Consider the following 57,671-nt stretch of genomic DNA (forward strand, 5'->3'; position numbering starts at 1 on the left):
AAAAAAGAAGTTGCATTTTTATTTTGGAGCATGTATACTCTGAATTACGGTAAAACAAGGAATTGTTTCACCGGAACGCTTTTCATCGATGGATGAGGAGATACATATTATGCGGTCGTGGCGGAATTGGCAGACGCGCACGGTTCAGGTCCGTGTGGGCTAACCCCCGTGGAGGTTCGAGTCCTCTCGACCGCATCTAACAAAAAAGGTTCGTGAGTTGCTCTAGGGCAATTCACGAACCTTTTTTTATTTTGTGGATCATTCGTGTGAAGCCTGCATTTTGCTACCAGCATGCTAATGCTAATGTTGCCGCTGGCGCAGAATGACTGCCGTGATGATCCCGGCAATGGCTCCTGCAATACCAAATAGCGTTACACTGGCAACCACTTCAACCGACTGGAGACGAAACAAAAAAGCGATACCGCTGCCAAAAGTGGTTCCGGCGAGAAATCCGAGCGAAATTCCTAATTCTTTCGTTAATTTCATTGCTTCACCTACTTGGAAATGTGAGATATGGATTTGCAAATATTGGGTACAGGCAGTAAAGTGTGATCAGGAAAATCATCACATTTTATTTCCTTTTTTATCTTGTGGTTTTAACCCGTTAATTATGCATGATATCTCATATGGGAGGGTAAGAGCGAATGAATATGAACGAACGAATTGCAGCATGGAATGAGGAAGCACAGCAGTGTGCTTGCGGTCATCAACACAGAGTGGTGGATATGCTGATACATCTGGAAGCTGGTGCCATTCAGAGGTTACCGGGTTATTTGTCTGAGCAAGGATATCTTCAGGTGACGGTTGTTTATGATCAACATACGTTTCGGGCCGCCGGATCTGATGTGCTGAGTAGTATTCGCGAAGCGGGAATGCATGTGGATGAGATCGCTCTACCGGAGAATCGCACGGGGGATATCATTGCGGATGAAGCAGCTATTGTACAAGTCATGTTGGGTGTGAGACTCGAAAGTCAGGCTGTAATTGCGGTGGGTTCAGGTACCATTCATGATCTGGTGAGATTTGTTTGTTCCAAAATGAACAAGCCCTTTCTGTCGATACCGACAGCGGCTTCAGTGGATGGGTTTACCTCTGCGGGTGCACCCTTAATTGTAAGCGGAATCAAACAGACATTTCAGGCTGTTCCGCCTGAAGCCATTTTTGCCGATATGAATATCCTGGAGCAAGCTCCCCAAGTGATGACGGCTGCCGGATTCGGAGATATGCTTGGCAAATATACTTCCCTTGCAGACTGGATCGTTTCTCGTGAACTGGGCGGAGAACCGTTCTGTCCGGTCGCTTATCGGATGACAGAAGAAGCGCTGAATACCTGCATAGATCATGTACAAGCTATTGCGGAGGGGCGAGCAGAGGGAGTAGCTGTATTAATGGACGCATTAATTGTTTCCGGTATCTCCATGCTGATCATTGACCATTCCCGTCCGGCATCCGGAGGTGAGCATCATCTGTCCCATATTTTGGAGATGGATCTGATGCAAGCGGGAGAAAGACCGGTTCTGCATGGTGCCAAAGTTGGCGTAGCATGTGCATTGCTTACAGTGAAATATAAAGAACTTGCACAGACATCGGATGAACCAGTGTTTGGGATATATGATCAATTGCCGGAGGCTTCTCAGCTCATCGCATGGTTGGAACAAGTAGGTGGACCTGTGACTACTGAGCAACTCGGTGTAACCCCGGAGATGGTGGAACATGCATTCAACACAGCGCATACGCTTCGTCCTCGATATACCGGATTGAGATATATCAATGAAGTGTTAAACACGAGTTTAGGATGACCTTTTAGAGAGAATGATCATGATGAAATGCATTAACTTCACTTGTAGCGGGCTGTGATGGCTCTCCTTGGGAGCAAAAGACGAAAAAGGGTAGGTTATCTGACATTTCTGATGGAATAGCCAGAATAGTGCTTCAAGTCCGAGAGAGAAGGCATGCATTTATTTTAAAAAAGGCTCTGGCCTCCCTATGGGGAGATCAGAGCCTTTTGGCTGTTCGCTTATTTAGTTGTTGCGACGATCTTTCAAGATGACATCTGCGAACAAAATAGTTTTCGGGATACGGAAAAATTGCTCCGCTTGTTCCTGAAATGCAGCAGAAGGCAGTGTTCCCTGATGCAGCCATTTGCGGAAAGTGCCGGGATGAACCCCGATCCAGTGGCTGACATCTGTCACCGACAGATCATGGACCATACACAAGCCTGTCAAAATACGGTTACTAACCGGAGAACGGGTCACCGTACGCTTCATGAAGCGAGATGACTCGGGTTGACATATGACAGGGCTATTACGCACAACTTCTTCATTGAAGAGAATATGACGCGGGTAGCCGAGTAATTGGCAAGTCTTGTCCAAATTGGTACTGCCGGGTATCCGTCCTTCATATACCCACGCACTGACACTGCGTGAAGAGATGGAGAGGTCTTCAGCAAGCTGGGACAACTTGATATCATTGGCCATCAGCACGGCAAGAAGAACACGGTTGCGGATTTGACAGCGTGTCGGTTTTCGGAATCGTTTAACACGGACGCCTTTTCCCAAGTATTTACGGTTGATCAGAGACCACGCCTGGATGGAATGTTGTTCTGGTTGATTAGGCATATTTCCTCCGATTTTTTTTAACCAAATACTACAATAAACAACGGGGTACTTTCAAGTGCCGGGATTACCGGTTACAAATGCGTCAATGCGTCAATTCATGATAAAGAGGGAACTACGAACTAGACCATGCGCAATTCACATCCTAGTATATTCCTAGATTACAATGTTTCACTAAAAATGAGGGGAGAAATTCGGCAGGAATAAAAATAATATAGTTCTAATTACTTATTATTAGGTCTAAAGAACTTTTATCTGTTTTTTGTTGATATGATGCGGTTTATTTCCCTGAATTCCCCAAAAGCATGTGATTTTCGTTCCCCTGTTGCGAAGAGGATGTGCACAAATCTGAAATGATAAATCCGCGTGTTCAGCATGACATGTGACCTGTCAAATCTCTTACTTTTACATATATTGTATGATACTCAAGTGTAAGGGAGAGGTGAGGGACGTGCATCTATCTGTGAATACCTTTGCTGTCATCTCGGGAGCATTTGTTACGTTTGCTTTTGGCGGATGGGATCAATTGCTGAGCCTGCTCGCGGTCGCGATGGCTGTGGATTATATAACAGGTTTGGCAGCGGCGGTAAGAACAGGTGCCGGGTTAAATAGCAACATTGGATTCTGGGGGATTGCTCGCAAAGGGCTCATGCTGACTGTTGTTTTGCTTGCTCATCGAATTGATCTGATCATGGGAACCGATTTTATTAAAGGCGGAGCTATTTATTTCTATCTGGTGAATGAACTCATTTCGATTACTGAGAATTATGCCAAAATCGGTCTTCCATTGCCTGCAAAGCTGAGACAGGCCATTGCAGTGTTGAAGAAACAGGAGGATCAGGAGTATCTGACGAATCGTGAATGGTCCAAACCGCAGCAAACTCCAGACAACATCAAGCAGCAGGCTGAAACAGGACAAACTCTGCAGGATGAATCCGCGAAACAGACGGAGGATGGATCTCAAAAGAAATCCGAATCGAAAGAAAACGGTTCGGATTAGTTTTTCTTATCAAGAGAACGTTTCCAAGTATCCTTTCGTAATATAGAACGTTATGATATATTTTGGATACATGAAAATTCATTCATTCCTACTATTTATATTAAACGAGGTGCTTGCCCAGATGATAAAACATATTGTTCTGTTCAAAATGAAAGATCGCTCAGCAGAAAGTATTGAAGCTGCAGCCCAGGTGCTTCGCAATCTGGAAGGTAAAATTGATGTCCTGGTTTCACTTGAAATCGGGATTGATGTGCTTCGCTCGGAGAGATCGTTCGACATTTCACTCACGGCGGAGTTTGCGTCACTGGAGGATCTTCAGGCGTATCAGGTACACCCGCTTCATCAGGAAGTTATCAAGTACATGAACGAAGTCAGAGAACAGTCAATTGCAGTGGACTACGAAATCTGATCTGTCATTCAAACTACGTTGAGATAAAGGGGACTCTGCATGAGCGATTTAAGAGACGTTATGGAATTTCTGTATATTTTTGTTGTGTTTCTAATCGCTTGTCCTGTGATGATATTCTGGCTTAAGCGAAGAGGGAAACGGAACCGATAACTCACTGAACGGGAAGTGAACGAATGTATTATGTGAACAGAGAACAGATTGCCCGCCGGCTTGCTGCTGTACCGGAAGTAGCTGAAGGGCTTCGCGGGGCAGCAGAAGCTTGGGATGGCAGTCTCATGCTTGGGATGGTACAGGAACGTTGTCTTCACCTGGCGATCGAGATTGTTACCGATGTGGGAAGTTATCTGATAGACGGCTTCATCATGAGAGATGCGAGCAGCTATGATGATATTATTCAGATTAATTATGAAGAAAAGGTTTTTGATAATCCAACCTATGAGATATTGCGTCAGCTTGTCACGTTACGCAAGCCACTGGTGCAGGATTATTACACCTGGGAGCGGTCTGAGCTCCACCCACTTAGCGTAGAGTTGCCGAGTATACTTGAACATTTTACTACTCAGGTTAGTGCCTACGTGGAAAAAGAACTTGGTCCTTTCAATACGGCACAGGCCGAGGGACAGCGTAAGGAATGAGGGAAATCGCATGACAAATGAATCAAAAGAATTCAATGAAGCAAATACTGAAAGTAACGAAACAAATGAAACACCTTCCGGATTCCATCCGGTGTATATGGTTGAACTCTTGTTCCGGGAACGTCCAGAGGTGGATCGCCTGCGTTTGCAGGAAGCAATGATTCGCCATACAGGACAAGTCCGACTGGATGTGAAACAAGAGAGCGGAGGGCAAAAGCATGAGATGCTTGTCTTCTATCATCTGGACCACAAGGTATCCTTTCAGGAAGGGGATATCCCTGCTCAGACTTGTATGCTTCCTGTGAATGAAATTACGGATCGTGCACGTTTTGGCGGTGCTCTGCAACAAGCATGGCATTGGCCGGAAGTGGGACAGGTTGTAGAAGCTTCGCGGTACTCCATCCGGATACATGATATGTTCACGGCTGCCATGCCTCGAAAACAGCGATTGGAGCTGTTTCAGAAGACTGTGCTGGCAATCATGGAAAGTTTGACCTGTGATGCGCTGTATTGGTATGGCAGTGATAAGCTGGTTGAACCTGAAGCATATACGCAAGCTCAGGAACGTGAGGAACATCTGTATGCAGCCATGAACGTTCGAATGTATCAAGCCGGAGGTACAGAGGAGCAGCGCGGGTTGGTCATGGATACCGTGGGATTATCTGCGCTGGGTGTACCTGATGTCCAGTGTCACTTCGTCGGTCTTGATCCGGATACGGTGGCTCAGACCTTACTGGGTGCAGCGTATTACATATTTGATCAGGGGGATGTCCTGCAAGATGGACAGACGCTGGGTTCCTCAGGTGGACGTCGCTGGCGTTGTGAACATCAGGCGGCATTGATTGCACCTGGACGATATGTTATTGATTTGGACCCGGGGGATGAGCATGCCGCGGCTGATCTCGAGCCGGCTCGTCAGAACTGAGTTAAGCCAAATCATTTGCTTCCATTCAAAAGGGGCGTTCAGATTATTTTTAACATCTGGAGTGTCAAGTCAAGCCTGTGCTGCTTATAATGCATCAACAGAGTAGGCATTCGCCCGGATGGCTGAGCGACAGACCGTTGCTTCTAGTCCGGTACTTAAACAATAGTAAAGGGAGAGATGTGACGTGAAGGATTCTAACAAAAGTTTGTTGTGGGGAGCTCTTATTGGCTCCGTGGTTGGTTCAGTAACGGCATTGTTGCTGGCGCCGAAATCGGGACGTGAACTTCGTCAGGATATTACAGAAGGTGCTCGTCAGGTATCGGAGAAAGGTCAAGAACTGGCTGGTATCGTGGGAGAACAAAGTTCGCAGATCGTATCCAAAGTTAAAGAGACCGCAGATGTCGTGATTCAGGATATTCAATCCTGGCGCAATTGCGCTGAAGGGAAAGAAATTCGCATATCGGCAGCCATTGTTGATAACGATATCGATAAAACAGTGGATGAACCCGGAATTGACATCGTAGCAAAGCTTCCTTCGGATGAGTCCAAGGACGACAACTAAGCAATGCTTGATAAGCAGGCTTTCCTCTATTTAGAGGAGAGCCTGCTTTGTTGCGTGTCCACACATAGATGACTTAGCGTGTGGATTTAATTTGAACCCTGCGATGAAATCGGGTAAGATGTAGGTACCTTTTTGCCGGAATGTTCATACGGTAGGAAGAAAGCTCTGAGAAACAATCGTTTATAGAACCAATTCAATGAAGAAGGAAGCGGTGTGTTCGTGCAGCAAGCAATCGCTATATTAGACTCCGGTGTGGGGGGATTGACGGTCGCCAAGGAAGTGATGCGTCAGCTCCCGCGGGAAAAGATCATTTATTTTGGGGATACTGCCCGGACACCGTACGGACCCCGTTCGTCCGAACAAGTAAAACAATTTACGGAACAAATCGTTGATTTCTTGATCCAATTCGATCCGAAGGTTATCGTTATCGCCTGTAACACAGCAACAGCAGCCGCGTTGGAGTATATCCGTGGCAAGGTGAATATGCCTGTCATTGGTGTTATACATCCGGGTGCGCGGGCCGCAATCACAGCGACACGTACAGGACGTATTGGTGTGATTGGTACCACGGGTACCATAGGTAGCGGGGCTTATACATCAGCACTCAAGCAGTTGTCCCCCTATATTGATGTGGTCAGTCAGGCTTGTCCGGCGCTGGTGCCGTTGGTGGAACAAGGTGAATTTCGTTCCGAGCACACGACACATACGGTGGAACAATCATTGGGCGGGATCAAACAACAGCCAATAGATTGTCTTATTCTGGGTTGTACGCATTATCCCTTTCTCATGGACACGATTCAGGAAGTTATGGGACAGGAAGTGAAATTAATCAGTTCAGCAGATGAAACGGCACGTGAAATCAGTACGATATTATATGATAAACGAAAGCTGGCCAGTGGGGATGAGACTCCGGTGCATCAATTTTTCTGCACGGGTGACCCGCGAATGTTCCAGAATATCACCCGTCGATGGTTGGGGGAGCAGATCTCCAAGACCCCTGTTGTCTGGCAGGTTACGCAATTATCATAGTTATACTCAAATAATGCATGAATAAGACTTTTAATTAATGTATTTTGGTTGTGGACTATCCCGGAACTGTGAAGTTCCGGGATTTTTTGTCGTCATTATGCATTAACCGAAGATAAACATGATTCATGTCACATGACGGACAACCTGACCTGCATACATATGTTACAGACACGAGATTGGTCAGAACTGGACAGGAGACCTGTCTTTTCCTGTGGAAAGGAGAACAACATGGATCTACAGTGGATTATTGTTCAGCGGGGAGATACGTTGCCGCGAATTGCGTCAGCACACTATATGACCAAAGAGCTCCTTGCTGCACTAAACCCGGAAGTGGCTTCCCAGCCATACTTGCTGGCAGGTCAGATGCTGCGTATTGTCCCCGGGACAGGTCGCAGATACGCTGTACCGCCTGGAGAAAGTGTAGGGGAGATTGCAGGGAGATTTGGAATGGACGAAGAGGTGTTGCGCCAGGCCAATCCCGAAATCACCAATGGAACCGACTGGGTTGGTCGCTGTATTCATATTCCGGCTTCGAATGGAAAAACTATAGTGAAGATTCAGGGAGAGTATGGTTATCGAGAATTAATCAGGGATATAGACAAGCTGGAGAATCAATACCCGTTTATCGAGACGGGGTCCATTGGAACAAGTGTTATGGGGAAGTCGCTGCCTTATTTGCGAATTGGGCAAGGGTCGAGACATATCCATGTTAACGCTTCCGTTCATGCTAATGAATGGTTAACAACAGTAGTTCTGATGAAGTTTATCGAGGAATATGCCGAGGCGTATAGTGCGGATAGGACATGGCATCAATACCAGACAGAACGCTGGATGCAAGAGACGACACTCTGGGCCGTGCCGATGGTTAATCCGGACGGGGTCGAACTGGTTCAGGAAGGTGTGGTCAATCAGCATCCACATGCACAGCAGTTGTTAGCCTGGAATGCCGACAGATCACATTTCACCCATTGGAAGGCCAACATCAGAGGGGTGGATCTGAATGATCAATTTCCAGCCCATTGGGATGAAGAAGCAGCGAGAAGAGGTGTGACCTCACCTGGCCCCAGGGATTATGCAGGGAAAGCGCCATTGACAGAACCGGAGGCACAGGCGCTTGCGCAGTGGACGCAGCAACATACATTTGATGCGGTAGTATCCCTGCATAGTCAGGGACAGGAGATTTATTGGAACTATCGCGATCTTGAACCCAGGGAGAGTGGACCGCTGTCGCGCAGACTCGCCAAAGCTTCCGGCTACAAGGCGGTGAAGCTCGGTGGCAGTGATGCCGGATACAAGGACTGGTTTATTCAAGATTTCGGTAGACCGGGCTTCACGGTAGAAGTTGGATTGGGTGTTAATCCGCTTCCCGTAGAACAGTTTGATGATATTTGTATAGAAGTGGGAATGTTGCTGGCTGAACTGTTATCCAATGGACAATGAGGCAAGACTCCGAATTATGATGGTGTGAAACTTAACAGTAGATCATTCGTATAACAGGAACGGGCGCCATGAGCGACGTTCCGTTTTTATTATTTTTTATGATGACATTCTACGTCATTCGTTCTGAATGTTTTTGAACGGGTAATGATGGATGTGCCGTTTCGGCGACATATACAATTATACGGAGGGATTCAAATGAAGTGGAGAAGACTGCTGTCGTTCAAACGATGGACACAAGTTTTCAAAAGGCTCCCCCGGCTGCTCCGGGCTCCGCAGATTCCTTTGGGAGAAAAGCTGTTGTTTATTATTCCAGCGTTGCTGTACTGGGTACTTCCTGACGTGATGCCGTTTATGCCCATCGATGATATCGGGGTCACTTTGATTCTGATGAACTGGTTTGTAAGCCGGGCAGAACGTAAATATCCTGTGCTTCAGGAGAGTGCACCTTCTTAATTTGCGGCCCAATGGATCATTTTAACATTGAATTCGCATCAATGTTATTGCGAAGAGCGGTAACTTTCTTTACAATAGATGCTGTAGTTTAAGAATGCTGAAATTGTTGAAACCTGCAATTACAATATAGGAGATGAAGAGAATGAACTGCAAAATTACGCGTAATGCTGCTAAAGTATTGAAGCTTGAATTGGACAAGCCGGAGAACGAAGGGAAAAAACTGCGCGTTGTCATCACACATGCACATGGTGACCATGCTCACTACGGGCTTGATCTCGACACACCAAAAGAAAATGATACAGTTGTATCTACCGATAAAGAGATTGATGTCATTCTCGCGAATGATCAGCCTTTGTTGAACGGTGTTAAAATTGACTACCTCTACTTCCCGGAAGAGGGATTTGTTATTACGAATCCGTCCCAAGGTAATCACGGCGACCACTAAGGGCGCGAAGAAGGGGAACTCATGGCTAACGATATCCGCGTATGCGAAAAGTGTAATCATGTCCGACTGAAATCGATTGTACCCAAGCTGCAAAAAATGGCTCCAGACACGGAGATCAAGATTGGGTGCAAATCCTATTGCGGTCCTTGCGCGAAACGTGCATTTGTCTTTATCAATGGTCGGTATATCAGTGCGCCGACAGAAGAAGAAGTGCTCGCCAAAGTCGCAAAGTTTGTGAAGTAACAGGATATAACAAGGTGAGTGGAGAAAAACTGTCCGCACATCAGAAAGGAGGGGCTACGTGCCTCTCCTTTTTTGCGTTTGGGTAGCAGTGAAAGGATGTGTTACTCCATAGCACCTTCGATCATTTCAGTAATTTGAAAGGAATCTTCTTGAATTTCAATGGCAATGACCGTATTATCCTTTTTCAGAAAATGTACATGTCCCAGCCGTTCTTCCTCTATTTCCACCCATCCTGTATCAGCTAACTTCTGAAAATAATCCATTGGCGGGTATAGTCCTTGCTCACCCCCAATATGTTTCAGTTCATACTTAGCCCCTTTTTTAAGGTTGGGATCATCGGAATAAGCTATGTTTTCGATAAGCTTTGCATTGGTTGGAACCGGGATGTCTGGGTTCATGGATGACGCTGTATATCCTTCTATCTCGTATGTTGCAGGAGTGCAGCCTTGTACCCAAATGAGCAAGGGCAACATGCAGAGTGTCAGTAATATTTTCTTCAAATAACTTCCTCCTGATTTGGAATGATTACCTAATAAACGTAGCGAAATCAATTAAAGTTACGATGAAAATACAAAAGAAGAATAAGGAAGGCTTGTGTTATCCATCCTAAAGGGGTAACAGGAACATGATAATCCCAAGGAGGAATACTCATGCCGAAGCGTTATGATTCCAGTTTGCAAGCCGATACCACCGTATCTCAGGCGCAAAATGCGGTGAACAAGCTTCATTATGCTGTATCTCAGGCCATGTCTCATCCGACGGCACAGACCATTGTACAGGCGGAACGACGTCTGGCACACACGGAGCAGGCGATGCGACAAGCAGAGCTTTCACTCGGAGGGCAAGGTGTTGAGTTGGCAGAGGAAATGTTCATCGAGGAGAAGAAAAGATTGAATTCAATCCAGAGTCAGCACGGTCAAGGGAATTTATAACGTTCCTGTCACATCAGAACCCGCAGGGCAGCAATGCTTTGCGGGTTTTTCATCTCTTTTGCAAAGACTCTCGATACATGGGTTTACTCCGACAGTATGTCGAATGGTCGCTTAAAATTCTGTGAGAAGGTTAATAGAACAAGAGCAGGCAAAATTCCATGCGGGAGGTACAGAATGACAAAACATATTACAGATTGTACAATTCTGAACAACGGAGTAACGATGCCATGGCTAGGATTTGGAACATATAAAGCAAAAGGTAAGGAAGTGCAACAGGCGGTTGAGACCGCTTTGGAGGTTGGATATCGGAGTATTGATACCGCGTCCATCTATGGCAATGAAGAAGAAGTGGGACAAGCTATTGCAAGCAGTGGTGTTGCCCGTAACGAACTGTTTGTGACGACCAAGCTCTGGAATGAGGATCAGGGATTTGATTCAACGTTGAGAGCATTTGAAGCCAGTCAGAAAGCACTTGGACTGAATGTGATTGATCTTTACTTAATTCACTGGCCTGGCAGAGACCAGTATAAGGAGACGTGGAGAGCATTCGAACGTCTATATAGCGAAGGAAGCATCCGTGCGATTGGTGTGAGTAATTTTCAAGTTCACCATTTGCAAGATATCATAGATGAGGGCGGAACGGTGCCTGCGGTAAATCAGGTAGAGCTGCATCCAGGCCTGATCCAGCAGGAACTTCAGGATTTCTGTGGGGCGCAGGGAATTCAACTGGAGGCTTGGAGCCCGATCATGAAAGGCAAGCTGAACCAAGAGTCCACGCTCAAGGCGCTGGCCCAGAAATATGGGAAAACGCCAGCACAGATCATTCTGCGCTGGGACATTCAGAATCAGATTGTGACGATTCCGAAGTCGGTAACTCCAGAACGTATTCGTGAGAATGCGGACATCTTTGACTTTGAATTAACACCGGATGAATTGAGACAAATTGATGCACTGGATTCCGATAAGCGGACGGGTCCACATCCAGATCAACTTTTCTGGGATTAAGTGGGTGGCGCTAATTGAATATAAGTGTTTGATGAACTACTTGTGTTTGTTCCGGTTACGGAATCGTTCTTTTGATCGCTGTTGTCTCCAAATTTTTTTGATTCCTCTTTTCAGAGGATAAAATTTGGAGACAAAGGCGAACGCTTCGCTTCTTCAGAATCGATTCCGTTCCCTCCACAGTAACTGTTCATCAAACACAAAAATATACAATGAGCTAGAATGGTGTGTAGTATATAAAAAAAGCAGCAGGATCGGGAAATATCCCCGTTCCTGCTGCTTTTTGTGTTATTTATTCGAATTGGATGGTGGCACTTCGCATCCGTCATCTGTGCAGATGCCACTGCCGTCTGTTTCTGTTGTGTTGGATTCAACCATGGTGAATGGGGAACGATCGTCCCATGCTTTTTGAATGGCATCCAGGAACACCTCGTCAGGCTGAGCACCTGATACGGCGAACTTGCGGTCGAATACAAAGAACGGTACACCGCGGATGCCGAGTTGCTCGCCTTCCGCTTGGTCGGCTCGGACATTGTCGGTGAATTGATCACTGGACAGCACTGCCGTAGCTGCATCTCGATCCAAGCCAACTTCCTCTGCTAACTGAGCCAACACTTCAGGGTCGCCGGAGTGTTTACCTTCAATAAACACAGCTTGGAAGATTCGTTCACTCAGTTCAAGCGCTTTACCTTGTGTATCTGCCCAGTGTGTCAAGCGGTGAGCTGAGAAGGAGTTCGTAGGGATCATGGCATCGATATTGTATTCCAGTCCTGCCGTGCGAGCATTGGCATTCATCTGGGCATTCATACCTTTGGCCTGTTCCACGCTCATATTATATTTGGCAGCCAGATATTCCGAATTGGTTTTGCCTGGGTTCAATGCAGCGTTTGGATCAAGCTCGAAGCTTTTGAATTGCAGCTTCACTTCATCACGGTGTGGGAACTGTTCCAGTACATTCTCCAGACGGCGTTTGCCGATATAACAGAAAGGGCACAGAAAATCAGACCATATCTCAATATTCATTTTATTATAACCTCCAACATTCTTTTAGTTGAAACCAATATGGTTACAATTATAAAGCCACTTTCTATAATTCGCAAGGAGATTACTATTTATCCCGATTTGCCTTGGACCAATGGTACGGTTGAATCTCATCCAGTCTCTTGAAGACCAGTTGACCAGAAGGATCGTATACGGCAGCTTTGACTTCTTCGCCCCAGTAAAATAATCGTTCCTGGCATACACCGCAAGGTGTAAGAATCTTAAATTCCGAATGCTCGTCATCGCGAGCGATACAGAGGGAGTGGGTGACGCGTTCGTTCAATTTGTGGGCTTCCAGATAAGCTCCTGTTTCCATACATAGATGCGTGGCATCGTTGATCACCTCTGGAGCTACACTAATCAGCAGGGAGCCAGCTTCGGTATAGACGGCACCCGCACCGCCCCATCCCTGAGGATAACGTTGCTTCACAAATTTTGCGGCTGCATCGAACAATTTCTGTTCAATATGGAGTGATTCAGTGTGTGATGACATGTAATGCAAGTTCCCCTTTATAAATTCAAATTCAATTCATTTCGTGTATTTGTTTAGTTTGTCATTACGATATTGCTCATTGCGATGTTGTTGTTGAACTGTCTTCCTCTCGAAAGCGCTGAATCAAATCATAGGTAATGACCGTGTCCGAGACATGTAATCGCTTCGCTGCTTCATCATGAGCGGGACGGCAAGCATTGATATCTGTTTTGTCACGTGTGGACAAGTCATAACAAGCGCCATTCTCGTAGATATAATCATCCGATGGAATGTAGAATACAGAACCATCCGAGAATGCGCCATTACGCAGCACAACCGTACGTTCAGACCCGTCATATACGTCGTTACCCATATGATAATAGGAAAGGTCAGACACGCCGAGCAGATGCAGCACGGATGGTGTGATGTCCAGTTGTCCCGAAGGTTCGTCGATGGTTCCGGCAGCTGCTCCGTCCGGTAAATGCACGAGCAGGGGAACCTCGTTCATAATCTGTGCCATATCGAGTTCGTTCAATGAACGTCCCAGAAATTGCTCGTATTGTGATTGTTCCTTAATCGAGTTGTCGTGATCCCCGTAGAACATAAAGATGGTATTCTCCCATAAGCCCCGATTTTTCAGATCCTCAACCATCTTACCCAGTGCCGAATCCACGTAATGAACGGACTGCAGATAGTTACCAAACATGGTTCCCTGGAACTCGCCTACATCCAGTTGCTGCTTCTCTTTTGGCAAGGTATACGGATGGTGACTGGTAAGAGTGATTAGGAAGGAATAGAACGGTTCGGTCACCTCACTACTCATTTTCTCAACGGATTGCCGGAAAAAGGATTCATCAGACAGGGACCAGCCAAGCGGGTCATCGTGTGCAAAATCATTTTTACTATAAAACTTGTCGTACTTCATATTCTGATACATCGTATACCGATTCCAGAAGCCACTCTCATAAGCGTGAAATACATTGGTGTTATACCCGTTATCCTTCAGGATGGAAGGAAGGGAATCATACGTATGGTCTGCATATCGTACAAAGGCTGATCCAACCGGAAGTGGATGCAGGGAAATGTTTGCGCCAAAATCGGCATCTGACGTTCTGCCCTGACCGGTCTGGTGATAAAAGTGACTATAATACTGGCTTTCCTTCATCAGTTCGTTAAAATGGGGCGTGATCTCCTGACCGCCAATGCTCTGGCCAATCATGAAGTTCATAAAAGCCTCACCCTGGACAATGATCACATTGCTGTCTTTATATTTGCCAAACAAGGCATCATTCTGCGGGGCAGTTCCTTGCCTTTCAGCGAAGAACGTTTTTGCTTGTTCAACATCAGCGGGGTCAGCCTGCGGCCCGGAGCCGATGTGGTCTTTGGCATAGTTGTACAGATCATAACCGTGAAAAGCGAGTAGTCCGGTCACATTGTACATGGATACATTCCACCAGTTGTTATCGAACAGGCCTTTGGCCCATGTTTTGCTATAAAAATAAATCGGGCCGACTGCTAGGCCAAGTCCCAGCACAAGGGCAATGCTGCCAGCCGTGAGACGGCGGCGCAGCCGTGTCTTGCCATCGTTATACGAATAACTCCCATAGCCATGTGCCGACGCACTGGAGTGCTTCGAACGGTAACGTCTGCTGAACAGTATGATAGCTGCAAACGGAATGACGACAAGCCAGTCGGCAAAGAACCAGAGATCACTTGTGTAGATCAATGTAGCGATGCTGTCACCCAATGCGTCAACTTGTCTCGCCTGCAACAATACCGGGATGGTCAAGAAATCCTGGAAATAGCGATAATACACCATATCGGCATAGATTAGTCCGGTAAGCAGCAGGTTAAGCACGGCGAGAGACACGATCATGCCTCTACGTGGCAGCAACCAGGCCCAGAAGGACAAGAGTAGTAAAGATCCAATAGCAATGACTTTATCCAGCAGTCCCATCGTAATGTTATAAGCGTGCAGATTGTGATGGAGCCACATGAGTTTGAGCAGCATGAGCACAAGAAAAATAAGATATGACGTTAATGGATGATTTATAAGCCCGCGTGGCATGGAGCTGCGCGTAGGCCGAGTGACAACCATATGTATGTCCCCCTTGCTTTTGTTGTTTTGTTATCGGAATGTAAAATAGGGCTCCATCCATTATAGCGTGGCCTCATGTGTTTTCAACTATGCCTCAGAAGAATTGATTTCTGCGAAAGCGAAGACCGAAGTTGATGAATTCATATGATCGGAAAAGCATACAAAAAAAAGCGCCCCGGCCATGGATGGCAGGAGCACTTTAGATTTGAAACAATTACGAAGATTGTGGTGCTTTATTTCGTGGGGGCAGTGGGCCTAAATACTGATAGTACTGGGTTTCAATTCGTCCGTTGAACAACTTACGACGTTTGTCTGCCTTATGACCGAAATACTCCTCGAAAGCCTTGGTCGACGTGATTGCAAAAAAGGACCATGTTGGCATGTCGAGGTAACTGCGCCCTAATGAGCGGAGCAACTTCTGAACTTCTTTTTCTTCACTCAAACGTTCACCATATGGGGGATTGGTGATGATGACACCATATTCACCCTGTGGTCTTGCACGATGAGCGGGCAGGACGCTGACTTCAATATCTTTGGCGAAGCCAGCACTTTTGATCGCTGCCATAGCAACTTCAATCGCTTCAGGATCAATATCGCTACCTGAAATCTGTAACGGGACATCGTCACGAACAGCATCGAATGCTTCTTCGCGTGCCTGTTCCCATAATTCTTCAGGAATGACAGCCCAGTCCTCAGAGTTGAAGGTCCGACGAAGTCCTGGTGCAATGTTCCAGCCGATCATAGCAGCTTCGATCAGCATTGTGCCTGATCCACAGCACGGGTCATAGAATGGACGGGATACATTCCAGCGGCTGAGCTGAATAAGAGCGGCAGCAAGTGTTTCTTTCAGTGGCGCTTCGGTGACGAGTTTACGATAACCCCGTTTATGCAGACCTGGTCCCGTCGTATCTAAAGTAAGCAGGGCGCGATCGTTCAGCAGAATGACCTCAATCACATAACGAGACCCATCCTCTGGGAACCACTCTGTGTCATAAGTCAGCTTCAGTTTCTCTACGATTGCTTTTTTCACTATCCCTTGTGATGCAGGCACACTGCTTAACTGGGATTTTTGAGAACGACCCTCTACAGGGAATTCGCCGTCGGCTGGAATCCACTCTTCCCAAGGCAGTGCTTTGGTGCCTTCAAACAATTCGTCGAATGTTGTGGCAGGGAATTCACCCATTTTCACCAATACACGATCCGAACTTCTCAGCCACAGATTACAACGGCATATATCAATATAATCTCCTGTGAAGAAAACCCGGCCGTTGTCGATTGTAACATCTTCATACCCCAGTTGCTTCAGTTCCCGGGCAACAACAGCCTCGAGTCCCATCGCCGAGGTTGCAATCAATTGCAATTGAGCCATGTGATTCATTTCAACTCCATTTCAAGCTGGAGAAGGATATCCTTCTCTCTGCTGTATAGTGACGGTGCGGCCTTGCCGCTTTCCGTGAAAAAACTTACAATGAGAAATGCGGTGAACGTATGCATTCCTCTTTCGAGGTGATACATCAGTCAACCGCCTGTGTTGATAACAAACATTTATTATAGAACATTGGCATCCATATGGAAAGCAGTCCAAGTGTCCAAGGAGGATTTTAGTGGTGAATCTGACCCCTGATGAATATGTAAATCAATTATTTCAAGAGGATGAGCTTTTGCTGAAAGTGAAAGAGGCCATCCGTTCGAACGGTATGCCGGAAGTTTCGGTTGCTGCTGCATATGGACGATTGCTCACGTTTCTAGCGAAGACATCCAAAGCAGAAGCTGCGCTCGAAATCGGCGTGCTGGGCGGTTACAGTGGGATCTGCATTGCACGCGGTTTACGTGAGAATGGAACCCTGACTTCGCTGGAACTGAAAGAGGAATATGCGGCAATGGCGCGTGGTCATCTGGAAGAAGGCGGTTTTGGCGAAAAGGTAGAGTACCGCATTGGCCCGGCGGCAGACAGCCTCGAGCAATTGGAGCAGGAAGGTCGCACATTTGATTTCTTCTTTATTGATGCAGATAAGGAGAATTATCCGGTATATCTCGATTATGCCATTAAGCTGGCCCGGCCAGGTGCTGTCATTGTAGGCGATAATTGTTTCCTGCGTGGTCGTACACTGAATCCGGACAAGCAGGGCCCGGCCGTGCTTGCGGTTCGCCGTTTCAATGAACAGATGGCAAGTGACCCGCGCCTGGTGACGACCATGTTGCCCGATTACGATGGGCTGGTACTTGCCTGGGTGAAGTAAAAGTGGAAATTTCCTAAAGATAAAACTCCGATGGAGCACGATCTCACGCTTTTATGTTTGTGAGGGGGCGTGTTCCATCGGAGTTTTTTTAGTTTAAAAAATATTGATTGTTGAGAATGAGTTTTTATTTAGGATTATCTAAAAATGAATTGATTTTTTAGCGAAGAAGAGATCATAACTAACTTTCAGGCAATTTTATGGTAATATTGTATATAAGAAGTTATAAATTTCTATATATGGAGGTGTTAAATTGAGACCTTTATTCATTTTTCTTTCTTTGCTTCTGATCTCAGGTTTCGTATTTCATTTTCTTAACGTATACACGCCCTTTTTAATACTGCCAGTTTATATTGTACTTATTGCGATACTCGTCTTTTTAATTTTTTATCTTTTTAGGTATTATTTTACTAAATAAGAAGTTATTTGAAATTAATCAGAGAATTTATAAAAGGAGTGATTATAATACTAAGGAGGATACTTTTTTATGAAGAAACAATTCACTGCACTTTTGATGTCGTTTTCACTTTTGGTAGGAGGCGCTGTTACAGTCTCAGCAGATTCATTAGAAGGAAAAGAAAATTTAAATAACATTGCAGAAGCTCGGGCCTATATAACGAAGAGTAGTTCTGAAATAGCGAATGAGTTGGAGAACTTAAAAATGTCTAAGGAGAATGTAACTCTGATTGAAATTCATGATGTTATTGAGAGTTATTATGAGAACAATCCCGCACCCTTAGAATTGGCTAATAATGACTCGATTTCTCTAGAAGATGTATTTCCAAATGAATCACAAAAAAATCAGTTAAATAACGAGGAAACATTCAGTTTAAATGAGTTTATTTCACAGCAAAAAGAAAACGAGGAAGTCCTAAGTTTCTCAACAGAAACTACAAAAACAGATGTTTATGTTGATAAATCAGGAATTTTTATTTTACATTCTGAAATTGACCCTAATAGTGCCATCAGAGCTGCTGCGTGGAGTTACACCGCTAACGAAAGGACGACCGGATCAGCTTATAATGCCTTAGGTCTAAAAATGTTTGATCTTTGGGCATCGGGAAGTTTTAGATATGATGGTTCAAAGGTAGAGGTTGCTACTAAAGATGGTGGTTACGAACGTAAATTCTGGGGGTCGACATTGGAGTTAACTGATAGAGGGATGGGACTTTCAAGAACGGTGGATCTTGAAGGGTACAAATACGCGGAAGTGTATAGCAGACTTAGAACAGAATCGACTCTTGGCTTTAGATGGTTTGGGCTTACACTTACTGATACTACTGTAGAGGTTAAAATTGGTAGTACAGTTAATGGTAATGTGTATACTGGAGGTGGCTCCATTTAAAAGTAGAAGCGTACTTGAATTAATAGCCCACCGCGATGTGGAAAAGTAATACACAAAATCTGAAAACACACAAAGAAAGAGACGACACACCTTTAATCACAGGGAGTATCGTCTCTTCTTTGTCTAGATTTATAAAGGATAAGTGCTTTCTTATACTTCCGGTGTTCCGTACGTTTCAAACCATTTTTTGATGGTATCAAAATCATCACTGAAGGACAAACCCAGCATCAATAATACACGAGCTTGTTGTGGACTCAGGTTGTCGCCTGCAATGATACCATTGCCGCCGCCGTACACACTTCCTGAACCCGTCCGAGTGGTGGTCACAAAGATGACACCTTCTTCAATCGCTTTGGTACGAGCTTGTCCCATAGCTCTGGATATACCGCCAGCTCCGGTACCGGAAGTCACGATTCCTTTGGCACCACTGCTCACGAATCCTTCAATGGCTCCGCCGCCAGCTTCTTGATATGAGATCGCAATTTCTACTTTGGCCAGATCTGCCTTAGTGATTTTACTTAGATCAAATACGGGCTTTGCTGTGCCTTCTGGTTTCAAGGCACGTGCAGGAGCACGGTATATTCGAATGTTCTCTTCATCTATATATCCTACAGCGCCGAGCATCGGCGTTTCAAACGTATCTGTCCGATAATCATTAGTCTTGGTTACACCGCGAGCAAGCTGGATTGTGTCATTCAACATGAGTACTGTGCCGAATGAAGTGGTACGACCACTGCCTGCAAGTTTGATGGCGTTGTACAGATTGGCTTGAGCGTCAGAGCCGATGACGGTCCATGGACGCATGGAGCCTGTAATCACGACAGGTTTGTCACTCTGAACCGTCATATCGAGGAAATAAGCGATTTCTTCCATAGTATCTGTACCCGTGGTAACGACAACACTGTCATACATTGCCAGAGCTTTGTCTACCGTCTGCGACAAGTCATAGAGGTCGGCCATGCTATAGGAACCTGAACCTGAGTTTCCGAATTGGAGTGTGCTAACATCAGCAATCTTCTGTTTATCCGGTAAGGCGTCTACCATCTCTCCAATCGGAAGTGTACCTGCCTTGTAATTCTGGAAGCTGGTAGCATCCTCAGATTGACCTGCAATCGTTCCGCCAGTTCCGATCACCAATACATTAGGGAGTGCAGATTGCTTGGAAGAGTCTGGTATTGCAGGGATGGAAGTATTGCGAGCCGGAGTAGTGGTTGCTGTCTGAACAGCACCTGTTGTACCTTTCACCTCTACCGTAGCTGCGTGCGCAGCGTAGGTTCCAATGGGGGACAATGAGATGGTTAGTGCTGTTAAAGCTGCGGTACTCCATACGGCCCAGGGACGAAGATTGGATGTTTTACTCATGAATAGCACTCTCCTTCAAGTAAGTGTGATGTTAAGTTTGTTAAGAAGAATATGTATACCATTTCAAATTGATTGTATTTCATGTTAATTAATATGACAAATATAGATAATGGTAGAGTAATCGGTTACATTCGTAGATAATGAGAGTATAATGATTATTTATGAGGAATTACGAAAGAATATCCATTCTGATAGAGATATATAAGAGTTGATTTTAGTTGTTTCAAAGGAAAATAGATCCTTTTAATGTTAGTTAAATTAACATAATGAGTCTTTTGTCCTGATAAAATGAGCATTTTAATAAAAGGATGTCGAATTGGGACTCATATCAGAAGTAGGTAACAGAATGAGAGGGTAATAGTAACGCATATTAGGTAATGGGGCTCAATTACGGTTTAATGAGTGGTTTCCTTATAGAGTTATGTTTATAATAGGGGTGATCAACATATGTAAATAAATATATAATATTGATTGGAGGAGAAACGATGAAACAGGCACCGAGAAAGTATGCAAATTACATTCCGATTCGGGAACTGGAGACTTTGGAAGAGAGGTTATCTCCCTTCAAGGTGTATGCAGAACTTCGTGATAACACTCCAGTCCGATATGATGAACATCGAGAATGTTGGGATGTTTTTGGTTATGAAGATGTGAAGTACGTTCTGAAAAATCCGAAACTGTTCTCTTCTGCACGTGATCGTGCCAATACGAGCATGTTGACCACAGACCCTCCCAAACACAAACAGCTGCGTGATCTGGTTAACCAGGCGTTTACACCCAAGGCCATTGAAGCATTGGCTCCGCGTATCCAGGAAATCACAGATGAGTTAATTGCTCCACACCTGTCAGAGGGACATATGGAACTTATTGATGACCTTGCAACACCATTGCCCGTCATTGTCATTGCGGAATTGATCGGAGTCCCTGCGGCGGATCGTCAAAAGTTCAAAGACTGGTCTGATGTGTTGGTGAAAGGTGCACGTGACGATAGTGAGCAGGCCTTCCAGGAATTATTGGAAGAGAAAAAAAGAAATATGCAGGAGTTGCATATCTATTTCACTGGCATTATGGAAGAACGTCGGTTGCAGCCCAAGGATGATCTGATCTCATTACTGCTTGCTGCGGAGATTGATGGTCAGCAATTGACTTCAGATGAGGTGGTAGGCTTCTGTATTCTCTTACTTGCTGCCGGTAATGAAACAACAACCAACCTGATTACCAATGCGGTTCGTATTCTGTCTGAACAACCCGAGCTACAACAGGAGTTGCGCGAACAGCCTGAACGGATTACTTCTGCGATTGAAGAGACGCTGAGATATTATCCGCCAATTGTCGCGATTGGGCGGGTCGCCAAGGAAACTGTAGAGTTGAATGGTCAGATGATTCAAGCTGGAGAGCAGGTGATTTCCTGGGTTGGAGCAGCTAATCGGGACAGTGCCCAATTTGAAAATCCGGAAGATTTCATCTCTGATCGCAAGCCGAACAGGCATATGGGCTTTGGTTTTGGCATTCATTTTTGTTTGGGTGCACCACTCGCTCGATTGGAGGCAAGGGTAGTTCTTCATACATTGCTTCAGCACATGGAGCACATTCAACTTGTGCCGGGAACGCCTCTGCAACCGATACAAAGTGCTTTTGTATTTGGCGTGAAACATTATCCGATACAATTCAATCTAATAAATAAATGATGAATGGCGCATAAATGACAAAAGCCGCTCTCAGGCCAATTAGGCGCTGGAAGCGGCTTTTTCAAATAAAAAAGTAAGATGTACTCATTAAGAAATGGATAGGGAATCAGGATTCCCGAATAGAAGCAGGTTTGTTATACAATTTGAATCGAACCCAAACCATATTAATTAGCAGCAGTCCGCCAGATACGATAAACAGACCTTCGATCCCGATGAATCCTGCCATAAATCCTCCAATGATCGCTCCGAGCATGTTGCCCAGCGCCAGAGTACTCGTATTAAAACTGAATGCACGGCTGATCATGCTATCGGATGTGTAGGAGCGGATCAAGGCGTTAACGCTTGGAAGCAGGCCACCCATGAACACACCCATCATGAAACGAACAAGAATGAGCTGCCACACGGTCTGAACAAATGCCTGCGGGATAAGCATGAGTCCTGTACCTATGAGGGAGAACGTCAGCACCTTGTGAGGGCCAATCCGGTCACTCAGCTTCCCTAGAATCGGTGACATCGCCATATTGGATAGTCCCGTAACTGCACCGACAAGCCCTGCCCAGAAGGCCACATTTACATCCGAAGCATGCAATTTTTGCACATACAGCGGCAAGAGTGACATGGGGCTAATCATCGCAAACTGCAACAGAAACGTCACAGCAAACAATGCGGGCAGTTGAGGTGACTTGTTCAATTCCTTCAGACCGGACAATACGGATTGTGCCGGCAGTTTGGCTGCTTCTTGACGGTCAAACTTCTCTCTCACCAGGAACATGGCGAGCATGGAAGCAACAAAGATCAGTCCACCTGTAATGTAGAAAATGGGGCGGAAGCCTACCGCATCCGCTAACAAGCCACCAATGAGTGGACCCAGGATGGTGCCGGCAACCTGCCCGGACTGACTGATTCCCATGGCGAAACCCATGCGGTCTTTCGGAGTGGTACCCGATATCAGCGCAACAGCTGCAGGATTGAAACCGGAGATGGTACCGTTAAGCAAACGCAATAAGAGAAGCTGCCAAGGGTTCTGTGCCAGACCCATAAGGGCAATTACGATGGCCATCCCGAATCCCGAACGCAGCAGCATAACTTTACGGCCATACTTGTCCGATAACTTGCCCCAGAGCGGTTGGAACAAAAATGAGGTGAGGAAATTGGCTGCAAAAATAAATCCCGCCCATATGCCAATTTCATGTTCGCCAACAACGCCCAGATCTCTTGCGAGATAAAGAGACAAAAATGGGGTAATCATGGTCATGCCCGAATTGACCAAAAATTGTCCGAACCAAAGCACAATGAGGTTTACTTTCCACGTTTTCAAAGTGCTTTCACTTCCTTTCAAAGATATTTCTGTAATTCTCAAAAAAACACCATTCTTTCATTATAACATAATTGGCATATGAGGGATGGGTGTAAGGAATGTCATAGTATTGTCACGTAGAACGCATCTGCATGTGGTTGTTACGGCTGTTTAAAAAGGGCATAATGGTAATTATGAGTCCAAAAACTATTGGAGGCTTCTTACATGAGCTATAATGATCGACTGATTCGGGCAAGTTTCAAACAACAGGTAGACCGCGTCCCGGTATGGTACATGCGTCAAGCTGGACGTTACGATCCTGAATATCGCAAAATTAAAGAAAAGTACTCCTTGTTAGAAATCTGCAAACAACCCGAGCTGGCGGCTGAAGTTACACTCATGCCGGTACGCAAACTTGGTGTAGATGCGGCTATTTTGTATTCCGATATTATGAATCCGGTTGCCTCTCTGGGCATTGATTTTGACATTGTAAAAAATATTGGTCCAGTCATCGATAATCCTATTCGGTCCGCTGCAGATGTGGATCGGCTGCGTCCCATTGACGTAGAAGGAGATCTGTCACATATTCTGGAAACCATTCGAATTCTGGATAAGGAGCTTGATGTGCCTCTGATTACGTTTGCGGGCGCACCATTCACGATTGCGAGTTATCTGATTGAAGGCCGACCTTCGAAAGGTTATATCCGCACCAAAACGATGATGTACAGCGAGCCTGAGGTGTGGCATAAGCTGATGCAGAAGCTTGGTGATATGGTTATTACATATGTCCGTGCGCATATTGCGAATGGCGGTAAGGCATTCCAGTTGTTTGACAGCTGGGTTGGAGCACTTTCTCCCAAAGACTTCAGAACATATGTGTTGCCTACGATTACCCGTATCTTTACCGAATTATCCGATTTGAATGTACCGAAGATTTATTTCCCTGGTGTTGCATCCGGTGAGTTGTTGCCAGCACTGCATAATTTGCAAGCCGATGTGATTGGACTGGACTGGAGAGTATCCATTTCGGAAGGGCGTCAACGTCTTGGCGGCAAATTTGCAGTACAGGGTAACCTGGACCCATATTTGCTGACTGCCCCGATGGAACTGATTAAAGAGCAAGCCAAAGTGATTATTGACGAAGGAATCAAGGAGCCGGGTTATATTTTCAACCTCGGACACGGATTATTTCCTGAAGCATCGCTAGAGAAGCTCAGAGAATTAACGGCGTATATTCATGAATATTCTGCCGAAGCAATGAAGAGTGGGGTGACGGTAACCAATGACTAATACTGTAGGTGTACTGGTGATGTCATATGGCACACCAGAAAATATGGAAAGTGTTGAAGCGTATTACACACATATCCGCAGAGGGCGTCCGCCTGAACCGGAGCAATTGAAGGAACTGACGGACCGTTATGAAGCCATTGTTGGCGGTGTGTTCCCACTTCGTGAGAACACAGACAATCAGGTCAAAGCCCTTCAAGAGACATTAAACCGCGATGAGCGTGGCACTGATGTGGAATTCCGTTGTTATCAAGGACTGAAGCATGCCTATCCGTTTATTGAGGATGGCGTGGAGCAGATGGCGAAGGATGGAATTCAGTCAGCGATTGGCATTGTACTGGCTCCTCATTTTTCCACGATGAGTGTAGGCAGTTATATCAAACGTGCGCGTGAAAAAGCAGAAGAGCTGGGCGTTCATATGTCCTTTATTGAGAGTTATCATCTGCATCCGAAGTTAATTCAGGCGTTGTCCACACGTGTCAGTGCAAAGTTGGATGCGTTCGAAGAAGCTGGAGCAAAACGCGGAGATGTGAAGGTGTTGTTTAGTGCACACAGTCTGCCGGCACGTATTGTGGAGATGGGTGATCCATACCCGCAACAATTGCTGGAGACTTCGGAAGTGATTGCATCACGTGTAGGTATAACCAATTGGCAATTTACGTGGCAGAGTGCCGGACGAACTGCTGAGCCTTGGCTTGGACCGGATATTCTGGATACGTTACAGGAGCTTTCACGTGAACAGGTAGAGGATGTGCTTGTGGCACCAATCGGGTTTGTCTCGGATCATCTCGAAGTGCTCTATGATCTCGATATTGAGGCCAAATCGATTGCCAAAGAGATCGACATGCGCCTGATGCGCATTGACTCTCTCAATAGTGATCCTCTATACATGGAGACGTTGAGCGATGTTATTATAAGCCAATGGCAGCAAGGGTTGGATGAGTAATGGGTGATAAGAAACGCCGTGTTGTTGTTGTCGGCGGTGGCCTTACCGGCCTCAGCGCGGCATTTTATATCCGCAAGCATTACCGGGAAGCAGGAGTTGAACCTGTGATTACTTTGGTCGAGAAAAGCTCGTCCATGGGAGGCATGATTGAGACACTGCACCGGGATGGATTTGTGATTGAAAAAGGGCCCGATTCGTTCCTGGCTCGCAAAACGGCAATGATTGATCTGGCCAAAGAATTGGAGATCGATCATGAGCTGGTAAGTCAGAATCCGGAGTCGAAGAAAACGTATATCATGCAGCGTGGCAAGCTTCATCCTATGCCAGCAGGACTTGTTCTCGGTATTCCGACAGAACTAAGACCATTCTTGAGAAGTGGTTTGGTTTCTCCGGCAGGCAAACTGCGGGCGTTGATGGATTTTGTCATCCCGCCGCGTCGTACAACAGAGGATGAATCGCTCGGTTATATGATTGAACGCCGTCTTGGAGCAGAAGTGCTGGAGAACTTGACGGAACCACTGCTCGCAGGAATCTATGCAGGTGATATGCGGCGATTGAGCCTCCAGGCTACCTTCCCGCAGTTCGGAGAAGTAGAGCGCGATTACGGCAGCTTGATCCGGGGCATGATGACGGGGCGCAAACCGGCTGAGACGCATACCGGAACAAAACGGAGCGCTTTTTTGAACTTTCGCCAGGGACTTCAGAGCCTTGTTCATGCACTCGTCCATGAGTTGCAGGATGTGGATCAACGTCTGAACACTGCGGTGAAATCGCTGCAACGCCTTGATGGAGCGCAGACCAGATACCGTGTTGAACTTGGTAATGGCGAAATGCTTGAAGCCGATGATGTAGTGGTTACTGTGCCGACATATGTCGCGTCGGAGCTGTTGAAGCCTCACGTGGACACAGCGGCACTGGATGCGATTAACTATGTGTCTGTAGCCAATGTAGTGCTCGCTTTTGAGAAAAAAGAGGTGGAGCATGTATTCGACGGATCGGGTTTCCTCGTTCCGCGGAAAGAGGGTCGGAATATTACGGCTTGCACGTGGACATCGACGAAATGGCTGCATACCAGCCCGGATGATAAAGTACTGCTTCGCTGTTATGTTGGTCGCTCCGGTGACGAACAGAACGTAGAGCTTCCGGATGAAGCGCTGACGAATCTCGTTCTCAAAGATCTGAGAGAGACGATGGGTATTGAAGCAGTGCCGATCTTCTCCGAGATTACAAGGCTTCGTAAATCCATGCCACAGTATCCGGTGGGACACCTTCAACATATTGCCGCTCTCCGTGAGGAGCTTGGCAGCAAATTACCGGGTGTGTACATTGCAGGTGCAGGTTATGAGGGCGTAGGCTTGCCTGATTGCATCAGACAAGCGAAGGAAATGTCTGTTCAGGCTACACAAGAGCTTGCAGCAGATTAAGTACAGCAAGAGAGCTGTCTCAAACGTAGAATTATCTACTGGAGAGATGGCTTTTTTTATATGAAGATCTGGAAGCTAACTGAGTTCATACCCTTTCAATCGATACAGTTCCAAGGAATGATGGAAATCCAGAATATGCCTGATATAATGGTATGTATGGCTGTGAAGAAGAAGAGGAGTTGCTTATGTATCCCCCAAGATCAGAGCGAAGTGTAAAGAAGAAAAAAGGAAAACGCACCCGCAATACAATCATCTGGACAGTTAATATTGTATTGATCATGGCAATTGGTCTGATAGGCATTTTCTATGTCATTAATACACGTCAGCAACAGGCGGACCAGCCAGTGAAACAAGAGATAGTCGATCAGGATCAGCCTTCCATTGGAGACGATGCCAAAGGCGGGGATCAAGTAAGTTCTCCAGACTCGGAATCCGATGAGTCCTCGGAAGAAGAACCCGAAGCTACGGATGAAGAGACCACCGCGGATGCAGATAAGACATCTGGAGCAGCGACACCTGACACTTCAGGCAATACCAATAGTGGGAAAGCAGAATCCGGAACGAAAAAACCTGTGGCAGATTCGACACCGTCGGGCACCAAGGGAAATGCAGGTGTGGATCAGGAATCAGGGACGTCGAAACCTTCCAATTCAGCGAAGGATGTCACGATTAACTTTGTGGGTGATATTCAATTCTCGGGCAAAGTTGCTGAGTTGCTGGATAAGAACGGTTATGATTATCCCTTTGCCAAACTCGGCAGATTATTCAAGGATGATGATCTTACCATCGGCAACTTGGAGACACCGATAACCCTGGGTGGTACTGGTGCAGTCGACAAAACCTATGTATACAAATCTTCGCCCAAAGCATTGGCGGCAATGGCCTCTGCGGGTTTTGATGCTGTCAATTTGGCTAACAATCATATTCTGGATCAGGGCGTAGAGGGCTTGGTCGATACGTTAACTTATCTCAAGGAATATGGCATAGCTCACACCGGGGCAGGTATGAACAGGGATGAGGCCTATGCACCAGCATATCTGGAACGCAAAGGTATGAAGATTGCATTGCTTGGATTCTCCCGAGTTGTACCGGAAACGAGTTGGAAGGCGGAAGGCAATCGGGCTGGCGTGGCTGAAGCCTACGATTCCACAGGAGCAGTCAAAGCGATCCAGGAGGCCCGTAAGAAGGCTGATCTGGTGATCGTGGTTGCACATTGGGGAGAGGAACGTGTGAGTACTCCGAATAGTGACCAGACCCGATTGGCTCATGAGTTTGTAGATGCTGGTGCGGATCTGGTCATAGGTGGTCATCCTCATGTGTTGCAAGGGTTGGAGTACTATAAGGGGAAGTGGATTGCATACAGTACGGGAAATTTCATTTTCTCCAGATCAACAACCGAAGAGACATGGAAAACGGCGGTATTTCAGGCTCGCTGTAGTCAAGATGCGGCTTGCAGTATGAAAGTTATCCCTTATGAGGCCGGGCTTGGTCAGGCCATTCCGATGATTGATGAGGCGAACAAACTGCTGTTGGAACAGATGGCAAAGCTCTCCCCGGGTATTCGATATGATGGGAATGGAGTCGCTTCACCTAATTAAAAACCTTTTTGAGGAGGGAATCGAATGAACAACCTTTGTGTAGCGCACCGTGGATTTTCTTCTATTGCACCAGAGAATACGATGGCTGCATTTCTGATGGCCATGGAGCGGCCTGAAGTTCAGTGGATGGAGCTTGATGTTCAGTTGTCGCGTGATGGTGTACCAGTGGTCATTCATGATTTTACAGTGGATCGCACGACGAATGGCAAGGGCCTGGTTCGGGAAACCGATTGGGCTGATCTGCAACGTCTGGATGCTGGAGCATGGAAAAACAAGTCTTACAAAGGCGAACGGATTCCGGCGCTAAGTGAATTGTTAGATCGCTCGTGCGGCAGAGTGCGTTTGAACATTGAACTGAAAACGCAGGGAGACATGTACCCGGGTCTGCCTGCGGCTGTTATACATGAAGTGAGAAAAAGACATATGCAAAATGATGTTGTGATCACCTCATTTGAACCAGCCGCTCTGATCGAAGTGAAGAAACTTGCACCGGAGATCCAGACGGGGCTGATTATTGATGCACGACCAGGTGATCTGTTAAACGCCCTGCGGCAGATGAATTGTACATTCCTCTCGATTGGATACACCAATGTAGACAAATCCTTAATGAACGAGATGCGGAGTGCAGGCATTCGGGTGATGGCTTGGACAGTTGATGACAAGACCATTATGAAGAAACTGGCGGCGGTTGATCCAGAACTTATGTTATGTACGAACCGTCCTGACGTATGGGAGCTGGCATTTCAGGAGACGAGCAGCCGATTTTTCAGACCTTAACTTTACTATATGCACTAATGAATCCAATAAAGGTGGTTATATACCCATGTTGACTAACATTCGCAATGTATACTGTGTAGGACGCAATTATAAACTTCATGCGGAAGAATTGGGTAACGCGGTTCCGGATGAGCCAATGATCTTTATGAAACCTTCCCATGCAGTCGTGCCCCTGAATGGTGAAACGCTTGAATTGCCAGCTACCAAGGGTGAAGTTCACTATGAAGCTGAATTGGTCGTGCAAATCGGCCGGAATTTTGAGCCAGGTATGGCGGTAGATGCGCTGGTGGATGCGTATGGGTTTGGTATTGATTTTACGTTGCGTGACGTACAGACCGTGATTAAGAAAAAGGGCCACCCGTGGACAGCGGCCAAAGGGTTCAAAAATTCCGCTCCGGTTACTCCATTTCAGGCATTCCCGGGTGCGGCAGCATTACTGGAAAAAGACTTTACATTGACCAAAAATGGTGAGGAAGTCCAGCGTGGTAATATTCGTAACATGATCTTCAGTTTACAGGATATTGTGGATTATGTAGGTCACCATTACGGCCTGGGGCCGGGCGATGTCATTTTTACAGGAACACCCGAAGGTGTTGGACCAACACAAGCAGGAGATGTGCTCGAACTGGCATGGGACGGCGAATCCTTGGGTGCATGCACGATTGGGGCAGCACAATAAGGACTACACATCATACCTGTTTGAGATGAATAGGTTACAAGAAAGGGGCGTGTATACGCTCCTTTTTGTCGTGTTATCGTGGATATATGTTTATATCTTCATCGTACGGATATGTTACAAATTTAGGCCAAGCTGTATGCTGTATTTGCGCTCTGTGTGACCAACTCTTCCAGTTCAGCTTGTTGTGCAGCATGTTGCTCCGAACTGATACTTCCACTTGCGAGCCGTTCATCCAACTGCTCTTTGAGTTGTCTTACTTGTATAGCAATGACCTCATCCAAATTCCCGTTATTTTCTTCCGTAATCGTCCTCAGTGATTTTCCGCTGTACAGTTCCTGATACAGATCTGCTTCTGAAGGCTGATTCAGAGCGCTGAGCAGCTCGTCGCTGTTTCCCTCACGAGTGTCCAAGTCAACGATGGACCATTTAGCAGTAGGTATGGGAGAGATGGCGGATTGGCCCCATGCTGTTCCGGCAAAGGACATGGTGACAATCATTGTGCCAATAATAATGACTCTTTTCATATTCATATGGATAATCCTCATTTCTGTAGTTGAGTACGAACTGAATCGTAACTTGTCGTTGATGTAGTTGTAGATGTTTCGATCTGAGAATAGTGTAAACGGGAAACCTGAAGTGAAACTTAAAACAGGATAAGTAATTTCAACCTGGCTGAGAATGGCTGCAAAAAGAAAAGATCACTAATATAATTCACACTTGACAGGTTGGGTTAGTTGGTTATATGATAATCTCAATTATTTTAATACTCATTAAATGAACAGTGAAATAATTTGAACTGAAAACTGCATTGAGCTGATTGGACCACCAAAGGCTCCCGGGACTACTCCTCTAAGGAATGTCCTCGGGGGCCTTTTTTTTGTTCGCTGTTGAAGCTTCAAACGATCAAGGAGGTTATGAAATGAGCGATAGAGACTGGGAAGCGTTGGAGCGGACGGATTGGTTATTTCGCAAAATGGTCAGACGATTCGTCAAAGAGCGGGATCGCATCTCTGTAGAAGGTATCAGCCTGCCAGGTATGCTTATCCTGCACAAAATCATTCGTGAGGGAGAACAGCGGCTTGGAGATCTGGCAGAACAATTGGATTTTACATCGGGTGCCATTACAGCTCTGACCGATAAGTTGGAGAAAAAGGGACTCACCATCCGCAGACGAAAGGAAGACGACCGCCGGACGGTTTCACTGGATATCACATCAAGCGGGCGGGAGATGTATACGAGAAACAGCAATATCGGTGCCCGATGTATGACGCTTCTGTTTGAGGGGTTTACGAGTGAGGAACTGGAGCAGCAAAGTCAATTCTACGAGCGGGTAGTAGCGAATCTGGAGGGGTTCTCGGACACGGTGCTGGAATTGGCGGAGAACAACGGGATACAAGAACATGATCGGTCCTCGACAAGAAACCTTGAGCAGAAGCAGCAGGACAGTACCGGGAAGAGTAACTATCTCAGTTATTGAGGTTGGGTCAAAGTAACGACATTTGATATACCACAAACATTCTAGGGGAGAGATGATCAATGGGACACTCAACAATATATCCAACTGGAGCGACGTTATACAATCCGGATAAGGCTTGGGGCGGTTATACCGTCTATCAGGCAGGTGAGGAAGGCGTAGTATTGATCGATATGAATGGCAAGGAGGTTCACCTGTGGAAAGGGTTGTTAGGGTTTCCGGCCAAGATATTACCTGGCGGCTACGTGCTGGGCAGCACGGGTCGGAGAGATCCGAAGTTCGGTATTCAGGATAATGTCGATCTGGTCCAAGTGGATTGGGACGGCAACATTGTATGGAAATACAATAGCTACGAACACATCGAAGATCCGGGGTATGAGCCATTATGGTATGCCCGCCAGCATCATGATTATCAGCGTGAGGGGAATCCGGTGGGTTACTATGCACCTGGCCTTGCGCCAAAGACGAAGAGTGGCAAAACACTTATCTTGGCTCACAAAAATGTGAGTAACCCTCAAATTTCAGATAAGCCATTGCTTGATGATGCCATTATCGAAGTGGATTGGGAGGGGAAGGTACTCTGGGAGTGGCTGCCTAACGAACACTTTGAAGAATTAGGTTTTGATGAAGCTGCTCGAAATGTCCTGTTCCGTGATCCGAATACACGCTCATTCGGTCATCTGGGTGGTGGCGTTGGTGACTGGTTACATATTAATTCTGCTTCTTATGTCGGACCCAACCGTTTCTATGAAGAAGGAGACGAACGGTTCCACCCCGACAATATTATCTGGGATGCCAGAGAGGCCAATATAATCGCCATTACGGACAGACAGAGCGGAAAGATCGTGTGGAGACTAGGGCCAGACTATGCTTCAACTGAAGCGAAACACATTGGCACAATTATCGGACAGCATCATGCACATATCATTCCCCAAGGTCTACCGGGTGAAGGGAACTTGCTCGTATTCGACAATGGCGGCTGGGCAGGTTACGGTCTTCCGAATCCGGCTTCTCCATTTGGATTGAAACATGCGATTCGGGATCACTCCCGTGTACTGGAGATTAACCCGGTCACCCTGGAGATTGTCTGGCAGTATACCTCGGCAGAAGCAGGTTTCTCGGTTCCGACGGATTCTTATAAATTTTATAGCCCATACATCAGTTCCGCCCAGCGTTTACCTAACGGCAACACCCTGATAACCGAAGGTTCCAATGGCAGATTGTTCGAAGTGACAGCGGAGCATGAGCTGGTCTGGGAGTATGTCTCCCCGTACACGGATGGGCGGAATACCAATATGGTCTATCGCTCATATCGCGTTCCTTATCAGTGGGTTCCGCAGTTAGAGAAGCCGCAGGAAGTTGCCATTGAAGCCATTGATGTCTCCAACTACAGGGTGCCGGGAGCAGCACCCAAAGGTTCTGCATCCATCGTGAGCGTGGAGACAACTCTTCCATTTGTGGAGGGTGCAGCCTGTGTGGCAACGTCGGATGAAGGCAAGTCAGGCGGTTAAGCGTCAAGAATCATGACTAGATCGAATGGGGTGTATATTGTGAGAAAACCTTCCATAATTACCGGCGTATTGATATTATTCCTGGCTACGGCACTCATATTATCCGGATGCAGTTCAAATGTAGCAGGATCTGAAGCAAAAGACGCTACCGGCAAAAATGTCGATAATGTAAAAATTCGAATTGCAGATACAAGTACCAACCCAACGTTCAGGGTAGCCATTGCCAAAGGTTTTTTTGAAAGCCGGGGCATTGATGCAGAGAGTATTACGTTTGGCTCACCGGCTGAAGGTGTAAATGCGTTATTTATCAAACAGGTAGATATTGCGTACGGGGCGGATTTCCCTGTATTGAATGCTTTGGCTAAAGGGGAATATTCAGTTATTGCTTCCGCAGGTCAGGCTACGGATGAAGCGGCAGCCGCCTGGAAGTTGTATGCAAAAGAGGATATTCAGAGTGGAGCGGATTTGAAGGGCAAGAAAGTAAGCTTCATTCGAGGCACATTCATTCCGTATCTATGGGATGAATATTTGAAAGATCAGGGGTTGGCGCTGAGTGAGGTGACGCAAATTGGTCAGGGGGCTTTTGATGAAGCCTACATCGCACTGAAACAGGGAGACCTTGATGCCGCTTGGGTCATAGGTTCCGCGTTAACCGATAAATTCGATGCACTCGAAGGGGTACATCAGCTAACTGAGATGTCTCGGACGCCTATACGCCTTGGTATGGGACTGGTATCGAGTAATGAATTCATCCAGGCAAACCCTGAAAAAATAAGTGAATTCCTTGCGGCGCTGGATGAAGCATCCACGTATGCTCAAGCGCATCCTGAAGAGGTTGCCGATCTGATGTATCAAGAGACCAAACAGCCTAAAGATGCCACGTTGAAAGACCTTCCGATCAATCCATGGGAAGTTGGATTTACGCAGGCTGCTTATGATAGTTTGGCAGGTCAGAAGCAATATATGGTGGATACCGGAATCATCGAACAGGATTTTGATCTCGACACCAAACTCAATCTGACTTCTCTCCAGCAGGCTCTGCCGGAAAAAGTGACATACAGTAAATAATTCTTAATGAAATGGGAGGTGTCCGTTATGTCCTTACCTGCAACTCAGCATACCATTCATATTGAACAGCTTCGAAAAACATATCATGCCCCGACCAATGGGGATGTGCATTATATTATTAAGGATGTCGATCTGATCATCAAGGGAGGAGAATTCTTCGTCCTGCTTGGACCCAGTGGATGCGGGAAGTCAACGCTGCTGAACATGATCGCGGGTTTTATCTCCAAGTCGGGTGGACAGCTCAAGGTGGACAACAAGGAGATCGACAGGCCGGGCAGGGATCGGGCAATGGTGTTCCAGCAGGCGGATTCTTCTCTCTTTCCATGGCTAACGGTGAGGGAGAATGTTGAATTCGGGCTTCGAATGTCCAAGGTGCCTAGGACACAACGGCGTGAGATCTCTGATCGTTACATCCAGCTTGTTGGACTGAGTGCTCATGAGGGGAAATTTCCAAAAGAACTTTCGGGTGGCATGAAGCAGCGGGTTCAATTGGCGCGGGTACTTGCGAATGACTCGTCGATCTTGTTGATGGATGAGCCATTCGGTGCACTGGACGCGATGACGAGACGAACCATGCAGAAGGAAATGGTGAATATTTGGAAAGAAACACATAAAACCGTTATCTTTGTCACACACGATATTCAGGAAGCGTTATTACTTGGTGAGCGCATAGGCATTATGTCCGTAGGTCCGTCTTCGAATATAACGGATATTTACCACAACACTTTACCTTACCCTAGGAACATCGCCTCGTCTGAGTTCAACACCCTGTACGACCGAATTCAAGGCCACTTTGAAGAATAACTGAGGTGATATGTAAGATGAAATGGTTGGAGAAAAAATGGGTGTCTATCCCGCTTCTATGGGTAACGGTCATCTTGATCTGGCAGCTTGGTGCCCTCATCTATGGGCCTGACGTAATCCCTGGTCCGTGGCACACGATCCTGGGTGCACGTGAATTGATTGCTGACGGTACGCTGATGCAGTATATCGGAATCAGTTTCACTCGTGTACTGGCGGGCTGGGTACTCGGAAGTATCATTGCTATTCCGGTAGGACTGATTATTGGCAAGGTGCATATCATCCGGCTGTTCGCCGAGCCATTCCTTAACTTTATACGCTTTATCCCGCCGATTGCTTTTATTACCTTATTTCTGGTGTGGTTCGGAATTGGAGAGCAATCCAAGATCGCGCTCATCATGTACGCTACCTTCTTCATTGTTGTGCTGAATACACTGACAGGTGTACTCTCCGTTGAAGAAGACAAAATTCGTTCGGCCCGCAGTATGGGAGCCAATGAACGGCAGATACTGCTGCATGTGATTGTTCCGGCGACAACCCCGTATATTTTCACGGGTGTACGACTGGCGATGGGAACTTCTTATATGGCCATAATCGGTGCTGAGATGATTGCCTCGAATGAGGGAGTCGGTTACTTGATTTGGAATTCCAGACTCTTTTTCCGAACAGATTGGATCTTTGTTGGTCTGATTTCCCTGGGTTTTATGGGATTCCTGACGGATCGATTGTTCAACTGGTTTGGTCGCAGAGTACTCTACCGATATGGGGTCATTGGCGGAGCGAAGCGGGTCTGAAACAGAACCTAGGAACACCGAATTCCAGACTTACTTGAAAAGGGAAGTTATTTTGTTTTAACGTTTGATCAATAACCTGTTTTGGCACTTCTACACGAGGCCGAAACAGGTTTTTTGTGTGCTGGCGTAAGGAGTTTCGGCATTGGCATCAAACCGTGGTATAATTGAATTTCAAAAATACAATAAACGTCATGCGGGCTGTACATACGCTGCATGCAGGAGACATTATGGATTGGATTATTGGCGCCGTATGCGCTTCTATGGTGGCAGGTGCTGCCTATGCGAAAAAGTCGCTAACCCTGTCTGGCTGCCTGGCAGCCATCATGATGGGAACGATATATTACGGAGCGGGTAACCTGTTCTGGTTTGGCACGTTATTGTTGTTTTTCATTACTTCAACGTTGCTCTCCAGGTTTCGTAAAGATCGGAAGCAGGAGCTGGAGAAATCCTATGCCAAGTCAGGAAATCGGGATGCCGGACAAGTGATGGCTAATGGTGGAATGGGCATGTTCCTATGTCTGGGATACTGGATATTTCCACATCCGGCATGGGTGTATGCTTTCATTGGTGTAATGGCTACCGTTACATCGGATACATGGGCAACCGAGATTGGGAGTCTCAGCCGCAAGCCGCCGCGCTCTGTTCTCACGTGGAAGGTACTTACGCCAGGTGCTTCAGGAGGTGTCTCACTTCTTGGCACCGTGGCTGCAGCCTTAGGCGGGACTCTGATTGGTGCGGGAGCATTCTTGTTTTCATGGATCGCCGGGATAGAAGGGCCTGGTCTGCTTAGTTGGATTTTTGTCGGCCTTGCAGGCGGATTGGCAGGGGCGTTTGCCGATTCCTATCTGGGCGCAACGGTGCAGATGATGTATCGTTGTACTGTGTGTGGCCGTGAAGTTGAGGTACATGAACATTGCGGGCATCCAACGGTGCGGGCTCGTGGCTGGGCATGGATGAGTAATGACCTGGTGAACGTGCTTAGCTCGGTAATCGGCGGATGTGTGGCGATTGGTTTAGGTAACATTTTGGCGTTGTAGGGGGGAGTACATTTTGAGCACTATACAGGGAGACAAATCGGAGGCTATTTTGGATGCGGCCTATGGTATTTTTGGCTCGAAAGGTTTTTATGAGACCAAAATGTCTGATATTGCAGACGAAGCCGGCATCGCAAAAGGCACCATTTATTTATATTTCAAAAGCAAGGAACAATTATTTATCGCAGTATCCAAGCGGGACTGTAACAGCTTTATCAGCCGCCTTGAATATGCTTTGAACTCGCATGAGAACACAGGTGATAAACTTGGAGCAATAGCCAAGACTCACCTTACGTATTATTATGAGCGTCGCAATCATACCAAGCTCTTTTTTATGGCACCCAATAACGATCCGGATCTGATGAAATTCATGAAGGCATTCATGAATCAATACATGAGCATGGTGTGTGAGGTATTGGAAAGTGCAAGTGTACCTGAGCCTGTATTGCTCGCCGAAGCATATATCGGAATACTGGACCGGCTGAAGATGGATATTATGTTGAATCCGGAGTTTAATGAGGAACATCTGAACAAACGAATTGCTTTTGCAGCAGCATTGTTTCTGGACGGATGCCGTTCTTTTTTACAAGTTTAAAGTAAGTGCGCGGATGTACGTAATATTGAATTTTAATTCACAGAGAAGTGGGTACGAGCAATGAACATAATGACGGTAGAGCAAATTGCAAAAAGTTATGGCGAAAAAATATTGTTCAAGGATGCTTCATTTGGTATGGCTGATCAGGACAAGATTGGTGTCGTTGGGGTAAATGGAACCGGTAAATCCACGTTTTTGCGTGTTATATCTGGTATGGAACCTGCAGACGCGGGACAGATCTCGATCGGTAATGACGTACGTATTCAGTTCCTGGCACAAAATCCGGACTTCAATCCGGATAATACGGTACTGCAACAAGTATTCGAAGGTGACAGCATGGAAATGAAAACCGTGCGTGAATATACGGAAACGATGGAATTATTGGAACTGAATTCGTCCGATCCAGCGTTGCAAGAGCGGTTATTACGTTTGAATCAGCAAATGGAGCAGCTTCAGCTCTGGCAGATGGAGAGTGAAGCGAAGAGCATTTTGTCCAAACTGGGTATTCGTCAATTCGATGCACTGATGGGCACATTGTCTGGTGGACAACGCAAAAGGGTAGCACTTGCTGCTGCACTGATTCATCCTTGTGAACTGCTCATTCTGGATGAGCCGACGAACCATATTGATAACGATTCGGTCGTATGGCTAGAGCAGTACTTACAGAAGCGCCGCGGCGCACTGCTTATGATTACGCATGATCGGTATTTCCTGGATCGTGTGGCGAATGTCATGCTGGAATTGGATCATGGACGGTTGTTCCGCTATGAAGCCAACTATACACGTTTCCTGGAACTGAAGGCGGAGCGCGAAGAACGGGAAGCCTCTTCCGAACAGAAGCGTAAGAACTTGCTTCGGACAGAGCTTGCGTGGATTCGTCGCGGTGCCAAGGCACGGACAACGAAACAAAAAGCGAGAATTGATCGCTTCGAACAACTTAAAGATCAACAAGGAATCCAGCGATCGGGTTCATTGGAAGTATCGGTTGGCTCCACTCGTTTGGGTAAAAAGATTCTGGAGATCGAGCATCTTTCCAAATCCGTAGGTGGCCGCACGCTGATCGAAGATCTGAGTTATATTGCCGTACCTGGAGATCGGGTAGGGATTGTCGGACCGAACGGTAGTGGTAAGTCCACGTTGCTTCAGATGATATCTGGCAAGCTGGAACCCGATGCAGGTGTGGTTGACGTTGGTCCTACGGTCAATCTGGGCTACTTCACACAGGAACATCAGGAGATGGATGAATCCCTTCGTGTGATTGAGTACATCAAGGAAGTGGCCGAGAATGTGAAAACAGCCGATGGCTCTCTGATTACAGCATCCCAGATGCTGGAACGGTTCCTGTTTACCCCGGCATCCCAGTGGACGCCAATCTCACGTCTGTCTGGTGGAGAGAAGCGTCGTCTGTATTTGCTGCGTGTGCTGATGGCTGCGCCGAATGTATTGCTGCTGGATGAGCCGACGAATGATCTGGACATCCAGACACTCGCCGTACTTGAAGACTATCTCGATGATTTCCCTGGTGTTGTTTTTGTAGTATCCCATGATCGCTATTTCCTTGATCGTACTGTGGATAAAGTGCTGTCTTTTGAGGGCAACGGTGCTGTACGTGTACACGTCGGCGACTACAGTGAATATGCGGAATGGATGCTGAAAAATGCGCCTGGAGTTACTCAGGAAAGTGATACAGGAGCGGCGAAGGTGAAGCAGTCATCGGAGAAAACGACACCTGCTGTGTCAGCGGCTAAAACGAAGTTGAAATTCAGCTTCAAGGAGCAACGTGAATACGACCAGATTGATGAAAATATTGAGAAGGCTGAAGCCAATCTTGTCCGGATTAACAAAGAGATGGAAGAGTCGTTTAGTGATTCTGCCCGTCTGCAGGAGTTGATGTCGGAGCAGGTTGAGGCTGAACGTCATCTGGATGAATTGATGGAACGCTGGACCGTTCTGAATGAACTTGCAGAGCAGATTGAACAGAGCAAGTCTTGATTTATAACTAAACATCGCCCTTTCTTCTATAGTGACTTTATGTCGCGTTGGAGAAAAGGGCGATTTTTTTGTCTGTGAATTTGCGCATTAAAGTGAAACGTTCTGTATGCTCATTACGTTTTATAAGTAAAGAATTCCATAGAAAGGAGAGAACACCACACTTATGTATAAGGAAATTAATCAACAGTTGGCAGTGCTCAAGGAAAAGGGGAGAATTTACGAGAAATGGACCAAGCGTCTGGAGAAGCTTCAAACGGAGGAAAGCGAATGGGATGCAAAGGTAAAACGTCGTCTGGAGCATCTCCAGAAGGAGCAGAAGGACGTTGATCGACTGAACAGTATGACATTGTCAGCATTTTTCTACCAATTGATTGGCAAGAAGACAGAACGTCTGGAGAAGGAAGAGCTGGAACTCATGGAGAGCAAGGCTGCATACGACACCGCTTGTCGCATGTTACAAGATGTACAGGAGCAACGAATTCATGTGGAGCAGGAGTTGGAGGGCGGGCGGCAGTATCAGTACTGGCAAAGCGATTACAACGCTCTGTGGGGGAAGAAGGAAGGTCGACTGCTGGACCAGGATACGGAATTGCAACAGATGGCTGAGAATCGGGAACATCTGGCGAGCGAGCTACAGGAACTGGATGAAGCTTTCCGGGAGGGGGAGTATCTGGTTGATGCTCTTGAACGTGCGGAGAAGGCCTTGGCTTCGGCAGGTAATTGGGGTGTATATGACATGATGGGCGGTGGGGTCATCTCCACGCATATCAAGCGAGGACGAATGGATGACGCTCAGGTCGCCATCATGGATGCAGGTAAGCGTCTACGACGTTTCCAGAAGGAATTGGAGGATGTAGAGATGGCAGTGCACGCGGATCTGCATCTGGGAGGTCTGCTTTCATTCGCAGACTATTTCTTCGATAACCTCTTCGTAGATTGGATGGTTCAGGACAAAATTCGCAAAGCCGAACGTCAGGTGAAGGATGGACTGAGCGCGGTTCAGAAAACCATGCATGTGTTAAGAAATGAAATGCGTGACCATAAGGCAGAGTTAGAGATATTGGATCGTAAATATCATGCATATGTGGAACAGGCAGATTAAGAGATATGACAACAAAGACCCCTTCCAAGCACACCGAATAGCTGTGCTTGGAAGGGGCCTTCTGCTTAGACGAACATGTGGATGTTATCCATAATAATTTCGTCGATCAATGATTCTGTTTACTTGGTTGTAATGTAGGCTGCGAGCAATCGTGCCGTATTCAGGACAGCATCCTTATGTGTACGCTCCATGGAATGAGATGCGTGAACCCCCGGGCCAATCAGTGCTGCTCGGATATTGTTTCCTCCGCGTAATGCTGCACTGCCATCTGAGCCATAGTGGGGATAAATGTCCACGACGTAATCCATCCCATCTTGTTTGGCCAGTTCAATGAGACGACTGGTCATATCGTAGTCATACGGGCCAGAAGAATCTTTGGCACATATGGAAACGTCAGTTTCTTTACAGCTCAGGTCATCACCCATGGCTCCCATGTCTACAGCGATCATTTCACTGATTTCTGCAGGAATATACGATGCGCCATGTCCAACTTCTTCATAGTTCGAGATGAGCAGAGAGACGTTATGTAATGGTTTCCAGCCTTCACGATGTGCAGACTCAAGGATGCCGAAGAGGGCAGCCACGCTGGCTTTGTCGTCCAGATGACGTGATTTGATATAACCACTCGGCGTGATGACTGCGCGAGCATCAAAGGAGATAAAGTCGCCGACAGAGATCCCGAGTTTCAACACATCTTCCTTGGAGGAGACAACTTCATCGATTCGGACCTCCATATGGTTCTCAGTCCGTTCAAAGGTACGTGCATCCGGATAGACGTGGACAGACGGATGAAGGGAAAGAATGGTGCCTGTGTATGTCTTTCCATCCCGAGTATGGATGCTGCAATATTCGTTTTCGATACTTTGCATCGAAAATCCACCGACAGAGGTAAGCTTCAATGTGCCATAGGATGTAACCGAGCGCACCATGGCCCCTAGCGTATCCACGTGAGCGCTTAAAGCAATTGTCTTGGACGAATCCTGTCCGGGCAATGTAAGCACCGCACCGCCCTTGTTATTCAGCTCACAGGCGATGCCCAGTGCTGCTGCTTCCTTCCGGATCATCTCGATAATATGATGTGTGTAACCACTTGGACTTGGTGTGTCCAGCAATTTTTTCAGAAAAGACAGAACGTATGATTCATCAATTGTAAAACTCATTGTGTAATTTCCTCCTCGGATCGTGGGTATGGTGTGAAACAAAATACAGCCTGTCTGGGGGAGAGAATGTGATACTACCATTCCTGACTCGCCAGCAGGCTGTCTCTGATTGGTTACAGTGTTCCCGTAGGGTTTCCTTTGCGCTGACTCTGGATCGAATCATTCTCCAATAGGCTGTTGGGTTCATTTGAGTCAAGCGAATCCATCGTTTTGAAAGAATCGAGTGAAGATTGGCTTGTCGCGGAACTTTCCAATTCAGATACACGCAATTTCAGTTGTTTATTTTCACGTTGCAGTCTGTATTGGCGATAAATGCCATATGACCCTACAATAATTCCACCGATCAGGGTACAGCCGAGAATGAGCAAAATCAGCGGGATTTGTACCGTGTTAAATAACAGGTTGACTTGTACGGAATCCACATTAATGACCGCAAAGATTCCCGTGAGCAGTGCAAAAACAAGACCTGCTATGAGTGCCCATTGCATTTTCATGGTGTTGCCTCCTTGTTGAACAATTGAGAACTAGATATGCATTACCCAATATTCGGGTATGTTGCATCTTGCAATGATGATAAAATCCCCTGCCCAAACGGGCAAGGGATGCAGGTCACATGGAAAGACAACCTTATTTGGTTAGCTGCTCCATCTGTTCAATCAATTCCTTGAACACACTCATAGCTTCACGAATTGGCTGTGGTGTAGACATATCCACACCTGCTTTTTTCAAAATGTTGATGGAGTAATCACTGCCACCGCTCTTCAGGAAGCCAAGATATCGGTCAACAGCCGGTTGACCTTCTTCCAGGATTTGCTTGGAAAAGCTTGTTGCTGCGGAGAAGCCTGTAGCATATTTGTAAACGTAGAAGCTGTTATAGAAGTGGGGAATACGAGCCCATTCCATTTCAATTTCTTTGTCGACAGCCATGCCTTTTCCGTGATATTTAACATTCAGATCATAATAGATCTCGGATAACAATTGTGGTGTTAATGCGTCACCTTGTTCCGCACGTTCATGAATGATTTTCTCGAATTCAGCAAACATGGTCTGACGGAATACCGTTGTACGGAATTGGTCGGCATAATAGGTCAACAGATACAATTTTTCCTTTGGATCTGTTGATTTGTTAAGCAGATAATCCATCAGCAACGCTTCGTTGGTTGTGGATGCAACCTCAGCCAGGAAGATGGTGTACTGTGCATCACGATACGGAAGTGTTGTATCCGAGTAATGTGAATGAAGAGCGTGACCCATTTCATGTGCAAGTGTGAACATGCTGTTCAGGTTATCTTTGTGATTCAACAAGACATACGGGTGAGTGCCGTAAGCGCCCCAGGCATATGCGCCTGAACGTTTATTCTCATTCTCATATATATCGATCCAGCGGTTATCATATCCAGTCTGCAATGCATCTGCGTAGTCCTTGCCGAGTGGTTTCAGACCGTCTTTGACCGTTTGTTTCGCTTCCTCGTAGGTAATATCCATTTTGTACTCGTCTACGAGTGGAGCGAACAGATCGTACATGTGCAATTGATCCACACCAAGCAACTTTTGGCGTAAGTCCATATAACGATGCAATAACGGAAGGCTCTCATGAATGGTGTCTACCAGATTGGTATACACATCCGTTGGGATGTTATCTCCATATAGGGACATTTCCATCACGGAAGGGTACTTCCGAACATTAGCATAAAACATATTTTTGGTTACATTTGCATTCAGGGCAGCCGCAATTGTGTTCTTCTGTTTAGCATACGTTTCGTATACCGCTTTGAAGGCACGTTCGCGAACTTCACGGTTAGGGTTCTCCAGGAACTGAATGTAGCTACCGTGTGTCAGCTCAACTTCGTTACCATGTTCATCCTTGATTCTTGGGAACTTGAGGTCAGCGTTATTCAGCATGCTGAAGATTGTCTGTGGGGCTTGTGAAAGGTTGCCTACCTGTGCAAGCAAAGCCTCTTCTGCTTGGCTAAGAACGTGGGCTTTTTCCCGTTTCATCTCTTCCAGCGTAAATGTATAAGCAGAGAGTTTTTCGTTCGCAATAAATGCATCCAACTGGTCATCTGGCAGGGAAAGAATCTCCGGTGTGACAAAAGAAAGTGCTTCACCAACCCGTACGCCTAATTTCTGGGCTTTTTGGGACAGGTTTTGATATGTAGGATTCGCTGTGTCTTCATCTTGATGCATACGTGCGTACACAAAGAGGCGTTCTATTTTGAGGCTGATCTCATCTTCAAATTCGAAGCAAGATTTGAGTACATCGGGTTGATTCAGTTTGCCTTGGAATTCGGAGGCCTTCTTGGTCAAAGACGATACTTCTTCATATTCCTGATCCCAGGCTTTCTGATCGGCAAATAAATCTTCCAGTTTCCAGCTATGCTCAGCAGGCACCTCGGAACGTTTCAATAATTGACTCATGGAAATCCTCCTTTGATGATCTGATGAATGTATGGACGAAGCTGCCTTCGTCGCACTCGCGTGTGCGGAGAGAGACGAAGGAATCAGACTAAGTACCAGGATAACAGATAGCGATTTCTGGTATTTCAACGGCCTTCCTCCTTACGATACGAATAATCTCGTATAGTATGACCTTAGGCACGTTGAAATATTTGAATATCTGGGTCCCCGTTATTAGGTTCCCATGTTATACAGAAAATAAACGATCAGGAAAAAGGCAAAACAAATGAGCAGTGTAGCAATAAGCGCCATTCCCCGTCTCAGTCGATCTGGGATGGAATTCCGTCCCAGAATAAGCACAATACCAAGGGAGAAGGCAAGGATAATAAAAATGACGACATTGCTTGAGTCAAGCTGCATGGGTTAGACCCCTTTGAAGGCAGCCATCAATTGACGCCATTCATCCTCACGGTTCTCAAAATCTGCTTTTGGGAAACGGCGTTCAGCCCAGTGCATTAATGCAGGACGGCTAAGGAAAGTATGGCACTCTTCGCCCCACTCTTCCGAAATTTCTCGCAGTACGAGATATTTGCCTTGAACTTCTACGGTCATCATATTCCACTTGTCTGTTTTGTATATTTCATGTTTTTTTATCATAGGTAGTCTCCAAACTAACGGTTTTGGTAAAATGATACCGTACCCTACGATTCAAAGCAAATTTTTTCGACATTTATGGAAAGATAAATTGCAAAATGGAAGCCCATACAGTATAATAAGGGTATTCGCCATAGATGGCGATATTTTTAGGAGGTTTTTCATTTGAAAGGTACAGTTAAATGGTTTAACGCAGAAAAAGGCTATGGCTTTATTTCAGTTGAAGGCGGCGAGGACGTATTCGTACATTTCTCCGCAATCCAAGGAGACGGCTTCAAAACATTGGAAGAAGGTCAAGCGGTAGAATTCGAAATTACTGATGGAAACCGTGGTCCTCAAGCAGCTAACGTAAACAAACTGTAAGAATTTTTCCGGTCAACGGACTTCTTATATATGATAAATTTATAGCTGAATATTAGAACCTAAGCACAGTCCCCGATGGGAGGCTGTGCTTTTTTTGATTCTAAAATATTCAGTTGAATATGGTGTATGTTCCCCTGGTGTTCAGGAGACACGATTGCTCATGCTGGACCATAACTTCAATCCGAAACCGATTAGTGCAGCCAGGGAGAAAGCCATAGCGGTGAGATAGAAGGTTTGTCTGCCTGCATGTTCCAGCAGCAGTCCGCCCAACGTTCCACTAAGAAGTCCCGAAGCACTGGACCAGACAATGGTGAACAAAGCCATACCCGTTGCTCTGTAGCCGTCCGGAACTAGGCGAATGATGTAGCGGACCGCCGTAACGTAGAAAATACCAAAGGTAACACTATGCATCGTCTGAATCGCAACGACAGCTGCTGGTGTATCGGATATGGACATAAGAAGCAAACGAACCGTATACATCAGTGCAGCAAAAGCGATTAGCGGCAGTTCTTTATAACGGTTTCCATACTTGCTGAGCAGTAGAAATATGGGGATTTCACTTACGGAAGAGATCAGCAAAGACCAGCCGATCAGCCCCTCGCTGGCACCCAGATCTTTTAGCGTGATGGTAAGAAAAGCTTCGTTCATGCGATGTCCCATGGCAAGCAAAAATACACAACCGAAAAAGGTGAGCACATCTCTGCGTTTCAGAATAGCCCATAACCCCGATAGGTCCATTTTGCTACTACTCCCCGAAGGCTGATCTTTTAATTGAAAACTGATCAATAATGTAGTGGCAGCAAGACCGACGCAAAGCCATATCGTCCATCCTGGACCGAAAGATCCAAGGAAATACCCGATACTTAATGCAAAGAAGGCATAACCGATCGATCCGAAGACTCGAATGGAAGTGAAATTTCGACCATACTTGCTTGCGGTTGTAATAGCCATCGTATCGGAGAGTGGATAGACCGGATAATAGAAAAAGTAAAACAGGGTTACGAGTACAAATACCTGACCGAAAGTTGTCGCGTTGGCAAGCATGATCCCTGTGATCAATTGACCACCAAGCAGAATGATCATTACTTTGCGTACCGTTTGGTAGCGGTCGCTGGCCATGCTCCAGAACATATTGGAGAACACAGAGATGAGGGGGCCAATTCCGTAGAGATATCCAATCTCAGCCCGACTGAAGCCCAGATGACTGAAGTAAAGCTGGAAGTAGGATACCACCAGAACGGTGGAACCAAAGATGGTGAACATGAGAGCCCGCAGCCAGTTCTGATCCGGGCGGGCGTTGTGATTTAATTTCATGATGAGAGACTCCAATCCTGATAACAATTCAATGATTTTATTACCCTTTCAGGGATGTTGATTTACGGGCTTTCGGTACGGACATCGTAGGTTCTTGCTTCGTGCGCCGGATGACAAGCCAGACAATGATGAGTTCAGCGAGCAGGCCAAGGGATTGAGCTACAGCGCCAATCATGCCGTTCCACGCAGGGAAGATACTAACCAGTATAAGCAGCACAATTACCGTGCAGATTGCATTCGCCGTTTGCGAACGAAACATCGTTTTTGTCTGACCGCGAAGCAGAATGAGGCCATTGCTGAAATCCAGAAAAGGGAAGATCAGCGGAAATAAGACGAACGCACGCAGTGTCCACAGACTTTGTTGCAACAGTTCGCCCTGAACGCTCATGACATTTTCGAGTACCCATGGTCCCAAGGGGGTATAGGCAATCGACACCATCATCGCAAACGGAATAAATCCGGTGACAAGTGCGAATTTCCGCACCAGTTTGGCGTCCACAAGGTAGAAATTCAGCACGATCTGATGGATGTATGTAAAGAAGCTTAGCATCAACTGCATCAGACTGCTTGCTATGGCAAAGGACGAAATGGCTAGTGCGATCCCGGTCGTTTTGCCAAGTACGATGTTAATAACCGGTCCTATGAACAGCGCTACAAAGCTGGATAACAGCAGCGGCTTATAAAAACGAAATACGTCTCCCTTGCTCTCGACGGGATGATCCTCAAGCTTGGCTGGCATCTTGCGCTTGATGCTGTTTCCCTCCAGAAAGCTGACGAGCGCTTCAATCATCATGCCAGTAGCAAAAATGATAGCGCCTACACGTCCACTGTCAATGCTGTCTGTGTATATGAAATAGAGGGATAGGCCGTACATGCCGGCTAAACGGAATACCATCCCGATGGTTAACCACTTGGTGCGGTTATTCGTAATGATGATCCCCTGATAGATGTTGCGGATCACTGAAAAGATACTCACATACATGAGAATTTCATATACGTCGATGACTTTGGTCAGCAGATCCGGACTTACACCAAACAAGTATTTGAACACCCCGGTACCAACGGGAGAGTATACGATGAGAAACCCAATGAGAAGCACACAGGCAAGAAATATTTTGGTCACAAACGTGAGGGCCTGAAAGGAAAGGCGATCGCGAACCAGTGCGGAACAGGTTTGCCGCAGCAGGGTGGAGGGGCGTTCCGTGAGGGTTAATAAGCTACCGGCGATGGCATAGCTGGCAATAACCGTCTCGGGATGAGCGGAACGTGCTAATGTGCTGTTTATGATGACGTGAGAAATGGTGACGAGAGAGGCGGAAATGCCAAGTGGCACAAAAAAAGAAAATAACCGTCTCCACGAAAGTGATTCACTTGACGACATGTCAACGACTCCTTTGATGGATGAAATATGGATAGTATATCACAAAGCTTTGAACGCCGATGCGATTTTTTATGCGGAATATGCGGCAGATCATTTGTACAATTAAGGGGATCATATTATAATAGGAATGGTTAAAAATCGCTCTAATACGTATTCAACCAAGTGGAGGCACATTTATTTTGAGCCAATCAAATCGAAAACGTCATCAATATCCGCGTGGACCGCTGGCATTGATGAGAGGGGTGTACAAATACACCATTCCGGAAACACGGAAGGCACTGAATGGATGGCGTGCTCAAGCTGAGGCGATTCCGAATGAGGAATTGCGTACACAGGCACTTGCCAGTCTGAAGGATAAACAGTTTCACTGTGAAGGCGGAACCGTCTACGCTTTAGCTGATTTGCCCAACAGGCACATTCTGATTCCGCTGATCGTTTCATATCAAACTATTAGTGATTATTTGGACAATCTGTGCGACCGCAGCACCTCGATGGACCCGGATGACTTTCGTCTTCTCCATCAATCCATGCTTGATGCGGTAGATCCCGAAGCAATTCCCGTCAATTATTATGCCCTCCGTGAGGAGCAGGATGACGGCGGGTATCTGCGGAATCTGGTGACCACATGTCAGGAACTGACCCGTCAGTTACCAGGCTATACGTCCGCCAAGCCCCAAATTCAGGATCTGGCAGGCCTATACACGGACCTGCAGGTATATAAGCATATCAAGCCGGAACTGAGAGAAACGGCACTGCTCGAATGGTGGTCGGAGCATCGTCATCGCACACCTCAGTTTCGTTGGAACGAATTCGCTGCTGCAACTGGCTCTACACTGGGCGTTTTCATGCTGTTTCTGGCTGCGAGTGACGATCAGTTGACTGAAGAGCAAGCGGCCTCGATCCACACGGCCTATTTCCCACATGTATGCGCATTGCACATTATGCTCGATTATTTAATTGATCAGGATGAGGACCGCATCGGGGGAGATCTCAACTTCTGCAATTATTATGAGAATGTGGAGACAATGCTGGACCGAATTGCTTTTATTGTGGAGATGGCACGCAGTGATGTACAGAAGATTCCGGGAAGTTCCTTTCACCGGATGATCATCGAAGGACTGATTGCCATTTACCTGTCTGATCCCAAAGTCAGCGAACAACAGGAAGTTCGCGTCGTATCCAAACGTCTGCTGAAAAATAGCCCGATCACAAGAATATTTTTCTTCATTTTCAGTCGCTGGATACGGAAAAATATGTAAGTCAGGTGTGATATTGCGGAGCCTGAAGTGAAACTAGAGGAGGAAGAAACATCATGACAGCAGTAAAGAAAATCGCAGTATTAACGAGCGGTGGTGATTCACAGGGGATGAACGCGGCTGTTCGTGCGGTTGTTCGCAGCGGACTGTTTTACGGTCTCGAAGTATATGGAGTTCAACGTGGATACCAGGGTCTCTTGAATAACGACATTTTCCCAATGGATTTGCGCAGTGTAGGGGATATTATCCAACGTGGGGGAACGGTTCTTCAATCGGCACGATGCAAGGAGTTCTACACCGCTGAAGGTCAGCAAAAAGGTGCGGACATTCTGCGTGCACGTGGCATTGACGGTCTGGTTGTTATCGGTGGAGATGGTTCATACAACGGAGCGAATAAACTGAGCAAACTCGGTATTAACACCATGGGTCTGCCAGGAACGATTGATAACGACGTTTCGTTTACTGATCATACCATCGGATTCGATACAGCTGTAAGTGTAGTGGTGGATGCCGTAAACAAATTGCGTGACACGATGTCTTCACACGAACGTTCTTCCATCGTTGAAGTTATGGGCCGCCACTGTGGAGATATCGCTCTGCATGCCGGACTTGCCTCAGGTGCTGAGACGATTCTTGTACCGGAAGTTCCGTTTGACATGGACGAAGTGGCTGATCGTATGAAAGCTAACTTTGCACATGGCAAACGTCACAGTATTATCATCGTTGCTGAAGGCGTGGGCAAGGGTGAAGATGTAGCAAAAGAACTGATGGAACGTTGCCCAACGTATGAGCCACGTGTAACCGTTCTGGGTCACATTCAGCGTGGGGGTACGCCAACACCTTTCGACCGTAACCTGGCAAGCCGTCTGGGCGACTTCGCTGTTCGCAGTCTGATTGCAGGCGAGACAGACAAAGGTTGTGGCATTATCAAGGGTGAACTTACCCTGACAGATATTGATAAAGTGGTTAACACAAAAAAAGATTTCGATATGGAAACGTACCAGCTTGCACAACGTTTGTCCCAATAATTCGATTCAAAAACAAAGAGCACAATTCCGTATTGACGAGGATTGTGCTCTTTTTGTTGTTTTCCAAAGTAAGTGCGTGTTCTGATGTTACGCGTTACGGAGTGCTGCTTGTTTTTGTACCCGAAAGAGTCTCCAGAGAAGCGCTGTTGCTCCTACAGCAAGGCCGGCAATAAGGCCGATCCAATATCCAAAGGCGCCGAGTGAAGTATAGGTAGCTGTTAGGTAACCTACAGGCAGACCAATGATCCAATACGCTACAAACGTAATGATCAATGCCGGATTAACATCTTTGTAGCCACGTAGTGCTCCTTGGGTTGGTGTGGCAATTGCATCCGAGATCTGAAAGAAGATGGCGTAGATAAGGAAATGCTGCGTAAGTGCAATGACCTCTCGATCGTTTGAATACACGCCTGCAATCTGTTCGCCGAACACAATCAACACAATGGCTGTCAGCAGTGATAGCCCAATGGCCCCACCTATTCCGAGCAGGCTGTATTGTTTGGCGTCTCTCAGACGCCCGGCACCTGCCTCGAAGCCCACAAGGATCGTAAGAGCCATACATATGCTCACAGGTAACATGTAGAGCGTAGAAGCGAAATTCAGCGCCGATTGGTGAGCAGCAATTGTTGTGGTATCGAAACGGCTCATCATTAAAGTCACAGTAGCAAAGATGGACGTTTCGAAAAAAGTCGCAAATCCGATGGGTACCCCGATTTTGAGTAACTCTTTCCACTTGGCCAAGGAAACACGCGTCCACTGACGGAAAATGCCGTATTGGGCAAATGGTTCGACCCGATGGACAAAAAAGAGACTAATAAGAAAGATCAGCCAGTATGTACATGCTGTAGCCACACCGGCACCAACACCGCCCAATTGGGGGAAACCCCAGCGGCCGAATATCAGCAGATAATTCAGTAAGATGTTAACGGGCAGGGAGACCAACGTAATGAACATCGTAGTCCGTGTCTGACCAAGTGCATCCATGAAGCTGCGCAGCACCGTATATCCGAAGAGTGGGATAATGCCAAAAGCAAGTGCGCACAGAAAATAGAAGGCGACTTGGGCAACCCGAGGTTCCAAAGGCATTCCGTTCAGTATAGGGCCAAGTAACAACGCCCCGGCTCCGATCACGACGAGACTGACAGCAATTCCAAGATATAGCGCCTGGATGACGTTATACCCGATCTGATCATTACGTTTGGAACCTAACAGATGGGAAACGACAGGTGTAATACCGATTAGAATCCCGCTTAGTCCAGTTTGAACGGGCATCCATAGACTTGTGCCAATCGCAACTCCTGCAAGGTCGGCCGGAGAAAACTTGCCTGACATATTGGTGTCAAAGAACGACATGGCAGAGAGGGCGATTTGAGTGGTGAAGATGGGCAAAAATATAATCAGGAATTGCTTCACTTTTTGGGAAAAACTTGTTGTGTTCATGTTCACTGGCAGTGCCTCGCTATTCTAAAGAGATGTCATCCAAGTGTCATGTCTGGACAGCTATACATTGTAGTGGATTTTGTCCGCTTTGGATAGGGACAGATACAGAGGAGAGGCGCACTGAGAAAAATGAACACCAAAAAACCTCGCTCCGCTTCAAGCAGAACGAGGTTGGATGAAATGAGAAGTATGAAAGAGTGCGGATTACTTATATTGTACACCTGAGGAATATCGGTTGGACGCATTCCAGAGCAGATATTCATGCACATCCATGTCCTTCATCGCTCTGATCTGATCTTCCACTTGTTTCTTTCCATACTTGATATAATGTCCATTGCCCAGCCAGCTTGCTGTGAAATCCTGGATCCACGGGCGTATGACGGGTTTAAGATCCTTAGTGGGGTCCAGTTTCTTGTGTGTATCTTTCATCGAACCCTTGATGGTTGTGTAAGGATCTTTGTCAGGGTCCTTGACCCCGTACCAGCCAGTTGAATAGTGACTAGGGTATACCATCGGTGAGATCACGTCCACATTTTCGGATATTTTAACAAAATCCTGTCCAATGCCTTCAGCCGCAGGTACGGAAGCTGCATAACCGAAAATATCAACCGAGACACGCACACCTAACGGTGCCAGCTCTTTGCGTGCATATTGCACGAATTCAGCTACAACATCGACCCGGGACTTGTCAGATTTGGTGTATTTGAGTACATCAGCACGAGTTTCGAAACCTTCCGGGAAACGAACATAGTCAAATTGAATCTCTTTGAATCCAAGTTTGGCCGCTTCCTTGGCGATTTCGATATTATAGTCCCATACTTCCTTGCTGTATGGATTCACGAAGCTGTCGCCTTTGCCATTCGCCCAAACCGAGCCATCCTTGTTGCGGAAAGAAAGCTCCGGATTCTTCTTTGCAAGAATTGTGTCTTTGAATACTACGACACGTGCAATCGGGTAGACCTCATGTTTTTGCAATCGTTTCATCAAGGCATCGATATCCCGAATAAAAGGTTGGGATTTACCCATTTTCTGAAGCGCTTTGTTTTCTGTGGGATAAGTTATGTATCCGAGATCGTCTTTGATATCAATGACCATGGCATTCAGTTCTGTACTGTCTGTCAGCTCCAGCAATTCTTTCATGCGTGCGCCGCCGGCACTGTATGCCGTTACATAGATACCTTTGACCACGGGGGCATCAGGTTGTGGGTCGGTTTTAGCAGGTGGATTATCGGCATCGATAACAACCTGATCTTTTTGAGATTGGATAATTGCGGTGTTCAAACTGTTGGTTAACGATTGGAATTGAGGATTTCCCTGATCTGCTACTGCCGGAGCAACACCAAAGCCTCCAAAGGCCATAGCCAGTAAAGCCCAAAACATGTTCATTCATTTCCACTCCCTTATGTGTGCATTCCATGTATGAATTATACATTAAAGCCTCTGGGCTTTTAACCATATTAATCAAGTAATGAAACACATGGAAAAAATGAAAACCGCTTCCTGCTGAGGAAATCCCCTGCAAGAAGCGGCGTGATCAATCTGAAAAAATTATTGAATGTAAATCTCATTTTGATGCTCACAAATACTGTACTGAATGATTTCCATTGCGTCTCCCTGTTCCAGGATGCCCAGCCCATCCCGGAGGACAATCAGTGAGTCGAGTTCATTCGGTTTCAAGAAAGGGAGCATTTCCGGGCACCATCTGTTGACGATCTCAAACAGTTTTACCGTTTCCATATCCACAATAATCACCCTTTCCTACTCGAATTCCAAAATGGTAAGTCATTCGGCGCGATTCGGGAAAGCATATGGCCTGTGAAATTGAAGGGTTGAACCTGCTATACAACATATTTAGGAGCCGTACACCGTTATTATACCACAATGTTGTGAATTGTTAACCGTACAGGTGTCTCAACTTCTGCGGAATGAGCCCATAACACCAACCGTTTCCACAATGTTAACAAAAGCGTTTGGATCGGTATCCTTGATAATACGTTTAATTTCAACCAACTCGTAGCGGGTGGTTACGGTCATGAGCATGTCCTTTTCAATATCCGTGTATGCTCCCTGAGTCTTAATTTTGGTAACTCCACGAGGCCGAACCAGTAATTTTTTTAACATGGCTTCGGTTTCGTTTGTAATGATGTACAGTGTTACTTTGACGTGACTGATATGGATCAGATCAAGCACTTTGCCTGTAATGTAGATGGATACCATCGAGGCCAAGGCTGTATTCCAATTGTCACTCAGGTATCCTGCAAGCATAATGATCGTACCGTTCATGCCTGCCATCACTGTACCAATCGGAAAGTCTCTTTTTCGCGTGAAAATGGACCCAACAATGTCGAGTCCTCCTGTGGAACCGCCGACTCGGAAGGAAACGCCTGTGCCCATTCCAATAAGCACACCGCCAAATACAGAACTAAGTAAAGGATCTGTAGCCACAGCAAAAACAGGCAGAAGCGCTATGAACCAGGAGGTGGCTGCTACCGAAAGAATACTTAATGTAATGAAGCGTCGTCCAAGAATAAACCAACCTGCAATGAGCAGGGGAATGTTAAGAACAAAATACATTATACTAAGATTCAACGTTGTAAAATAACCCAGAAGCATTGAAATACCGGACACCCCGCCGCTTAAAAGCTGATGGGGGACCAAAAACCAGTTAAAGCCGCAGGCAATAGCTGCAGCACCCAAAATGATCACTAAAGAGTGCCAAATTATTTTGGGCAATTTAATCACCTCATTTATATTTAAAACCAGATTGCTGGTAATCTTGAATTGTTTTGTGATATAATAATTTGTGGATATTCTTGAGTAGGAAACTTTTCCTAAATGGAGCAATAAAATTTTGAAATGTTTCAAACACATGTATGTAGTTTTAGTCTTATGTTGGGGACCCATTCATGGAATTATATTCGTTAGTGAAAATAATTCGTCCCGTTGGGATACCCTATAAATATTAACGCTACTTAAGAATACAGACAACAAAGTGGATTGTCCACCATGTCCACCATATAAAAGGAGCATGAATAATTTTGACAAATTTAAACTTTACAGATTTCAATCTTGAACCACTGGTGCTGCAAGCCATCACTGAGCTCGGGTTTGAAGAAGCAACACCGATCCAATCCAAAGCGATTCCTTTGGCACTCGAAGGCAGAGATTTGATTGGTCAAGCTCAAACAGGTACGGGTAAAACAGCTGCATTCGGTATTCCGTTGATCAGCAAAATCTCAAAAAGTGACGAGAAAATCCGCGCCCTTATTATGGCACCTACACGTGAACTTGCAATTCAAGTTGCTGAAGAGATCGAAAAACTTACTCGCTTCAAAGGTCTGCGCTCCCTGCCAATCTACGGCGGACAAGATATCGTGCGTCAAATCCGTGCACTGAAAAGAAAACCACAGATCATCATTGGTACACCTGGACGTCTCCTTGACCACATCAACCGCAAAACAATCAAACTAGAAGATGTACAAACTGTTGTACTGGATGAAGCAGATGAAATGCTCGACATGGGTTTCATGGAGGATATCCAATCCATCCTGAAACAAGTTCCAGACGAGCGCCAAACGATGCTGTTCTCAGCAACAATGCCTCCTAACATTCAAAAATTGGCACAACAATTCTTGAACAATCCTGAACACATTTCTGTGATTCCGAAACATGTTAGTGCACCATTGATTGACCAATCCTATATCGAAGTACCTGAGCGTCAAAAATTCGAAGCATTGAGCCGTTTGTTGGATATGGAATCTCCTGAACTGGCGATCGTATTCGGACGTACAAAACGTCGTGTTGATGAATTGGCTGAAGCTTTGCAAAAACGTGGATATTCTGCAGACGGTCTTCATGGTGACTTGTCCCAGAATCAACGTGATGCGGTAATGCGTAAGTTCCGTGACGGCAGCATTGACGTACTCGTTGCAACAGACGTGGCTGCACGTGGTCTCGACGTATCTGGCGTAACTCACGTTGTTAACTTTGACCTTCCGCAAGATCCGGAGAGCTATGTTCACCGTATCGGTCGTACAGGTCGTGCGGGTAAAGAGGGTGCTGCTTGGTCCTTCGTTACACCGCGTGAGATTGATCACTTGCACTTCATCGAGCGTGTAACACGTCACCGTATTCCACGTAAACCACTGCCAACAATGGCAGAAGCGGTTGAAGGTAAACAACGTTTGACAGCAGAGCGCTTGCTGGAGATCGTACAATCAGGCGAACTGAACGAATACAAAGGTATTGCGATTCAAATGCTTGAGCAATATGATTCTGTTCAACTGTTGTCGGCTGCACTGAAGCTCCTGACAGGTGACAAGAAAGATGCTCAAGTTGATCTGACTCCTGAAGATCCAATCCGTGCGAAACGTCGTAAACCGGATGTTCGCTCTGGCGGACGTAAACCATCGGGTTACAGCGGTAACCGCACAAGTGGTAGCGGCGGCAGTGGTGGTGGTTACAACCGCGATCGCAACAGCAGTGGTAGCGGACGTGGCGGTTACAACCGTGATCGTAACAGCGGCAGCAGCACTGGCGGTGGAAGCAGAGAAGGTGGTTACAACCGTGACCGCAAACCGCGTCCAAGCAGTAACGAAGGACGTCGTCCAGCGAAAGATTCTTCTTTCGAGTAATATAAACGTATGATCTGAAAAATGGAGCGGGCAACTGCTCCATTTTTTTATTTTCAAAGTGACTGCATCATTTTATTTCACTGCCAGAAGCGGCCAGAGACGCTAGCTAGGGATAATGACGATCTCTTTTCGGGAAGTGCTGGCTTTTCCTATATATAATAAGGTATATTAATATTAGACTTCAGGTAATTCGCAAGGCTGCAGAGGAGGAGAAATGTTTGGAATTTAAAGGAGCTATGGGTGGGATCTACCGGCTTACAGAGTGGATTACGAGACTGGCCGCAACCAATCTGTTGTGGGCTATTTGTTCGTCTCCGTTCTTGTTTTTCTTGATTATGAAACTGCTCGTGATGCAGCAGAACCTCGCAAACGAATCATTGCAAATGAACTGGGCTATAGCTATTGTGGCACCGCTTACACTGTTCCCGGCGACTTCGGCGCTGTTTACGGTTGTTCGTAAATGGAATATGGGCGATACGGATGTACCGATCTTCCGTACTTTCTTTGTAGGTTACAAGGAAAACTACAAGCAAAGTTTAATTGGGGGCATTTTTTACACACTGCTATTCGCGATTATGTATCTGGATTATACCGTGTACATGACGCAGTTCCGCAATATGCAGCTCGTGGGAATCATCATGTTAGTACTGCTTCTCTTGTTATTTGTATCACTCTTTAACTTTTTCTCGATGGTTGTACATTATCATATGTCCATCGGACTCATTATCAAAAACGCGGTATTGCTTACGCTGATCAGACCATTCCGTGTATTTTCCACATTGCTGGGAAGTGGATTGCTGTTCTACATCGGTTTCCGTTATCCGGTCTTGTTTGTTTTCTTCATAATCAGCATCATTGCTTGGTTCGCTTTCTTTAACTTCTACGCAACCTTCAACAAGATGCAGGAGCAGATGGAGAAGATGCAACTCAAGAAGGAAGAAGAGGAAGCTGCTGCGCTGGCTGAACAATCAGGAGAGAATGGTGAAACATCTGAACCATCAGACGACAAAAACATTACATTGCAAAAATAAAACATGATGGATCGCCATTTACTTTTTACACAGTTAGGGATATAATAATTGTACATCCTGCGATGTACGTTTCGGTTATTCGTTGTTTTGAACCAATGATGATGTCTTCGGGAGATCAACACAGAATGTTGCTGAAAAGCCCTGTCTATACGACATGGGGACTTCAAAAAGCATTTTTGCGGTCACCCACCTGCCAAGCAGGTTCATAAGACAATGTAGCCGGACGGCATAGGCGGGTTCCTAAATCTTCATGTACAGCACCCTGACTTTTCCTCTACAAAAGGAATTTCAGGGTGTTTTTAAGTTGTGATGAATGTTTTTGATAGGTTTTAAGATAAATATGATGCTTGCCCTTTTGTTACTACTTGAACAATGTTACACTAAGATACATAAATGGAACGGTTACAATCAAAGGAGGAAGGGTCTTGACCTTAAAGAGAACGCTCGTCGGTATCATCCGCAGCATGGAGGGGACCAGCGATCGAGCCAAGGATCCCAAATTAAAAACACGGTATTATAACTTATCCAAAGACAGAGCCTGGGAAGAGGTCTCTTCGACACTCAAAAAGATTCCGGGTTATAAAGTGCTGCATGAAGTGCCTTCTGTTGGAGAAGTTATTCTGGAGAAGCGGACTACCTTTGGAAGGACGATGGATATTACAGTTTCCATTATCTCAGTAAGTCCTGTTCGCAGTGCGGTG

57 protein-coding genes, 1 tRNA gene, 1 other RNA gene and 1 pseudogene (1 of these 60 cut by a window edge) are annotated in these 57,671 nt (G+C 46.2%); 39 read left to right on the top strand and 21 right to left on the bottom strand.

Translation table 11 applies throughout. From position 1 onward, the window contains the following. Window positions 1-111 precede the first annotated feature (111 nt). Window positions 112-195 (top strand) — tRNA-Leu (locus tag MKY92_RS09825). 105 nt (window positions 196-300) lie between these two features. Here MKY92_RS09825 and MKY92_RS09830 read toward each other — a convergent pair. Beyond that, on the bottom strand, window positions 301-486 hold the full coding sequence (locus tag MKY92_RS09830) for a hypothetical protein (RefSeq protein WP_036609735.1): 186 nt from the start codon (window positions 484-486) through the stop codon (window positions 301-303). A gap of 158 nt (window positions 487-644) precedes the next feature. Here MKY92_RS09830 and MKY92_RS09835 point away from each other — a divergent pair, with 158 nt between their 5' ends. After that, the gene (locus MKY92_RS09835; RefSeq protein WP_339300461.1) at window positions 645-1,799 is read left to right on the top strand and encodes a sn-glycerol-1-phosphate dehydrogenase; all 1,155 of its coding nucleotides are present in this window, start codon (window positions 645-647) and stop codon (window positions 1,797-1,799) included. Between the two features lie 222 nt (window positions 1,800-2,021). On the opposite strand, the gene MKY92_RS09840 is transcribed toward MKY92_RS09835, so the two are convergent. Continuing rightward, complete coding sequence (locus MKY92_RS09840; protein WP_017689431.1) at window positions 2,022-2,618, bottom strand: helix-turn-helix transcriptional regulator; 597 nt, start codon at window positions 2,616-2,618, stop codon at window positions 2,022-2,024. A gap of 448 nt (window positions 2,619-3,066) precedes the next feature. Here MKY92_RS09840 and MKY92_RS09845 point away from each other — a divergent pair. The 10 genes and pseudogenes from MKY92_RS09845 to MKY92_RS09890 all read left to right on the top strand — a co-directional run. Continuing rightward, a pseudogene (locus MKY92_RS09845) lies at window positions 3,067-3,450 on the top strand (phage holin family protein); the annotation flags it as partial. A 286-nt stretch (window positions 3,451-3,736) separates the two neighbouring features. Continuing rightward, on the top strand, window positions 3,737-4,024 hold the full coding sequence (locus tag MKY92_RS09850) for a Dabb family protein (RefSeq protein ID WP_017689429.1): 288 nt from the start codon (window positions 3,737-3,739) through the stop codon (window positions 4,022-4,024). 173 nt (window positions 4,025-4,197) lie between these two features. Continuing rightward, the gene (locus tag MKY92_RS09855; RefSeq protein ID WP_076318399.1) at window positions 4,198-4,659 is read left to right on the top strand and encodes a HepT-like ribonuclease domain-containing protein; all 462 of its coding nucleotides are present in this window, start codon (window positions 4,198-4,200) and stop codon (window positions 4,657-4,659) included. A gap of 10 nt (window positions 4,660-4,669) precedes the next feature. Then, on the top strand, window positions 4,670-5,584 hold the full coding sequence (locus MKY92_RS09860; RefSeq protein WP_339300463.1) for a DUF4261 domain-containing protein: 915 nt from the start codon (window positions 4,670-4,672) through the stop codon (window positions 5,582-5,584). Between the two features lie 184 nt (window positions 5,585-5,768). Then, the gene (locus tag MKY92_RS09865; RefSeq protein WP_211081786.1) at window positions 5,769-6,146 is read left to right on the top strand and encodes a YtxH domain-containing protein; all 378 of its coding nucleotides are present in this window, start codon (window positions 5,769-5,771) and stop codon (window positions 6,144-6,146) included. Between the two features lie 219 nt (window positions 6,147-6,365). Continuing rightward, the gene (racE, locus tag MKY92_RS09870; protein WP_313771487.1) at window positions 6,366-7,175 is read left to right on the top strand and encodes a glutamate racemase; all 810 of its coding nucleotides are present in this window, start codon (window positions 6,366-6,368) and stop codon (window positions 7,173-7,175) included. A gap of 228 nt (window positions 7,176-7,403) precedes the next feature. Continuing rightward, window positions 7,404-8,615, top strand: coding sequence for a M14 family metallopeptidase (locus MKY92_RS09875; protein WP_339300464.1), 1,212 nt, complete (start codon window positions 7,404-7,406; stop codon window positions 8,613-8,615). 195 nt (window positions 8,616-8,810) lie between these two features. Then, complete coding sequence (locus tag MKY92_RS09880) at window positions 8,811-9,068, top strand: hypothetical protein (protein ID WP_339300465.1); 258 nt, start codon at window positions 8,811-8,813, stop codon at window positions 9,066-9,068. Window positions 9,069-9,210: 142 nt separating this feature from the next. Then, window positions 9,211-9,513 (top strand): heme biosynthesis protein HemY, encoded by a 303-nt coding sequence (locus tag MKY92_RS09885; RefSeq protein WP_036670085.1) that lies wholly within the window; start codon window positions 9,211-9,213, stop codon window positions 9,511-9,513. Window positions 9,514-9,534: 21 nt separating this feature from the next. Further along, the gene (locus MKY92_RS09890) at window positions 9,535-9,756 is read left to right on the top strand and encodes a DUF1450 domain-containing protein (protein ID WP_017689421.1); all 222 of its coding nucleotides are present in this window, start codon (window positions 9,535-9,537) and stop codon (window positions 9,754-9,756) included. Between the two features lie 101 nt (window positions 9,757-9,857). On the opposite strand, the gene MKY92_RS09895 is transcribed toward MKY92_RS09890, so the two are convergent. After that, on the bottom strand, window positions 9,858-10,256 hold the full coding sequence (locus MKY92_RS09895; RefSeq protein ID WP_339300467.1) for a hypothetical protein: 399 nt from the start codon (window positions 10,254-10,256) through the stop codon (window positions 9,858-9,860). A 150-nt stretch (window positions 10,257-10,406) separates the two neighbouring features. Here MKY92_RS09895 and MKY92_RS09900 point away from each other — a divergent pair, with 150 nt between their 5' ends. Together MKY92_RS09900 and MKY92_RS09905 are read left to right on the top strand one after the other, a co-directional pair. Next, the gene (locus MKY92_RS09900) at window positions 10,407-10,688 is read left to right on the top strand and encodes a hypothetical protein (RefSeq protein ID WP_339300469.1); all 282 of its coding nucleotides are present in this window, start codon (window positions 10,407-10,409) and stop codon (window positions 10,686-10,688) included. A 174-nt stretch (window positions 10,689-10,862) separates the two neighbouring features. After that, window positions 10,863-11,693: an aldo/keto reductase gene (locus MKY92_RS09905; RefSeq protein WP_036670089.1), complete on the top strand. Its 831-nt coding sequence runs from the start codon at window positions 10,863-10,865 to the stop codon at window positions 11,691-11,693. Window positions 11,694-11,978: 285 nt separating this feature from the next. Here MKY92_RS09905 and MKY92_RS09910 read toward each other — a convergent pair whose 3' ends face one another. From MKY92_RS09910 to MKY92_RS09925, 4 genes are all read right to left on the bottom strand, one after another. Next, on the bottom strand, window positions 11,979-12,713 hold the full coding sequence (locus MKY92_RS09910) for a DsbA family oxidoreductase (protein ID WP_339300471.1): 735 nt from the start codon (window positions 12,711-12,713) through the stop codon (window positions 11,979-11,981). An 85-nt stretch (window positions 12,714-12,798) separates the two neighbouring features. Continuing rightward, a complete protein-coding gene (locus MKY92_RS09915) occupies window positions 12,799-13,224 on the bottom strand; it encodes a cytidine deaminase (RefSeq protein WP_339300472.1) in 426 nt (141 codons plus the stop codon). Window positions 13,225-13,300: 76 nt separating this feature from the next. Next, entirely contained in the window at window positions 13,301-15,301 is a 2,001-nt protein-coding gene (locus tag MKY92_RS09920; RefSeq protein WP_339300473.1) for an LTA synthase family protein, read from the bottom strand. A 214-nt stretch (window positions 15,302-15,515) separates the two neighbouring features. After that, window positions 15,516-16,670: a class I SAM-dependent RNA methyltransferase gene (locus MKY92_RS09925; RefSeq protein ID WP_074094429.1), complete on the bottom strand. Its 1,155-nt coding sequence runs from the start codon at window positions 16,668-16,670 to the stop codon at window positions 15,516-15,518. A gap of 238 nt (window positions 16,671-16,908) precedes the next feature. Here MKY92_RS09925 and MKY92_RS09930 point away from each other — a divergent pair, with 238 nt between their 5' ends. Both MKY92_RS09930 and MKY92_RS09935 read left to right on the top strand, forming a co-directional pair. Further along, window positions 16,909-17,541 carry an O-methyltransferase gene (locus tag MKY92_RS09930; protein ID WP_036670998.1) on the top strand — a complete coding sequence of 211 codons (633 nt, stop codon included), beginning with the start codon at window positions 16,909-16,911 and terminating at the stop codon, window positions 17,539-17,541. A 484-nt stretch (window positions 17,542-18,025) separates the two neighbouring features. Then, the gene (locus tag MKY92_RS09935) at window positions 18,026-18,883 is read left to right on the top strand and encodes a hypothetical protein (protein ID WP_339300475.1); all 858 of its coding nucleotides are present in this window, start codon (window positions 18,026-18,028) and stop codon (window positions 18,881-18,883) included. A 150-nt stretch (window positions 18,884-19,033) separates the two neighbouring features. Here the strand turns inward: MKY92_RS09935 and MKY92_RS09940 are convergent, their stop codons facing one another. After that, window positions 19,034-20,245 (bottom strand): asparaginase, encoded by a 1,212-nt coding sequence (locus tag MKY92_RS09940; RefSeq protein ID WP_339300477.1) that lies wholly within the window; start codon window positions 20,243-20,245, stop codon window positions 19,034-19,036. A 485-nt stretch (window positions 20,246-20,730) separates the two neighbouring features. Between MKY92_RS09940 and MKY92_RS09945 the strand changes: the two genes are divergently transcribed. Further along, window positions 20,731-21,933 (top strand): cytochrome P450, encoded by a 1,203-nt coding sequence (locus tag MKY92_RS09945; protein WP_339300479.1) that lies wholly within the window; start codon window positions 20,731-20,733, stop codon window positions 21,931-21,933. A 106-nt stretch (window positions 21,934-22,039) separates the two neighbouring features. On the opposite strand, the gene MKY92_RS09950 is transcribed toward MKY92_RS09945, so the two are convergent. Then, the gene (locus tag MKY92_RS09950) at window positions 22,040-23,251 is read right to left on the bottom strand and encodes an MFS transporter (protein WP_076209040.1); all 1,212 of its coding nucleotides are present in this window, start codon (window positions 23,249-23,251) and stop codon (window positions 22,040-22,042) included. A 204-nt stretch (window positions 23,252-23,455) separates the two neighbouring features. Between MKY92_RS09950 and hemE the strand changes: the two genes are divergently transcribed. From hemE to MKY92_RS09980, 6 genes are all read left to right on the top strand, one after another. Then, window positions 23,456-24,520 (top strand): uroporphyrinogen decarboxylase, encoded by a 1,065-nt coding sequence (gene hemE / locus MKY92_RS09955; protein WP_036609707.1) that lies wholly within the window; start codon window positions 23,456-23,458, stop codon window positions 24,518-24,520. After that, entirely contained in the window at window positions 24,513-25,463 is a 951-nt protein-coding gene (gene hemH / locus MKY92_RS09960; RefSeq protein ID WP_339300480.1) for a ferrochelatase, read from the top strand. The genes hemE and hemH overlap by 8 nt, the downstream gene beginning before the upstream one ends. Then, a complete protein-coding gene (hemY, locus tag MKY92_RS09965; RefSeq protein WP_047842365.1) occupies window positions 25,463-26,887 on the top strand; it encodes a protoporphyrinogen oxidase in 1,425 nt (474 codons plus the stop codon). Before hemH ends, hemY begins: the two co-directional genes overlap by 1 nt. Window positions 26,888-27,072: 185 nt before the next feature. Next, on the top strand, window positions 27,073-28,485 hold the full coding sequence (locus tag MKY92_RS09970) for a CapA family protein (RefSeq protein WP_339300482.1): 1,413 nt from the start codon (window positions 27,073-27,075) through the stop codon (window positions 28,483-28,485). A gap of 24 nt (window positions 28,486-28,509) precedes the next feature. Next, on the top strand, window positions 28,510-29,262 hold the full coding sequence (locus tag MKY92_RS09975) for a glycerophosphodiester phosphodiesterase family protein (protein ID WP_339300484.1): 753 nt from the start codon (window positions 28,510-28,512) through the stop codon (window positions 29,260-29,262). 46 nt (window positions 29,263-29,308) lie between these two features. Continuing rightward, window positions 29,309-29,941, top strand: a complete 633-nt coding sequence (locus MKY92_RS09980) for a fumarylacetoacetate hydrolase family protein (protein ID WP_339300486.1) — start codon at window positions 29,309-29,311, stop codon at window positions 29,939-29,941. Window positions 29,942-30,063: 122 nt separating this feature from the next. Here the strand turns inward: MKY92_RS09980 and MKY92_RS09985 are convergent, their stop codons facing one another. Continuing rightward, window positions 30,064-30,471, bottom strand: a complete 408-nt coding sequence (locus MKY92_RS09985) for a hypothetical protein (protein WP_339300488.1) — start codon at window positions 30,469-30,471, stop codon at window positions 30,064-30,066. Between the two features lie 389 nt (window positions 30,472-30,860). Between MKY92_RS09985 and MKY92_RS09990 the strand changes: the two genes are divergently transcribed. The 9 genes from MKY92_RS09990 to MKY92_RS10030 all read left to right on the top strand — a co-directional run bounded on the left by MKY92_RS09990 (window position 30,861) and on the right by MKY92_RS10030 (window position 40,312). Continuing rightward, complete coding sequence (locus tag MKY92_RS09990) at window positions 30,861-31,418, top strand: MarR family transcriptional regulator (RefSeq protein ID WP_339300489.1); 558 nt, start codon at window positions 30,861-30,863, stop codon at window positions 31,416-31,418. A 59-nt stretch (window positions 31,419-31,477) separates the two neighbouring features. Next, the gene (locus MKY92_RS09995; protein WP_339300490.1) at window positions 31,478-32,926 is read left to right on the top strand and encodes an aryl-sulfate sulfotransferase; all 1,449 of its coding nucleotides are present in this window, start codon (window positions 31,478-31,480) and stop codon (window positions 32,924-32,926) included. Window positions 32,927-32,938: 12 nt separating this feature from the next. Then, a complete protein-coding gene (locus MKY92_RS10000; RefSeq protein ID WP_339300492.1) occupies window positions 32,939-33,994 on the top strand; it encodes an ABC transporter substrate-binding protein in 1,056 nt (351 codons plus the stop codon). A 27-nt stretch (window positions 33,995-34,021) separates the two neighbouring features. Continuing rightward, window positions 34,022-34,798 carry an ABC transporter ATP-binding protein gene (locus MKY92_RS10005; protein WP_339300494.1) on the top strand — a complete coding sequence of 259 codons (777 nt, stop codon included), beginning with the start codon at window positions 34,022-34,024 and terminating at the stop codon, window positions 34,796-34,798. A 17-nt stretch (window positions 34,799-34,815) separates the two neighbouring features. After that, window positions 34,816-35,589, top strand: coding sequence for an ABC transporter permease (locus tag MKY92_RS10010; RefSeq protein ID WP_145319349.1), 774 nt, complete (start codon window positions 34,816-34,818; stop codon window positions 35,587-35,589). 227 nt (window positions 35,590-35,816) lie between these two features. Beyond that, window positions 35,817-36,626: a DUF92 domain-containing protein gene (locus tag MKY92_RS10015; protein WP_339300495.1), complete on the top strand. Its 810-nt coding sequence runs from the start codon at window positions 35,817-35,819 to the stop codon at window positions 36,624-36,626. 13 nt (window positions 36,627-36,639) lie between these two features. Continuing rightward, complete coding sequence (locus MKY92_RS10020; RefSeq protein WP_339300496.1) at window positions 36,640-37,218, top strand: TetR/AcrR family transcriptional regulator; 579 nt, start codon at window positions 36,640-36,642, stop codon at window positions 37,216-37,218. 60 nt (window positions 37,219-37,278) lie between these two features. After that, window positions 37,279-39,210, top strand: a complete 1,932-nt coding sequence (locus MKY92_RS10025) for an ABC-F family ATP-binding cassette domain-containing protein (RefSeq protein ID WP_339300497.1) — start codon at window positions 37,279-37,281, stop codon at window positions 39,208-39,210. Window positions 39,211-39,373: 163 nt separating this feature from the next. After that, on the top strand, window positions 39,374-40,312 hold the full coding sequence (locus tag MKY92_RS10030; RefSeq protein ID WP_339300499.1) for a hypothetical protein: 939 nt from the start codon (window positions 39,374-39,376) through the stop codon (window positions 40,310-40,312). A gap of 119 nt (window positions 40,313-40,431) precedes the next feature. On the opposite strand, the gene MKY92_RS10035 is transcribed toward MKY92_RS10030, so the two are convergent. From MKY92_RS10035 to MKY92_RS10055, 5 genes are all read right to left on the bottom strand, one after another. Further along, a complete protein-coding gene (locus MKY92_RS10035) occupies window positions 40,432-41,472 on the bottom strand; it encodes a M42 family metallopeptidase (RefSeq protein ID WP_339300500.1) in 1,041 nt (346 codons plus the stop codon). A gap of 113 nt (window positions 41,473-41,585) precedes the next feature. Then, on the bottom strand, window positions 41,586-41,966 hold the full coding sequence (locus MKY92_RS10040; RefSeq protein WP_105598114.1) for a lipopolysaccharide assembly protein LapA domain-containing protein: 381 nt from the start codon (window positions 41,964-41,966) through the stop codon (window positions 41,586-41,588). A 133-nt stretch (window positions 41,967-42,099) separates the two neighbouring features. Then, entirely contained in the window at window positions 42,100-43,890 is a 1,791-nt protein-coding gene (pepF, locus tag MKY92_RS10045; RefSeq protein ID WP_339300501.1) for an oligoendopeptidase F, read from the bottom strand. A 213-nt stretch (window positions 43,891-44,103) separates the two neighbouring features. Further along, window positions 44,104-44,289, bottom strand: coding sequence for a hypothetical protein (locus MKY92_RS10050; RefSeq protein ID WP_047842378.1), 186 nt, complete (start codon window positions 44,287-44,289; stop codon window positions 44,104-44,106). 3 nt (window positions 44,290-44,292) lie between these two features. Continuing rightward, window positions 44,293-44,526 carry a hypothetical protein gene (locus tag MKY92_RS10055; protein ID WP_017689395.1) on the bottom strand — a complete coding sequence of 78 codons (234 nt, stop codon included), beginning with the start codon at window positions 44,524-44,526 and terminating at the stop codon, window positions 44,293-44,295. A 162-nt stretch (window positions 44,527-44,688) separates the two neighbouring features. Here MKY92_RS10055 and MKY92_RS10060 point away from each other — a divergent pair, with 162 nt between their 5' ends. Continuing rightward, window positions 44,689-44,886 (top strand): cold shock domain-containing protein, encoded by a 198-nt coding sequence (locus MKY92_RS10060; RefSeq protein ID WP_017689394.1) that lies wholly within the window; start codon window positions 44,689-44,691, stop codon window positions 44,884-44,886. 141 nt (window positions 44,887-45,027) lie between these two features. Here MKY92_RS10060 and MKY92_RS10065 read toward each other — a convergent pair whose 3' ends face one another. Continuing rightward, window positions 45,028-46,200, bottom strand: coding sequence for an MFS transporter (locus MKY92_RS10065; protein ID WP_339300502.1), 1,173 nt, complete (start codon window positions 46,198-46,200; stop codon window positions 45,028-45,030). A gap of 40 nt (window positions 46,201-46,240) precedes the next feature. Further along, window positions 46,241-47,581 carry a multi antimicrobial extrusion protein MatE gene (locus MKY92_RS10070; RefSeq protein WP_339300504.1) on the bottom strand — a complete coding sequence of 447 codons (1,341 nt, stop codon included), beginning with the start codon at window positions 47,579-47,581 and terminating at the stop codon, window positions 46,241-46,243. Window positions 47,582-47,760: 179 nt separating this feature from the next. Between MKY92_RS10070 and MKY92_RS10075 the strand changes: the two genes are divergently transcribed. Together MKY92_RS10075 and pfkA are read left to right on the top strand one after the other, a co-directional pair. Next, window positions 47,761-48,840: a tetraprenyl-beta-curcumene synthase family protein gene (locus MKY92_RS10075; RefSeq protein WP_017689390.1), complete on the top strand. Its 1,080-nt coding sequence runs from the start codon at window positions 47,761-47,763 to the stop codon at window positions 48,838-48,840. Window positions 48,841-48,893: 53 nt separating this feature from the next. Next, window positions 48,894-49,865, top strand: a complete 972-nt coding sequence (gene pfkA, locus MKY92_RS10080; RefSeq protein ID WP_339300505.1) for a 6-phosphofructokinase — start codon at window positions 48,894-48,896, stop codon at window positions 49,863-49,865. Between the two features lie 87 nt (window positions 49,866-49,952). Here pfkA and MKY92_RS10085 read toward each other — a convergent pair whose 3' ends face one another. The 4 genes from MKY92_RS10085 to MKY92_RS10100 form a co-directional block, all read right to left on the bottom strand. After that, entirely contained in the window at window positions 49,953-51,305 is a 1,353-nt protein-coding gene (locus tag MKY92_RS10085) for an MATE family efflux transporter (RefSeq protein WP_339300506.1), read from the bottom strand. Between the two features lie 204 nt (window positions 51,306-51,509). Beyond that, window positions 51,510-52,691 carry a putative glycoside hydrolase gene (locus MKY92_RS10090; protein WP_339300507.1) on the bottom strand — a complete coding sequence of 394 codons (1,182 nt, stop codon included), beginning with the start codon at window positions 52,689-52,691 and terminating at the stop codon, window positions 51,510-51,512. 162 nt (window positions 52,692-52,853) lie between these two features. After that, window positions 52,854-53,042 (bottom strand): hypothetical protein, encoded by a 189-nt coding sequence (locus MKY92_RS10095; protein ID WP_029880762.1) that lies wholly within the window; start codon window positions 53,040-53,042, stop codon window positions 52,854-52,856. A 174-nt stretch (window positions 53,043-53,216) separates the two neighbouring features. After that, a complete protein-coding gene (locus MKY92_RS10100) occupies window positions 53,217-54,038 on the bottom strand; it encodes a YitT family protein (RefSeq protein WP_036609659.1) in 822 nt (273 codons plus the stop codon). 305 nt (window positions 54,039-54,343) lie between these two features. Between MKY92_RS10100 and MKY92_RS10105 the strand changes: the two genes are divergently transcribed. From MKY92_RS10105 to MKY92_RS10120, 4 genes are all read left to right on the top strand, one after another. Further along, the gene (locus tag MKY92_RS10105) at window positions 54,344-55,939 is read left to right on the top strand and encodes a DEAD/DEAH box helicase (protein ID WP_339300508.1); all 1,596 of its coding nucleotides are present in this window, start codon (window positions 54,344-54,346) and stop codon (window positions 55,937-55,939) included. A 218-nt stretch (window positions 55,940-56,157) separates the two neighbouring features. Next, entirely contained in the window at window positions 56,158-56,970 is an 813-nt protein-coding gene (locus MKY92_RS10110; RefSeq protein ID WP_074094451.1) for a DUF624 domain-containing protein, read from the top strand. Window positions 56,971-57,021: 51 nt separating this feature from the next. Continuing rightward, window positions 57,022-57,213, top strand: a non-coding RNA gene (ssrS, locus tag MKY92_RS10115) — 6S RNA. A gap of 182 nt (window positions 57,214-57,395) precedes the next feature. Further along, a protein-coding gene (locus tag MKY92_RS10120) for a DUF1499 domain-containing protein (protein WP_017689382.1) crosses the window boundary here: on the top strand, window positions 57,396-57,671 show its 5' portion. 117 nt of this gene lie beyond the right edge of the window; 276 of the gene's 393 nt are visible here — the first part of the coding sequence; the start codon lies at window positions 57,396-57,398; its stop codon lies off the right edge, out of view.

It is taken from the genome of Paenibacillus sp. FSL R5-0623 (genome assembly GCF_037974265.1).
Lineage (GTDB): Bacteria > Bacillota > Bacilli > Paenibacillales > Paenibacillaceae > Paenibacillus.

Bases quoted from the DNA above. Each gene is read 5' to 3' on its own strand.
- MKY92_RS10025 (WP_339300497.1), top strand. From the start codon at position 37,279: ATGAACATAATGACGGTAGAGCAAATTGCAAAAAGTTATGGCGAAAAA.
- MKY92_RS09995 (WP_339300490.1), top strand. From the start codon at position 31,478: ATGGGACACTCAACAATATATCCAACTGGAGCGACGTTATACAATCCG.
- MKY92_RS10010 (WP_145319349.1), top strand. From the start codon at position 34,816: ATGAAATGGTTGGAGAAAAAATGGGTGTCTATCCCGCTTCTATGGGTA.
- MKY92_RS10005 (WP_339300494.1), top strand. From the start codon at position 34,022: ATGTCCTTACCTGCAACTCAGCATACCATTCATATTGAACAGCTTCGA.
- MKY92_RS09860 (WP_339300463.1), top strand. From the start codon at position 4,670: ATGACAAATGAATCAAAAGAATTCAATGAAGCAAATACTGAAAGTAAC.
- pfkA (WP_339300505.1), top strand. From the start codon at position 48,894: ATGACAGCAGTAAAGAAAATCGCAGTATTAACGAGCGGTGGTGATTCA.
- MKY92_RS09940 (WP_339300477.1), bottom strand. From the start codon at position 20,245: ATGAGTAAAACATCCAATCTTCGTCCCTGGGCCGTATGGAGTACCGCA.
- MKY92_RS09975 (WP_339300484.1), top strand. From the start codon at position 28,510: ATGAACAACCTTTGTGTAGCGCACCGTGGATTTTCTTCTATTGCACCA.
- MKY92_RS09850 (WP_017689429.1), top strand. From the start codon at position 3,737: ATGATAAAACATATTGTTCTGTTCAAAATGAAAGATCGCTCAGCAGAA.
- hemE (WP_036609707.1), top strand. From the start codon at position 23,456: ATGAGCTATAATGATCGACTGATTCGGGCAAGTTTCAAACAACAGGTA.
- MKY92_RS09945 (WP_339300479.1), top strand. From the start codon at position 20,731: ATGAAACAGGCACCGAGAAAGTATGCAAATTACATTCCGATTCGGGAA.
- MKY92_RS09890 (WP_017689421.1), top strand. From the start codon at position 9,535: ATGGCTAACGATATCCGCGTATGCGAAAAGTGTAATCATGTCCGACTG.
- MKY92_RS10090 (WP_339300507.1), bottom strand. From the start codon at position 52,691: ATGAACATGTTTTGGGCTTTACTGGCTATGGCCTTTGGAGGCTTTGGT.
- MKY92_RS10050 (WP_047842378.1), bottom strand. From the start codon at position 44,289: ATGCAGCTTGACTCAAGCAATGTCGTCATTTTTATTATCCTTGCCTTC.
- MKY92_RS10055 (WP_017689395.1), bottom strand. From the start codon at position 44,526: ATGATAAAAAAACATGAAATATACAAAACAGACAAGTGGAATATGATG.
- MKY92_RS10065 (WP_339300502.1), bottom strand. From the start codon at position 46,200: ATGAAATTAAATCACAACGCCCGCCCGGATCAGAACTGGCTGCGGGCT.
- pepF (WP_339300501.1), bottom strand. From the start codon at position 43,890: ATGAGTCAATTATTGAAACGTTCCGAGGTGCCTGCTGAGCATAGCTGG.
- MKY92_RS09835 (WP_339300461.1), top strand. From the start codon at position 645: ATGAATATGAACGAACGAATTGCAGCATGGAATGAGGAAGCACAGCAG.
- MKY92_RS09935 (WP_339300475.1), top strand. From the start codon at position 18,026: ATGAAGAAACAATTCACTGCACTTTTGATGTCGTTTTCACTTTTGGTA.
- MKY92_RS09925 (WP_074094429.1), bottom strand. From the start codon at position 16,670: ATGGCTCAATTGCAATTGATTGCAACCTCGGCGATGGGACTCGAGGCT.
- MKY92_RS10095 (WP_029880762.1), bottom strand. From the start codon at position 53,042: ATGGAAACGGTAAAACTGTTTGAGATCGTCAACAGATGGTGCCCGGAA.
- MKY92_RS10000 (WP_339300492.1), top strand. From the start codon at position 32,939: ATGACTAGATCGAATGGGGTGTATATTGTGAGAAAACCTTCCATAATT.
- MKY92_RS10070 (WP_339300504.1), bottom strand. From the start codon at position 47,581: ATGTCGTCAAGTGAATCACTTTCGTGGAGACGGTTATTTTCTTTTTTT.
- MKY92_RS09980 (WP_339300486.1), top strand. From the start codon at position 29,309: ATGTTGACTAACATTCGCAATGTATACTGTGTAGGACGCAATTATAAA.
- MKY92_RS09905 (WP_036670089.1), top strand. From the start codon at position 10,863: ATGACAAAACATATTACAGATTGTACAATTCTGAACAACGGAGTAACG.
- MKY92_RS10030 (WP_339300499.1), top strand. From the start codon at position 39,374: ATGTATAAGGAAATTAATCAACAGTTGGCAGTGCTCAAGGAAAAGGGG.
- MKY92_RS10035 (WP_339300500.1), bottom strand. From the start codon at position 41,472: ATGAGTTTTACAATTGATGAATCATACGTTCTGTCTTTTCTGAAAAAA.
- MKY92_RS10085 (WP_339300506.1), bottom strand. From the start codon at position 51,305: ATGAACACAACAAGTTTTTCCCAAAAAGTGAAGCAATTCCTGATTATA.
- MKY92_RS09990 (WP_339300489.1), top strand. From the start codon at position 30,861: ATGAGCGATAGAGACTGGGAAGCGTTGGAGCGGACGGATTGGTTATTT.
- MKY92_RS09830 (WP_036609735.1), bottom strand. From the start codon at position 486: ATGAAATTAACGAAAGAATTAGGAATTTCGCTCGGATTTCTCGCCGGA.
- MKY92_RS10015 (WP_339300495.1), top strand. From the start codon at position 35,817: ATGGATTGGATTATTGGCGCCGTATGCGCTTCTATGGTGGCAGGTGCT.
- MKY92_RS09920 (WP_339300473.1), bottom strand. From the start codon at position 15,301: ATGGTTGTCACTCGGCCTACGCGCAGCTCCATGCCACGCGGGCTTATA.
- MKY92_RS09985 (WP_339300488.1), bottom strand. From the start codon at position 30,471: ATGAATATGAAAAGAGTCATTATTATTGGCACAATGATTGTCACCATG.
- MKY92_RS09900 (WP_339300469.1), top strand. From the start codon at position 10,407: ATGCCGAAGCGTTATGATTCCAGTTTGCAAGCCGATACCACCGTATCT.
- MKY92_RS09970 (WP_339300482.1), top strand. From the start codon at position 27,073: ATGTATCCCCCAAGATCAGAGCGAAGTGTAAAGAAGAAAAAAGGAAAA.
- hemY (WP_047842365.1), top strand. From the start codon at position 25,463: ATGGGTGATAAGAAACGCCGTGTTGTTGTTGTCGGCGGTGGCCTTACC.
- MKY92_RS09840 (WP_017689431.1), bottom strand. From the start codon at position 2,618: ATGCCTAATCAACCAGAACAACATTCCATCCAGGCGTGGTCTCTGATC.
- hemH (WP_339300480.1), top strand. From the start codon at position 24,513: ATGACTAATACTGTAGGTGTACTGGTGATGTCATATGGCACACCAGAA.
- MKY92_RS09855 (WP_076318399.1), top strand. From the start codon at position 4,198: ATGTATTATGTGAACAGAGAACAGATTGCCCGCCGGCTTGCTGCTGTA.
- MKY92_RS09915 (WP_339300472.1), bottom strand. From the start codon at position 13,224: ATGTCATCACACACTGAATCACTCCATATTGAACAGAAATTGTTCGAT.
- MKY92_RS09910 (WP_339300471.1), bottom strand. From the start codon at position 12,713: ATGAATATTGAGATATGGTCTGATTTTCTGTGCCCTTTCTGTTATATC.
- MKY92_RS10040 (WP_105598114.1), bottom strand. From the start codon at position 41,966: ATGAAAATGCAATGGGCACTCATAGCAGGTCTTGTTTTTGCACTGCTC.
- MKY92_RS09880 (WP_339300465.1), top strand. From the start codon at position 8,811: ATGAAGTGGAGAAGACTGCTGTCGTTCAAACGATGGACACAAGTTTTC.
- MKY92_RS09875 (WP_339300464.1), top strand. From the start codon at position 7,404: ATGGATCTACAGTGGATTATTGTTCAGCGGGGAGATACGTTGCCGCGA.
- MKY92_RS09885 (WP_036670085.1), top strand. From the start codon at position 9,211: ATGAACTGCAAAATTACGCGTAATGCTGCTAAAGTATTGAAGCTTGAA.